Origin of the sequence: Actinoplanes sp. NPDC023936, from assembly GCF_040639325.1 — a bacterium.
Lineage (GTDB): Bacteria > Actinomycetota > Actinomycetes > Mycobacteriales > Micromonosporaceae > Actinoplanes.
Window position 1 is genome coordinate 1 of record NZ_JBEZZR010000025.1, and the last position, 57,671, is coordinate 57,671.

The following is a 57,671-nucleotide window of genomic DNA, read 5'->3' on the forward strand; positions in this document are numbered from 1 at the left end:
GGCATGGCCCACCCGCAAAGCCGCCCACCAGGCGACATTCGAGTACATCGAAGGCTGGTACAACACCCGACGCCGACACTCCAGCCTCGGCTACCTCAGCCCCGCGGCCTACGAGGCAGGCACCAACCTCGCCCCGCTACCCGCCCTCAAGGTAGCGTGAAGATCAACTCATCGACCCTGTCCGTCGAAACGGGTCAAGCCCACCCGAGCCGTAGCGCAGACAGCCCACCACCGCGTGATCACATGCCTTAACTACGGCCCGCCCACCCGAGCCGTAGCTCAGACAGCTCACCGCCGCGCATAACCTGCGCGCGCTACGGCCGAGCCACCCCAGCCGTAGCTCAGACATGTCCCCACAGCCCATGGCCTGCGTCCGCTACGGCCCAGCCACCCGAGCCGTAGCGCAGACAGCCCACCACCGCGTGATCACATGCCTTAACTACGGCCCGCCCACCCGAGCCGTAGCTCAGACAGCTCACCGCCGCGCATAACCTGCGCGCGCTACGGCCGAGCCACCCCAGCCGTAGCTCAGACATGTCCCCACAGCCCATGGCCTGCGTCCGCTACGGCCCAGCCACCCCAGCCGTAGCTCAGACATGTCCCCACAGCCCATGACCTGCGTCCGCTACGGCCCAGCCACCCCAGCCGTAGCTCAGACATGTCCCCACAGCGCATGACCTGCGCGCGCTACGGCCGACCCACCCCAATGCCAGGTAGCTTGAGTGGATCTTGGAGTCGGTGCTGGTGAGCGACGGGTCCGGGGTGATGCGGCCGCCCTCGCAGCCGGACTACCCCGGATCGTCACCCGGTGTGCCGGCATCCGGGGTAAAGCCGGCGCTTTCCGGAAAGCCGCAGACGTGGGAGGCCCCACAGAATGCCGCACACCCCGTAGCGCTCCCCGTGGACAGTCACCCATCGTGACGCAGCGTGGGCTCGGCGAGGCCGCCCGGAGGCAGACGCGGCGATCCGTGAATCCAGCGGGCGGAACTGCGGGTGACCCGGCGGATGAGACGCCCCGGGGTGGACCGGTCGATCCGTGCCAGCGACGACCCGCGACAGCGAGACGATCGGACTGCACGACTGGACCCCACCCAGCCGTAGCCCAGACAGCCCACCACAGCGCATGACCTGCGTCCGCTACGGCCCAGCGACGCGACAGCCACCCCAGCCGTAGCTGAGACATGCCACCGCCAGCGTGATCACACGCCCGCGCTACGGGCCACGCTGAAGTGTTCGGTATCGGTCCCGCACCCGGGATTTGATCTTTCCGGTGAAATCCGGGACGGATCGTGTGTAACGAAGCGGGCCGGGCGGAAAAATCGGCACACCGACCCGTATCACAACGGCAACTCAGAGGTAACAATGACTGTGATCGGGATCGCTATATCTCGATCGACAACTCTCCCGGCGCGGCGACCCGGAAGGTGACGGCATGCTCAGTAAAGAGGACAACCGGCGGCTGGCGCAGCTGGAGCGCCAGCTCCAGCGCGACGATCCGGAGTTCTGCGCCCGCATGGGTGGCGGCAACTTCAGCGTCTCCGCGACCGGGCGCCCTCCCCTGCCCCTCTTCGTCGTCGCCGCCGTCCTGGCCGTCGCCTCCCTGGTGTGCGTGCTGGTCGGCTGGCTGATCGTCGGGCTGCTGACGGCGGCGTGGTCGATCGTCACGGCGATCGCGGCGGGGTTCCGCTGGCGGAACGCGCGCCGGATCTGACGACACGAAAAGGCCCCCACCGGCGTCAACCGGTGGGGGCCTCTTCAGCGGTGTTACTTGACGATCCTCGTGACGTAGGTCTTGGCCTTCGCGCTGTTGCCGGCCTTGTCCTCAGCCCCGTACGTGATCTTCAGGGCGCCCTTCTCGACACCGGTGATCGCCACGCTCCACGCGCCCTTGGCGTTCGGGACCGTGCTGATCTCGGTGGCCTTGGTGCCGGCGTCCCGCTCGGAGCTCGCCTTCACCCAGGCCGTGCCGGTGAAGTAGTACCACTTGCCGGACCGTTCCTGCACCAGCTTCACCGTCACCTCGGCCACGCCGGCGCCCAGGTCGTAGGCGGTGCCGCCGACCGACGTCCAGGACGAGGCCCGGTCGTCGTGGCGCGGCTCGGAGAGCCGGACCTCGGGACCGAAGCAGTCCGCGAGAACGGTCACCACGCCGACCGTGACGGTCTTGCCCGCGCCTGCCGCGTTCGACGGCGTCACCTTGACCTGGAAGAAACCGGGCTTGGTGTACGCGTGCGACACGCTCGTGCCGCTCGTGGACGCCGTGGTGGTGGTGCCGTCACCCCAGTTGACGGTGAGCTCGGTCGCGCCGGTCACGCCGGTGAAGGCGAGGTCGGTCGACTCGGTTTCCCAGATCAGCTTCGGGTTCAGGCTGTACTTTCCGGCCTGCGCCGCGACCACGACCGTGGCCGAGCCGCTGAACGTCGCCGCGCCGGAGTTGCCCGCCTCGTCGGCCAGCGTGACCGACACGGTGTAGCTGCCGGCGGTGGCGTACTTGTGCGTCGCCGTGGTGGCGCCGGCCGCGAGCGTCTCCGCCGCGCTGCCGTCGCCCCAGTTCACCACCCGGGTGACCCGGTCGGCCGCGCTGACGTCGTCGCTGAGCGCGACCTCGGTCAGGGTGACCGACTGGCCCGGCCAGAGCGCCGCGGCGTTCAGGCTGTAGGTGCCGGTCGGCGCGGTCTCGTCGACGACGCCCGCGGTGGCGCGCGGGGTGACGTCGGCGGTGATCGGTGTGTGCTCCGCGAAGTAGTTGACCAGCATGGTGAGGTCGTTGTCACCCGTGGTGACGACGTTCTCCTTGCTGACCAGGGAGGGGAAGTTGTCCCCGCCGCTCGCGAGGAACGAGTTCGTCGTCACGCGGTACTTGCCGAGCGGGTCGATGGTGACCCCGTTCAGCTTGATCGAGGAGGCGATGATCCGTGAGCCGCGCGGCTTGGCGGCGTCGAAGGAGTAGGTGAAGCCCTTGGACACACCCAGGTGCAGGTACGGCCGGGATGCCCCGTCCGGCTGCCACTGCTCCTCCAGCGCCTTCTTGATCTGCTCACCGCTGAGGGTGCGCGTCACCACGTCGTTGGAGAACGGCTGGACCGCGAAGGCCTCCGAGTAGGTGACCACGCCACCGTCGGTGCCGTACAGCAGGTCGGCCCGCAGACCACCCGGGTTCATGAAGGCGATCTGCGCGCCACCACGTCCCGCCTCGGCGGTCTGGTCCAGCTGCACGTCGGCGATGAAGTTGCCGAGGACCGACTCGGCGCCGCGGTTCTCGGCGCCGGCGGCCGTGTAGGCCCGCTTGATGTCACCGGTGATCTTGCCGAGCTCCGCCTTGCCGAGCTCGGTCGCGGTCACCTTGGCCTTGTCGACGATGGCGGCGATCGCCTGGTTCGACGGGTAGCCGTTGACGTTGAGCAGCTCGGCGGTCGAGCCGGTGACCGACTTGGTGGCCGGGTCGTAGGTCAGCACCGCCTTGCCCAGCTTCAGACCGTAGTCCTCGGCCTGGATGACCGGACGGGTCTTGTCGGTGCCGGGCACCGGGACCTGGAACGCGTACGGCTGGTGGGTGTGTCCACTGAAGATCACGTCGATCTCGGCGCTCACCCGGGTGAAGTCACCGAAGACCTCGTCGTTCTGCAGGGCCTGCGCGGAGTCGATGTTCTCCTCGGCAGCGCCCTCGTGGGCGAGCAGCACCAGCACGTCGGCCTCGCCGTTGGCCTCGTTGCCGTCGGAGAGCTGAGCCGCGAGGGTGTTGGTCTCCGCGACCGGGTCGCGGAACTCGACGCCGGCGATGCCGTCCGGGCTGACCAGCGACTTGGTCTGCTCGGTGACGACACCGATGTAACCGACCTTGACACCGCCCAGGGTCTGCACGGAGTAACCGGGCAGGATCCGCTCACCGCCCTTGTAGACGTTCGCGGCGAGGTACGGGAACTCGGCCCGGTCCTCGACCCGGCCGAGCAGGTCGGCCAGGCCCTTGTCGAACTCGTGGTTGCCGACCGCGGAGACGGCCAGGCCGCCCTCGTTCAGCACGTCGATCGTCGGGTTGTCGCTGTCGATCGCGGAGATGAACGTGGAGGCGCCGATGTTGTCACCGGCCGAGATCCACGCGGTGTTCGGGTTGGCCGCACGCAGCTGGTCGACCGCACCGACGAGCTGGGCCGCGCCACCGTTGCCGGTGGTCGGCGACTCGAGCCGGCCGTGGAAGTCGTTGATGCTGAGCAGCTGGAGGTCGACCGGGCCGGCCGCACCGGTGTCCAGGCCGACCACGACCGGGTCGTGGTCGCTGGAGCGGTACGGGTCCGGGGAGTAGAACGGCGCGTAGCCGTCGTACTCGAAGGCGAACGACTCGACCGAGTTGATGTTCCAGATGTCGACGCCGGTGATCCGCTTCGAGAACTCCGGAGTCACCAGCGCGTGGTCCAGCGAACCGGACTCGCCACCGAAGACGTACGAGGCGGAGTCGGCGTGCGCGTCGGTGTAGCCCTTGTCGTAGAGGACCTGCAGCGGGTCCTCCTGGCCGTACGAGTTGAAGTCGCCCAGCAGGATCACCTTGTCGGTGCCGAGACCCTCGACGAAGGTGGCGAGCGCCTTCGCCTGCCGGACCCGGTCACCGTTGTACGCGCCCTGCCCGTCACCGGTGTCCACGTTGTCGCCGGTCGGCGCCACCGAGGCGCTCTTCGACTTGAAGTGGTTCGCCACCACGGTGAAGTCGATGCTGCCCGCGGTGAAGGTCTGCGCGATCGGCTCGCGGGCGTTGCCCCAGACCGTCTCGTCGTTGACCGACTTGGACGCGCCCTTGGGCGTGGCCACCGACGGCTTGTAGATGATCGCGCTGGTGATGTAGTCCTGCTCGGCCGCGCTCGGCAGCTCGGCCGGCGAGCGGACGTAGTCCCAGGTGCCCGCGCCCTCCTTCGCGTTGAGCGCGCCCACCAGCGTCTTCAGCGCCAACTGGGTGTCGGTCTCCTCGAAGCGGACCGAGTTCTCGATCTCCATGAGGGCGATCACGTCGGCGTCCAGGGCGGTGATCGCCGAGACGATCTTCGCTTCCTGCTTCGCCAGGGCGGTCGCGTCGGTCGCGCCGCGCGCCTCGCCACCGAAGTGGACGAAGTAGTTCAGCACGTTGAAGCTGGCGACCTTGATGTCGCCGCCGACGTTCTCCGGACCCGCGGTACGCGGGTTGGTGTGCTTGAACGTGGTCCGGGTGGCGGCCGGGGTGCTCGCGTCGACCGGGGTGGTCGGCTGCAGACGCCACTCGCTGAACCCGTAGCTCAGGATGCTCGGGCCGAACTGCTCGACGGTGTCGCCGACACGCAGCGGCTCGTCCTTCGAGAGGTACGGCGGCGCGAGACCGGCCGTGGCGAGGTTGGTGGTCCTGGCGTCGTCGAGCAGGATCCGGCCGGCCTTGTTGTCGGCCTTCACCTTCGCGGCGGCCTCGGAACCGGGACGTGCCACGTCGGTCGGGATCCGGGCCGGCTCGTCACCGGCGGCGAGGATGATCTCGCCGTACCGGTTGGTGTTGTAGACGTCCGACACCGTGTACGCGCCGAGCGGGGCGACGAGCATCGACTCGACCGACTCGCGGGCGTCCTCGGCGAGCGGCAGGGTCAGCGCGACAGGGGTGGGCACCGTCGCGCCGGTGGCGCAGACCTGCACGTCGGCCTTGGCGCCGATGGAGATCTGGGTGAGGCCGTTGTACTCGCTCACCGCGCCGGTGACCCGGACCAGGTCGCCGATCGCGACCGACGGGTGGTTCGCGGTGTTCGAGGTCAGGTAGACCTGGATGCCGTCGGATGCGGTGCCCGCGGCGACCGAGCGGTCGCCACCGGAGCCGGCGGTCTGGATCGCGATCGCGTTGTAGCCACCGGTGCGGTGGTCGGCGGTCACGACGCCCTCGACGGTGACGGTCTTGCCGGCCAGGCCGGTCGCCGTCCCGGTGCCCTGCACCTCGGCGATCGAGTCGGTGGCCGGGGTGGTGCAGCCGGCGCCGGGCTCCTCCGGCTCTTCCGGCTCCTCGACGACGGCCTTGTTGAGCGTGCCGGAGCTGCTCGCGGCCGGCGCCTGCCAGGTGCCGTCGATCTTCTGCAGCGAGTGGCCGACCGGCGTGGTGGTGGTCTCGGCGACCCCGATGTCGGTGCCGGCCACACCGCCCACCGTGAACGTGCCCTCATAGGTGAGGAACTCGGCGACGGTGCCGTCCGGCTTGACCAGGGCGACGCCGTCGGGCGCGCCGTTCTGGACGCCGTCGGTCGGGTAGGTCTGTACGACCACACCGGACGCCGGGACGACGCCGCTGAGGGTGGCCGTGTTGTACGCGGCGCCACCGTTGCCGTTGTAGAGGACGATCCGCCAGCCGGTCAGGTCGAACCCGACCGGAGCCTCGATCTCGACAGCCTCGCCGCTGTCGGTGCCGGTGTTGTCGTAGTGGATTTCGCTGATGAACGGCGCGTCAGTGGCCGCTACGGCAGGGCCGGCCAGCGAGAGGCCGAGCGCGGTGACCACGGCGGTGGCACCCACGCTGCGTATATATGGACGCATCGAGACAGGTCCTCCGATGGAAGTAGATCCGCCGGAGCGTAGGTAAGCCGAATGACAATTAATTCTCGTTCAGGTAACGAAAAGGCAGTCAGCCGATGCTTATTGTTCGTTTTTGTTCGGCGAGAAAGTCCATTCCGGACCTAAACCGGCTCGACACCGAACGCCACGTCCAGGCGGTACCGCTCCCCCGCGTAACGGGATTCGCTCAGCTCCAGGGGGCGGCCGAGTTCGTCGAGGATCAGCCGCTCCTCGACCAGCAGCGCCGCCCCGACCGGCACACCGAGCTCGCGGGCGTCCTCCTCGGTGGCGGGCTGGGCGGTCAGCGTCGCGGTGCCCCGGGTGGGCGTCCGGCCCAGGCCGACGATCGCCTCGTGGACCGATCCGGACACGTCGACGTCGAGCAGGGCGGCGAGCGCACCGGGATAGATGGCCCGCTCGAACGCGATCGGCTCGTCGTCGGCGAGCCGGACCCGGTGGATCGCCACCACGTCGCCGTCGCGCAGCCGCAGCCGGGTGGCCTCGACCGCGGTCGGCGGGCGCAGCTCGGCGAGCAGCACCCGGGCCGACGGTTTGCGCCCCTGCTTGCGGATCTCCTCGCTGAGCCGGATCAGGTTGTCGGCACGGCGGGGACCGGCCGGCACGGCCACGAACGTCCCCCGGCCGGGAGCGCGGTAGACGAGCCCGTCGTTGACCAGCTGCGTGACGGCGGCCCGGGCGGTCATCCGGCTCACGCCGAACTCGCGGGCCAGCTCCGGCTCACTGGGCAGCGGGTCGTGCGGGCGGGACTGTGCGATCCGTGCGCGCAGCGCCTGCTCGATGCGGAAGTAGCGCGGCACGAAGTCGGGCATGCAACAAAGCCTAGGGTACGAGGGAAGCTGTCTAGACAACTGGCTGTATAGACAGCTACCGTCGATGCCATGAACTTCACCGTCGCGCAGATCGCGAAGATGATCGACCACTCCATCCTCCGGCCCGAGTTCACCGTCGAGGACGTGCGCAGCGGCTGCGCGATCGCCGCGAAATACGACGTGGCCTCGGTCTGCGTGCGCCCCTGCGACGTGCCCACCGCGGTGTCGCTGCTGCGTGACACGAACGTGCGGGTCGGCACCGTGATCGGTTTCCCGCACGGCGCCAGCGCGACCCAGATCAAGGTCGCCGAGACCGAGCTCGCCGTCGACCAGGGCGCCACCGAGATCGACATGGTGCTCAACATCGGCTGGCTGCGGTCCGGTGACATCAACTCGGTGGAGAACGAGATCGGTTCCGTGGTGAAGGCCGCCGGTGAGGCGCACGTCAAGGTCATCCTGGAGACCGCGTACCTCACCGACGAGCAGAAGCTGGCCGCGTGCTGGGCCGCCGAGCGGGCCGGCGCGGCGTTCGTGAAGACCTCCACCGGTTTCGCGCCGACCGGCGCCACCGTCGACGACCTCGCCCTGATGCGGTCGGCCGTCTCCGCCGCCGTGCAGGTCAAGGCGTCCGGTGGCATCCGCACCCTGGACACCATGCTGGCGATGGCCGCGGTCGGCGTGACCCGGTTCGGCACGTCGGCGACGGCCGAGATCCTCGAGGACCTCGCCCGCCGCCAGGTCAACGTGCCGGGTGGCCGCGCCTAGGAGACACGGGACAGCTTCCACCACGTGGACGGGGCGGAGATCGCGGAATCGGTGCGCAGCTCCACCCGTACCCCGGAAGCCTCGACCTGGCCCACCACCGTGCCGGCGGCGGGCGACGGGCCCGGCGCACCGGCAGTGACAGTGACCGGGACCGAAAGTCCCGGCCAGCCCACCACCTTCAGCGGCGCCGCGGGCGACACCGTGGCGGAGTCGCCCCAGGCGGCCTGCACCTGCCCGGCCGGTCCGGCGCCGAGCAGCTCGTATTCCTTGACGGTCTTGCGGACGGCGGCCAGCAGCTTGCGGACGTGCACGTTGACCTCGGCGAGCTGCTCGGGAGTGTTCGCGCCGGGCTGGTTGAAGACCGCGCCGACGACGGTCAGCGTGCGCTTGCCGACAGTGAGCCGGGAGGCGAAGACGAGGTTGCCGCCGGCCTGGTCGGTGGAACCGGTCTTGATGCCGAAGACCCCCTCGACGCCGAGCATGTCGTTGTAGTTGTAGATCTTCCCGGCCACCGGGATGGTCGCCTCACGCAGCTCGACGATCTCCGCGAAGACCGGCATCTTGATCGCGGCGCGAGCGAGTTCCACCTGGTCCGGCGCGGTGCTGACGGTGGTCGGCAGGAAGCCGCTGGGATCGCTGTACTCGGTGTCGTCCATGCCGAGGGAGTCGGCGGCGGCGTTCATCTTCGCGACGAACGCCTCCTCGCTGCCGGCGTCCCAGATCGCCAGCAGATGCGCGATGTTGTTGGCCGAGGGGAGCATCAGCGCTTCGAGGGCGTCCCGCTCGGAGAGCTTCTCGCCCTCCTCGACGTGCACGAGCGACTGGTTCGTCGCCTTCCGCCCCTCGTAGTCCTCGACGTCCGCCGCCGTGACGGTGAGCGACGGGCCCTCGTCGTCGCCGGTGAGCGGGTGCTCCTTGAGGATCACGTAGGCGGTCATCACCTTGGCGACGCTGCCGATCGGCTCGGCGGAGTCGCCGCCGGAGCCACCGAGGCGGCCGAGGCCCTCGACCATCAGCTCGGCCGAGCCGGTCGGCGGCCAGGGCAGCTTCGGCGCGGCGCCGGGCACCTTGATCTCGGTGCCGACCGTCGTGCTGAGTGTGCTGTCGGGGAGGTCTCTGACCAGCTGGACCGTGGTCCCGGAGCCGAGCAGGACAAGTGTCGCGGCGGCGATGCCGACGAAGACGTTCCGCAGGGATTTCTTGGGTGGCGCGACAGCCGTTCCGTAAACCGTCATCCGAGCAGGCACTCCCGCAGGTCCGGCACGCCGGCCGACGCTTCGGCGTGCTCCTGCTCGGCCGGATCTTCCTGGTCGCGCATTTCCATTTCCCCCCGATTGACGGGCCCATGATACGGAGGCGCCGCTACCCCCATCCCGGGCCGATATCGGGCAAACGAAGCCCCGGCTTCCGTGTGTACGGCCTAGAACGCCACAACCGCACCAGAACCCGCCCACGGCTTCGCCGCTGCCGGCCCCGCCGTGCCCGTGCCAGCTCCCGCCGTGGCCGCGGGCAGCGTGAACACGAACCGCGACCCACCGCCCGGATTGTCCGACGCGGTGATCGTGCCCCCGTGGCGCTCCACGATCCGCTGGCAGATCGCCAGGCCCAGTCCGGTGCCGAGGTAACCGCTGTTCAGATGGGCGCGGTGGAAGTTGGCGAAGATCGCGTCGTGCTGCCCCTCCGGGATGCCGATGCCGTTGTCGGCGACACAGACCCGGACCATGTCGCCCTCCCGGGCCGCCGTGACGGTCAGGGCCGGCGTGACGCCCTCGGCCGTGTACTTGATCGCGTTGCCGATCAGGTTGTCCAGCAGCTGCCGTACCAGCACCGGGTCGGCGTGCACGGGCGGGAAATCGCCGAACGTGAACCGCGGCTCGGGCTTGCCCGCGGCGACCGCGGCGTCGGCGCGGGCACTCGCGATGTCCGCCACCACCGCGGTGAGGTCGACGTGCGCCGGCGCGGCGGCGGCGTTCCGGGCGGTCGTGTACGCGAGCAGGTCCTCGATCAGCGACCGCATCCGCCCGGACGCCCGGGCCAGGCGGGCGAGGTCCCCGCGCGCCTGGCCCACGCCCGGATGTGCCGGCACTGTCGCCAGGGCGTCGAGTGCGGCCTCCGTCCACCCGTCCACGCTGGCCACCGGATTGAGCAGGTCGTGCGCCACCACTCCGGCGAAGTTCGTCAGCTCGTCGCGGTGCCGGCGTTCGGCCGTGACGTCGTGGTAGAGCACCACCGCGCTGCGGGTGCCGTCCGGGTTCGGCAGGGCGGTGGCGGTGACCCGGACGAAGCGGCCCTCGGGCACCCCGGGGTTGCGGACCAGGATCTCCGCGTCCCGGACCTCCTCGTCCGCCAGCGCCTTCAGGTACGCCTCCTCGTCGAGATAGCGGGAGCCGTCGGCGCGGAAGAACCCGTACGAGGCCGGGTCGCTCTCCCCCGGGCCGATCCGGTCACCGAGCAGACGCACCGAGGCGGGATTGCGCAGCACCACCCCGCCGGTGGAATCGATCACCGCCAGGCCGTCGGCCATCGAGTCGACGATCGCGGTCATCAGCGCGGCATGGCGTGAGGCCTGCTCCCGCTGCGCCGCCAGCTCGGCCATCAGCCGGTCCCGCTCGTCGCGCCCCAGCGCCAGCGCCAGCCCGACCACGGCGACCATCGCGGCGAACCCCTGCAGAATGATCGTCCGGGGGGCGAGGTTCTCGACGACCGCGAACGGGCCCATGCCGTTCACCGTGAACAGCGCGGCGATGGTGGCGACGACCAGGCTGTGCGCCACCACGAACGGCGTCGCCAGCCGGGTCGCCACCCACACCGTCAGGCCGAGCACGGCGAAGGAGAGCGGCAGGCGATCCGCGTACCGGAACCCGACCACGTACAGCGAGGTGGTGCAGATCGCCAGCGCGGCGTACTCGGCGATCCGCCAGCGCGGCGTGGCCCGGAGCCCGGAGATCCACTGCCGCCACCAGCCGGCCGGCGAGCCGTGCCGGGCACGGTACGTGCTCACCACCTGACCGATGCAGAGCCCGGCCATGCCGACGATCAGCGTGCTTGCGGTGTTCCGCGCCAGCCAGACCGCCGCCGAGACCCACGAGTACCCCTCGCCGAGCGACCACCGGATGGTCGGGCCGACCAGCGCCCCGCAGGCGGTGGAGGCGCACGACGAGGCCAGCAGGATCCAGAGGTCCCGCGGCGATCCGATCGCCTCGTCGCCGTCCGCGCCCCACAGGCACGGCCGCCAGCGCCGCAGCAGCACGACGAAGACCACGGCCTGCGCGAAGTTGGCGGCCGCGGAGGCCAGGGAGGTGGCGTGCGTCCCCCCGGTCAGCGCGTTCACGAAGTACGAGATCGTGATCAGCGCGACGCCGTCCGCCCAGAACCAGGGAGACCGCCGCTGCACGCAGAACCAGATCACCGCCACCCCGGCGGCCGGCCAGACCATGCTGAGGTTGGTGCCGTCCGCCACGGTGAGACGCCCGGCCCACGCCGACACGAGGTACGCGATGGCGAAGGCCACGGTCCGTGCCAGTGAGATCCGGTAGCTCATCCGTGTTCCCCCGCACGTTCTTATCGGCCGGATCCGCTGGTCACTGAGATCGTTGGGCCCGGCGGACGCCGGCGACCATCCCGGTCCTGCCGGAGTCGCCAGGCGCAGAAAGCCCTCGCCGCCACCACCTACTGGACCGACTGACGCGGAAGCGTCAGTCGGCGTACTCCTCAGGCCGTCGCGTCGTCATACGTGGCGCGGCGGGCGGACACCTCGTCCATGTTCGTCTCGGCCCAGTTCTTCAGTCCGCGCATCATCTCGTGCAGAGAGAGGCCCAGGTCGGTCAGCTCGTAGGTGACCGTGACGGGTACGGTCGGTGTCACCGTGCGGCTGATCAAGCCGTCCCGCTCCAGCGAACGCAGTGTCTGCGTGAGCATCTTCTGGCTGACGCCGGCCAGGACCCGGGACAGCTCCGAGTAGCGCATGGGGCGAGGGTCTCCGACGCAGTCCGGCCCGCTGCCGAGCGCGGACAGGATCAGCGTGACCCACTTCCCGGAGATCCGCTCCAGCATCTTGTGGCTCGGACACACCGCGAGGAAGGCGTTGTACTGCGCCTTGGCCTGCGCTCTCGTCACAGCCGCCGTCGTGGTCGCCATCCCACCTCCCCTGGTCCACCAGTCAGGTTACGCCCCGATCCGGGGCCAGCTTTCTGATGGGAAGTGGTGGGGCGTCATTTGTTCAACGGCCGATCCGGTCGAGCGCGGCGACATCCTCGGCGGACAGCGTGATCCCGGCGCCGGCGACGTTCTCCCGCAGATGCGCCACCGACGAGGTTCCCGCGATCAGCAGGATGTTCGGCGACCGCTGGAGCAGCCAGGCGAGCGCCACCGCCATCGGGGTGCTGTTCAGCCGGGCAGCCACCGCCGACAGCGCGCCGGACTGCAGCGGCGTGAAGCCGCCGAGCGGGAAGAACGGCACGTACGCGATGTTCTGCGCCGCGAGCTTGTCGATCAGCTCGTCATCGTGGCGGTGCGCGAGGTTGTACATGTTCTGCACGCTCACGATCGGCGCGATGGACTGCGCCTCGGCGACCTGCTCCGGGGTCGCGTTGCTGACGCCGAGGTGCCGGATCAGACCCTGCCGCTGCAGATCGACGAGCGTCTCGAACGCTTCGGCGAGCGATCCCGGTTGTGGGCCCTCCGCGTTGCCGAGACGCAGGTTGACCAGGTCCAGCGTCTCGAGCCGGAGAACCTCCAGGTTCTCGTCCACCGCGCGCCGGAGCTGATCGGGGCGGCGGGCCGGCGGCCAGCCGCCCCGATCGTCACGTAGCGCCCCGACCTTCGTCGCGATGTGCAGCGACGCCGGATACGGGTGCAGCGCCTCACGGATCACCTCGTTGGTGAATCGGGGGCCATAGGCGTCGGCGGTGTCGATGTGGGTGATGCCGAGATCGACCGCCTCCCGCAGCACGGCCAGCGCACCCGCGCGGTCGGCGGGCGGCCCCATCACCCAGGGACCGGCGAGTTGCATGGCACCGTAACCGAGCCGGGTAACTGTCAGGTCGCCCAGAGTCCAGGTGCCGCCGGGAAGGGAGAGAGACGACATGCTTGTACCTCTATTTCGTGGTGAGCTGGGCGGGGTTACCACCCGGCAGGTGGCTGCTTCACTATTGCCCGGTAACTCTCCATCGGGAAGTACGCACTTCAAGGTGCGTTAGTCGCTGGGAGACGGCCGTGATCAGTGGGCCCTCATGATCGGGAAGGAGGTCGATGAGTTCCGACGACGGACTCGCCGAGCGGTTGTCCGCCGGCGACGAGACAGCGTTACGTGAGGCGTACGACCGGCACGGCCCGGCCGTGCTCTATCTGGCTCAGCGGCTGCTGGGCAACCGCGCCGACGCCGAGGACGTCACCCAGGTGACGTTCGTGGCGGCCTGGACGGGCCGGGACGGTTTCGATCCGCAGCGCGGCACCGTGCTCGGCTGGCTGCTGGGCATCGCCCGGCGGAAAGCGGTGGACCGTTTGCGGGCAGCGGCGCGTGAGCACCGGGCAACCGAATCCGTGCGGGCGCAGCCGCCGGCGCCACCGGTCGAGGAGTCGCCGGAACGTATCGTCGACCGTCTCGTGGTCGCCGACGAGATGAAGCGGCTGCCCGAAGAACAACGACGCACACTGGAGTTGGCGTTCTTCGACGATCTCACTCATCCGCAGATAGCGGCGGCCACCGGACTGCCGCTCGGCACAGTCAAGAGCCATGTTCGGCGCGGAATGGCCAACCTGCGACGCCGTTGGGAGGTGGACGGTGCAACATCTGGATCCCGATCGGCTGGTCCTTCTCGCGCTCTCTGAAGAACTCGAGGAAACGACCGAATCCGATCACCTTGAGCACTGTGCCGGCTGCCGGCACGAGATGCAGGCGCTGCACGACGTCGCCGACATCGGCTCGCAAACCGGCGAACTGCGCGACCTGCCCGCTCCTCCGGAGCACCTGTGGCAGGCCATCGAGGCGGAAATCGCGACAGCGCGGACGCCCGCCGAACAATCGGCGCCGGTCATCGACCTCACCGAACACCGGGAACGGCGCTCACGGCCGCGCTGGCTCGCGCCGGTTCTCACCGCGGCGGCGGCAGCCGTCCTCGCCGTGGCGGGCACCCTCGGATTCGACAGGTTCACCGACCGGGCGCCGACCGAGCAGGTGATGGCCCGAGCGACGCTAGCCCCGCTGGAGACGGTCCCGCCGACCGCGGGCGGCGACGTGCGTGTCCTCTCCAACGGACAACTGCGCATCGACGTACACAATCTGCCCTTGACCTCGGGTTTTCATGAGGTGTGGCTGCTGGATCCGGACACTCCGGGCAGGATGGTGGCCGTCGGGAATCTGCCCGGCACGGCGGACGCCGTGCTGACCGTGCCGCCGGGCACCGACCTGAGCCGGTACCGGCTCGTCGACGTCAGCGACGAACCGCATGACGGCGACGCCACCCACTCGGGCAAGAGCCTGCTGCGCGGAACTCTCATGAAATAACTGCATCCATCTGATCGAGCCCGAGCGAAGTACGGGTGGTGGCAGATCCCGCCACCGCCCGTACCGATCGGAAAGAGGCTCGAAGATGAGGTTCACCCGTCTCGGCAAGCAGGCCGCCGCCGTCGTCACCGCCACCGTCGTCGCCTCCGCGCTGGGCGCCGGTCCCGCGCAGGCAGCCGGTAAGAAGCCGCTCAAGACCAAGTCCCTCGCCGCGGTGCTGACCGCGGACAAGAGCGGCTTCGACCGCAACGGTCACGACTACGACATCCTGGCCGCCGCGGTGAACGCGGTGCTGAAGGCCAAGCCGGGCAGCAAGGTCGGCGTTCTCGCCGACGGCAAGCAGCGGGTCACCGCGTTCGTGCCCAATGACCGGGCCTTCCAGCTGCTCGTCAAGGACATCACCAAGTCGAAGAAGCTGCCGGGTGAGAAGAAGGCGTTCACGGCGGTCGCCGGCCTCGGCATCAACACCGTCGAGTCGGTGCTGCTGTACCACGTCGTGCCGGGCGCCACGATCACCAAGAAGGCCGCGCTGAAGTCCGACAACGCGAAACTGGCGACCGCCGCCGGCGCGAAGATCAAGGTCAACGTGTACGGGCCGCGCTGGCACAAGCGGATCTCCCTGATCGACGCCGACCGCAGCGACCGCAACCCGCGCATCAACCGGTTCGACATCAACAAGGGCAACCGCCAGATCGCCCACGGCATCGACCGCGTCCTGCGCCCGATCAACCTCCCCTGATCTCTTCCCCTCAGCACGGCCCGGACGTGAGGCGCAGCTCACGCCCGGGCCGTCCCCGTCTCGCCGCCGCCCTCGTCCGCTACGACGCGGCTGGCTATCGGACAAGTTCGCGGATGTCGGCGGCGGTGAGTCCGGCGGATGCGAACTCTCCGCCGTCCATCACGCCGGCGAACAGTTCGGCCTTGCGCCCCTGCAAGGCCATCACCTTCTCCTCGATGGTGTCGCGTGCCACCAGGCGATAAACCATCACGTTGCGCGTCTGGCCGATGCGGTGGGCCCGGTCCACCGCCTGCGCTTCGGTCGCGGGGTTCCACCACGGGTCGAGCAGGATGCAGTAGTCGGCCTCGGTCAGGTTCAGCCCGAACCCGCCGGCCTTGAGGCTGATCAGGAAGACCGGTGCGGCACCGGTCTTGAACTCCTCGATCACCTGCTTGCGGTTGCGGGTGGTGCCGTCCAGGTAAGCGCACGCGATACCGGCCTGATCCAACCGGTCGCGGGCGGCGCCGAGGAAGCGGGTGAACTGGCTGAACACCAGGGTGCGATGCCCCTCCGCGACGATGTCGGTGAGCTTTTCCACGAGCAGGTCGAGTTTCGTCGACGAAACCGCACGGTGTTGCTCGTCGACCAGCGCCACGTCGAGGCTGGCCTGCCGCAGCAGCGTCAGCGAGCGGAAGATCTCGAATCGGTTCTTCTCCAGGTCGCCCAGCAGGCCGAGCACCTTCTGCCGCTCCCGCTGCAGGTACCGCTGGTAGATCTTGCGGTGTCCGGGCGAGAGCTCGACGTCGACCACCTGTTCCTGTTTGGCCGGCAGTTCCGCGGCGACCTCGCTCTTGCGGCGGCGCAGCACCAGTGGGCGGATCCGGCGGCGCAGCTGGACGAGCCGATCCTGGTTACGCTCGCGTTCGATGGGGTGGCGGTAGTACTCGGTGAACCGGTCGAGGCGGGGAAACAGGCCGGGCGCCGCGATCGAGCAAAGTGCCCACAGCTCGGCCAGGTTGTTCTCCATCGGCGTACCGGTGATGGCGACCTTGAAGGGCGCCGGGAGGCGGCGGGCACACTTGTAGGCCTGTGACTGCGGGTTCTTCACGAACTGCGCCTCGTCGAGCACCAGGCCGGCCCAGTCCAGCGCCGCGTAATCGTCGTACTCCAGCCGGAACAGGGTGTACGACGTGACGACGACATCGGCCCGCCCGATCGCCTCGGCCAGACCGACTCCTCGCCGGGCCGCAGTCGAGGTGATCGCCCGTACCTCCAGGTCTGGGGTGAAGCGGCTCGCCTCGGCCACCCAGTTGTGCACCACGCTGGCCGGCGCGACGACCAGGAATCTGCCGTGCTTACGGGCATGGCAGAGCAACGCCAAGGCCTGCAACGTCTTACCGAGGCCCATGTCGTCGGCAAGAATGCCGCCGAGCCCGTTGTCGTGCAGCGCCGCCAACCAGCGAAAGCCCTCCAGTTGGTAGTGCCGCAGCTCAGCGTTCACCTCGGCAGGCACCGGCTGGTCCAGGAGCACCCCGGCCTCGCTCAGCGCGGCCACCGTACGCTGCCAATCGGCTGCCTGACCGGCCAGATCACCCAACTCGGCCAGCTCGTCCCAGACGCCGGCCTGGAACCGTCCGACTCGCAGCACGCCTGGCGGGCTGTCAGTGAGCGCGCGAGACTCGGCGATCAACTCGCGCAGCTGCCGGAACTCCGGGCGGTCGAGAGCGAAATAGACGCCACTGGGCAGGATCAAGAACTCCTGGTCCCGAGCGAGCCCGACGAAGAGCGCCTCGAAATCGACCTGCTCACCGCCCACCTCGACGCGAACCGACAGATCGAACCAGTCGTGCTCGTCAGCCTGTGCGGCACTGGTGAACGTGATGACCGGCGGCGCTTCGCTTTCCTGAAGGCCCCAGTCCTCGTCCGGCTCGATCACTGTCACACCGAGCTCGACCAGCGCGGGGAGCACCGTACTCAGGAAATGGATCATCGCGTCGCCACCGAGCACCGATTCGGCGGCGAGCCGAGGACCCGTCCGGCCAAGTTCGAGCAGGCCAGGACCAACAAGATCAACCGCTTTGCGTACGAGATCAGCCTGCTCGTCGGAGAATGTCGGCGACCACAGCGGCTCGGCCTGCCGAACGCCGCCCACCTCGACCACCCACTCCCAGCGCAACCGCAGCTGATGCCCGCGCTCGGAGGTCAGCGTGACAGCCAGGGTCGGAGCACCCACATTGGGAAGGCTCACGTCCGGTCCGGCCGGCACGACTTCCAGCTGCCGGACCAGGCCGGGGTAGAACTCGGTGAAGAACAGGTCTTCCTGCTCGGCCGGGATCTGAATGCTTGGTGCGGCCAGTACCTTGCGCGCCGATTTCGGCAGCGGACGGGCCAGCGGAGCGAGCCGCATCATCTGCCCGGTCTCCGCGCCCCATGAGGCGACGCCGTGCGCCGGCTCGCCGATGAACATCGAGTGCTCAACATCAACCGGCAAGCCGTCGACCTGGACCACAGCTTGCAGCGAAAGGTGACCATCGACCCGGCCCACCTGCAACGAGACCCCGGCCGGACGGCGTGCCACGACCACCGGCGCAGCGTTCTTGCCGTACTGCACCAGTGGCAGGCCGGACTCCTGCGCCTCGGCCAGCAGGTCCCAGATTCGCCGGCTGCCGAACTCGTCGAGGAACAGATTCGTGCCGCCGCTACCGTAGTAGTTCGCGTAGGAGCCGGACAGTTTGACGATCTCGGTGAGCAGCCGACGGTGGTGCTCCAGGTTCAGCGAGTGGTCTCCGGCGTAGCTGAGCGAGTGCCAGTTGATCCCCGTGCGCACCCAGCCTTTGCGGCCGGGCAGAACCGGGCGCATCGAGATCCGCTGTCCGGTCTTGCGAGTCCGCGGAAGATATCCGTTCACCAGCTCGAACTGCAGGCCGAGCCCGGGATCCGCAGGCTGCGGAAGCGGTGGCGGCCCGGCCACGTCCCGCATCCACGCGGACAGCTGGGACTCCCACCGGCTGGCCTTCGGCCGCCGCTGAGCCGGAGCCACGGGCGTTTTCGGTGCGGTCTCCTGCTGAGCGGCGATCAGCAGCGCCACAATATGGACGCAGTCCGCATCGGCACAGGTGCACACGCCGGTCAAGGAGGGCGTTGCTCCCGAGACCACCTCGCCGGTCACCACTCCACCATCGCGGATCTTCCCGACCGCCGGACCAGACGCGCTGACGGCTTGGACAACGATCTCCCCAGCGGCCAGAGCCGCACGTGCCTGGAGGAAAGTGCGAACGCCGACCACGTCGCAGAGGACCGCTTCCTCCGGAGAGAGGACCAGCTTCGCCATCGTCACCTTCCGCCACCGTCAGCGGCCCACTCTAAACGCGCTACGACGGACGTCGCATGCTGCGTACTCACTAAGAGGGACGTCATCGGTGTGGGGCAGTGGTGTGCCGTTGGCGACGTCACCCGTCAGCGCGGGCGGACGAGTCCGAGGTCGTACGCGAGGATCGTGGCCTGCACCCGGTCCCGGACACCGAGTTTCGGCAGCAGGGCGTTGACGTGCGTCTTCACCGTTCCCGCGCCGATGCCGAGGACCGTGCCGATCTCGGCGTTGGAGAGCCCGGTGGCGACTTGTTCCAGCACTTCCCGCTCGCGTGGGGTGAGCCGGGTCAGGCGCGGGTCGTCGGTGCGGTCCACGGTGACCGCGCCACTGGTGAACGCGTCGATGAGTCGCCGGGTGGACAGTGGGCTCAGCATCGCCTCACCGGCGGCGACGACCCTGATCGCCGCAACCAGATCGGCCGGCTCGGAGTCCTTGAGCAGGAATCCGGAGGCGCCGGCGCGCAGCGCTTGGAAGACGTACGCGTCCTGATGGAACGTGGTCAGCACGAGGACTCGGGGAGGGTTCTCGCCGGCGGTCAGCCGGGCGGTGGCGGTCAGCCCGTCCATGCCCGGCATCCGGATGTCCATCAGCACCACGTCCGGCGCGAGGCGCTCGGCGAGTTCGATGGCGGCCGCGCCGTCGCCGGCCTCACCCACTACGTCCATGTCGCCCTGTGAGCCGACGATCGCGCACAGGCCCGCTCGGATCATCAGCTGGTCATCGACGACGATCACCCGGATGGCGATGACGTCACCTCCTTGGTCGTCTGGTCGGCCGGGCCGGTTTTCCGGTCAGCCGGGCCGAGCCCGTCGAGCATCGTCCGCATCGCGGCGAGGGCGTCGCGGGCGGCGTCGAGCACTGTCGCCAGATCCCCCTGATCGGCGGCTCGCGGAACCCGTGCGGCGTGCTGGAGGACGGCGTCGCGCAGCCCGGCGGCGACCCGGGCCCGCTCGTCGAGGGCCAGGCGCTCGGCCTGCGCGGCCACCGTGGCCACCGCGTTCTCCTCCCGGGCCGAGCGGCGCTCACGACGGCGCCGGGCCGCCGCGCCGGCGAGCCAGGCGCCGGCGAACGGCCCCGCCAGCACGACGGCGGCGAGCACCGCGAGCACGGCCGCCACCACCACGGTGGTCAGCCTGTCCGGGTCGGCCGGCTGCATCGCGAACAGGACGCCGAGGGCCAGCACCGTACTCGTATGGGCGGCGACCGCCGCCCAGCCCGACCGGGATCGTGTGGTGTACGCGGCGACGGCGTGGACCGCGACGAGTTCGGCGCCGCCGGCGAACAGGAACAGCCAGCCGTCGTCGGCGGGCACCGCGCCCGCGGCCACCAGGAGCGGGCCGATGCCCGCGGTCAGCGCGACGGCGGCGAGGACCGTCCACGGATGCGCCCGCCGCCACAGCAGCGGCGCCGCATGCGCGACCATCGCCAGCAGTGCGAGCGTCGCCGCGCCGGGCGCCGGGCGGTCCTCGGCGACGTAGGCGGCCAGACCGGAGAGCGGGAGCAGCAGTGCCAGCGCCACCAGGCCGGCGTCGAGCACCGCCTGGCTGCGCACCCAGCGGCGCATCCGGTGGCCGGTCGCCGCGGAGGCGTGCGGCGGCAGCACCGCGTGGACCCGCCAGCCGTGTGGCTGCTGCGGTCCCGCCGACACCGTGCCGCCGATCGACGCGGCACGCTCCCGCATGCCGGTCAACCCGCGACCTCCGCCCAACCCGCCGGCGGACGACTCGCCGGCCGGGCCGTCGTCCTCGACCAGCAGTTGAGTGCCGGCGGCGCCGTGCGACAGGCGCAACCGGACGGTGGCGCCCGGCGCGTACCGCAGGGTGTTGGTCAGTGCCTCTCGCGCGATCGCGTGCACCACCTCCGCCGTCTTGGCATCGACAGCGGCGTCCACCTCGGCGACCACCACCTGTCCGAGCTGCCGGAAGTCGTCGGCGAGATCAGCCAGGCTCGGCGCCGGTGGGTCGGAAAGACTCTCTCCCCGCGGCATGAGCGCGACGAGACGTCGCAGGTCCGCGAGCGCCTGCCGACCGGTACGGGCGGCGAACTCCAGCGATTCGGTGACCAGCTCCGGCCGCTGGTCGCCGAGGAACCGGGCGGTGGACGCGTTCACCACGATCGACGTCAGGTGGTGGGCTGTCACATCGTGCAGTTCCCGCGCCAGCCGGCGCCGCTCCGCCGCAGCTGCCTCCCGGCGGTCCCGCTCCGCCTCGGCGAGCCTGCGGGCGGCCGCCGATCGCTCCGCCACCCACCGCCGGCGGACCCGGCCGGCCGCGGCCACCACCCCGTAGATCACCGCATTGATCAGCACGTCCAGCGGAAGGTCCCGGATCGGGCTGTCGTCCAGCAGCAGCACACTCTGCCAGGCCACCAGCCCGGCGGCGGTCAGCGCGGTGGCGCGCCGGGAACACCGCACCGACACGCTGAACAACGCGATCAGCTCGGCGGCCGAGAGCACCAGCAACGCGTCCCCGGGCACGAACAACGCCACCCCGGGAACCAGCCGGCCGCCCATCGCGGCCACGACGGCGACGATGGCGGTGACCGGCACCGGCACCCGGGCCCGCAACCCCAACGCGACAGTGACCACCACGACGGCCGCCACCACACCGGCGACCTGGCCGGCCGGAACCCCATCGCCGCGCGCCAGCACCGTGCCCGGCCACACGAACAGCTGAGCGGCGGCAAGCAGCGCCGGCAGCGCCCAGATCCTCATGATGGCGGAGAGCCTATCGCCGCCCGCCAAGGGGCGATCTATGCCCGAGGGCAGAGACCGGGATCCGCCCGCGGCGGGATCCGCCGGCGCCCACGCGCCAGGAGACTGTGACACATGCTGATCCCACCGCCCCCGGGCACCGCCTACCACCGTCTCGCCCGCACTTCCGCGCACCGCTGGTGGCGTCCGGTGCTGGGCGTGCCCTTCATCGCCGTCGGCATCGTCGTGCTCGCCCTCTTCATCGACGTATCCATCGGGGTCGCCGCCGACCTGACCAGCCAGCCCATCGGTTCCGACGGGATGGCCGGCTTCGGCGCCCTCGGCGAGCTCGCCTCCGGCTTCCTGATCATCGCCGCCCTGCTGCCGCTCGTCCTGCTCACCGCCCGCTGGATCGAGCGCCGGCCGGCCGGCACCCTCTCCTCGGTCACCGGCCGGCTGCGCTGGCGCTGGCTGCTCACCTGCCTGCCGATCGCGTTCCTGGCCATCGTCGCGTTTCTCGCCGCCGGCGTCGGCGTGTCCGCGCTGACCGGCGAGGACCTCGACCTCGGTGACTCCCTCGTGGGCTGGGGCCCGTTCGCCACCTCGATGCTGGTCCTGCTGCTGGTCGTGCCGCCGCAGGCCGCCGCCGAGGAGTACGTGACCCGGGGATGGCTGCTGCAGAGCGTCGGCGCCTGGTGCCGTACCCCGTGGTTCCCGATCGCCGTGCAGGCGCTGGTCTTCGCCGCTCTGCACGGCTGGGGCACCCCGTGGGGCTTCGCCGACCTGTTCATCTTCGGCGCCATCACCGGCTGGCTGACCGTCCGGACCGGCGGCCTGGAGGCCGCGATCGTGCTGCACGTCATGAACAACCTGCTCGGCAGCACGATCGGAGCCGCGTACGGCGATCTCGGGATGGACGAGACGGCCGCCGACATGCCCTGGCAGATGGCCGCGATCGACCTGCCGGTGCTGCTGGCCTACGCGGCCGTGATCCTCTGGCTGGCCCGCCGGCGCGGCATCGCGACTCGCACCCCCGCGATCCCGGCTCCCGCGGTCCCCGCCGCCACGCTCGAGGCCCGGGACCGGTCGCCGGTCGCGGTGTGAACCGTCCCAAGCCATCGGTGGCCTCCGAACCGTATCCAGGCCGACGCTCGCTCCCGCGGTCGGCGCGGCGTCCCGGAGGCGCCGGCTTCGGCGCTGAAGCATGCGGGTTCCCGGCGACCATCGGGAAGCTCAGCGACTGTCCGGCACCGCTCACCGCCGTCACATCGAGACTCGCCGATCAGGAAACCGAGGCGCCACCCGCGCGCGTCAGGCTTCGTGCCGGCATTCACGAGGAGGACTGACACATGGGCCTGACGATGACCACCACAGCACCGGGCGCCCCGGTGACGGCCTGGGCCGACGACATCGACCAGGTGCTCGCCGGCGACCTGATCGCGGCGCTGACGGTGACCACGGCCTCGGGGGATGTGGTCACCGTGCCGACGGCGCCGCTCGGTCTGCGCGACCGCGGCCAAGGCTGGGTCTCCTGCTTCGTGCCGGCCCGCTTCGCCGGCCGGCTCGACCAGCCCGGCCCCATCGGGCGAGTCGCTCTCACCTTCCTCAGCCGGGCGCACGGCACCGCCACCAGCGACGCGTACCTCCTGGTGCAGGGCCACGCCGAGGCCGGCCACACAATCGCCGGGGCGATCCACTCCCGGGCGAGCGAGCTGCTCGAACCGGCCCTGGTCGCCGCCTTCCGGGATGGCTGGCGCGGCGAACGCCGACACGACGCCATCGGCGTACGGGTCCGCGTCCATCGGATCACGACGTGGTCGGACGCGCGGGCCAGCGGGATTCCGACGACGCTCGGTGCGGCCGCCGCCGCCGCGCCCCTCCCCCAGCCGGTGCCGTCACACGCCGCCTCGGGCGTGGACGCGCGGAATGCGGTCCGCCGTTTCCGGGGTCATCCGCACCGGCTGTTGTCCTACGCCGGCGGGGACGGGTTCCCGGTGACCATCCCGGTGCGGATCCTGGAGGCGGGCGAGCAGGGGATCCGGATCACCGCGCCGGCCGGGACGCTGCCGGCCGGCGACCGGCGGGCCGGCCTGCTGGCACTCTCCTACGGTCCCCGGCTGACCGGGCTGTCCACCCGGCATCACACCGGCTGGCTGTCCAAGCACAAGGACGGCACCGCGACGTACGTGCCGCACTCCGGGTACGGCCACCACCTGCCCCAGAGCAAGGCGCTGCGCCTGCTCGCCGGCGCGAAGCACCGCGTTCTCCCCGCCCGCTGAGCCTTCTCCGCCGCGCGGTGTCGCGGGTCAGCCGTACAGGATCTGGCGCAGCGTGCCGGCGAGGTAGCCGACAAGGTCCTCGGGGACGAGGTCCGCGAGCGGGCCGGTCCGCACCACGTACCGGCTGAAGGTGACGCCGATCAGGTGCGCTCCCAGCAGGTCGACGCGAATCTCGGCGTCGGGCCCGTCGAGCAGCGGCCGGTAGGCGTGGAAGCTGCGTTCGCGCATCGCCGCGTAGAGCCGGGTCGCCGCCTGCTCGTCGGTGGCCGCGCTGCGGATCAAGGCGATGAACGGGTCGTTGCCCTCGGCTGCCTCCATGCGGTCGACGTACGCACGCGCGATGCGCTCAGGGACCGCGTCCGGCTCGCCGGGCATCAGATCCTCCAGATCTCCCGATCCCGGCATCGCGGCGAGGAACAGCTGCTCCTTGGAGCCGAAATGCCGCATGACCAGCCCGTGGGTGACGCCGGCTCGCTGGGCGATCTCCCGGATGCTCGCACGGGCGTAGCCCATCTCGGCGAAAGCGGCACGGGCGGCGGCCAGGATGGCGGCACGGTTCAGTTCCGGGTTACGCCGGTGCTGGCGGCGTTCAGCGATCACCACCGCAGTGTACAAGCGGTCATTAAGCGTGGCGCTCCGGAGCGCCGGCCACCCCCGATTGGACAGCGACGGCATGCCGATGGACATGCGATGACCTCGCGGCAGCGGGGGCAACCGCGAACAATGGCCGACATGGGTCCGGCCACTTCACCCCCTACTCGTCGTGGCCGGACTCACCGATTCAGAGCGGTTGCGCAGCCTTTCCGCTATCCCGGAGTCAGCGCATTTCGGCCTTGGCCGGATCGCCCCACCGAAGCGGCTTCAGAACCTTGATGTCGGGCGCGGCACCGAGAACTTCCGCGGCGCCGGCAAGGGCTTCGGTCAGGTACGGACGGCTGTTGTGTTCGGCCAGCGCCTCGGCGGATTCCCAGCGCTCGACCACCACAACGGTCAGCGGGTCGGCGGCGTCGGTGTGCGCCGCGTAGGTCAGACAGCCCTCCTCCTCGTGGGTTCGGCGCACCACCTCGGCGATCACCCGGTGCGCCTGCTCGACGCGGTCCTCCCGCAGACGAAGGACCCCGACCACGATTACTGAACTCATTACGAATTGCTCCCGATTTATCGGTGACGTGTGGACGGAACAATTCCATCACCGTCGCGGGCCGCCACGGAAGTTCGCGACGATCATGGTGGGGATGATTCGAAGGAATAGCTGACTTGTCTTCTGCGACAGAGATTGACCTACGACAGATCCGGCATTTCCTGGCAGTGGCCCGGGACCGGAATTTCACCCGCGCGGCAACCGGTCTTGGCATAACCCAGTCAGCACTGTCGCGCAGCATTCGTGGCCTGGAGCAGTCCATCGGCGCGGCGCTGTTCGAGCGTCGGCCGCGTGAGGTGACGCTGACCGAGACGGGCCAGATTCTGCTGAGGGAGACCGCCGATCTCGACATCCGGGCCAGCGCGGCAGTGGCCCGGGCACGGGACGCCGGCCGACCGGCCCGGCTGCGGGTGCTCGCCCGCGGCTGCGACTCGGCGCTCGCCGGACGGATCGTGGACGGCTACCACGCCACCGCACCGGCCGTCCCGGCACAACTGAGCTTCTCCGACCCGCTCACCCATCCCGACGCGCTGCGCGCCGGCGCGGCCGAGGCCGCGTTCCTGCGCTTCCCGTACGACCAGGCCGGACTGGACGCGGAGGTGCTGTTCACGGATCCCCGGGTGGCCCTGGTGGCACAGAGCCATCCGCTCGCGGCGCGGGGCCGGGTGGACCTGGCGGACCTGGCCGACGACCCGGTCACCGTCCCGCCGGTGAGCACCGAGGCGGAGCGGGCGTACTGGGCCGCCGCCGACCTGCGGCCACGCAGGTGGCGCCCCGGCCCCGACGCGCGCGACTCCCTGGACATTCTCGCGGTGGTCCGGCACGGTCTGGCGATCTCTTTCGTACCGGCGTCGATGCTGACCGGTGTAGCGCTTGACGGCCTTCGGTCGCTGACCGTGGACGGGCTGTCGCCGAGCCTGGTCACCATCGCCTGGGCTGAGGACGCCACCGCGCCGGCTCTGGCGGCCTTCGTCCGGCACGCCTGCTCGGCCAGCATATAAACCGGGTTTATACACGGTGTGTATAGTGGCACTCCGATCGCTATACACACCATGTATACACGTTAGGTGCAGTGCAGTATGTCCGTAATTGAACGCACTCCGATACGCCGCCTCGACGCCCACGACCCCGGGGCCGGCATCCGCCGTCCGCTGGTGCTCGGCGCCGCGGCCACGACACTGCTCGCCCTGGTGACCATCGGACTGCCGATCCCACCGGCAGCTGTCGTCGCCACGAGCCTGATCGCGATGGCGGTCGTGGTGTCCGCCTGGCTGGCCGTGCGCCGCCGGCTGGGCGCCATCACCGTCACCCAGCTGTACCGGATCATCCTGTGCTGGGGCCTGCCCCTGATGGCGGCACGTCCCCTGTTCAGCGGCGACGTCTGGAGCTATCTCGCGCAGGGCGAGATCGCCGCGACCGGGTCGGACCCGTACCACAGCGGCCCGGCGCAGGCGCTCGGCATGGACTCTTCGCACACCCAGCACGTCAGTCACTACTGGCTCGACACCCCAGCGCCCTACGGCCCGGCCTGGCTGGTCCTGTCGCGCACCGTGGCAGCCCTCACCGGCGAACACCTCACCGCCGGAATCCTGCTGTATCGCCTGCTCGCGGTCGCGGGCCTCGTGCTGATCGCCTGGGCGCTGCCGCGACTCGCGCAGCGAGCCGGCGTGGCCCCCGCCACCGCCGTGTGGCTCGGCCTCCTGAACCCGCTGACGCTCTGGCACCTGGTGGCCGGGGCGCACAACGACGCCATCATGATCGGCTTGATGCTCGCCGGGCTCGAGCTCGGCCTGGCCGGCCTGCAACACTCCGGCGCCACCGGCACGGCTCGGTTGCTCGCCGCAACGGCTGTCCTGACGGCCGCCGCCAACGTCAAGATCGTCGCTGCCGCGGCCGTGGTCGTCCTGGCCGCCGAAGCAGCACGCCGGCACCCGCGGCCCCTCGTACCCGTGCTGGCGGTGACAGCGGTGGCCGGCCTGGGCACTCTGGCGCTCTCCGCGATCGGCGGCTTCGGGTGGATCACCGCCCTCCGCGGCGGCACCGCGGTCTACAGCTGGATGTCCCCCAGCACCGCCATCGGATTGCTGGTGGGCGGCTTCATCGAGCCGGAAGTGCCGTCATTCACGGCCGCTACCGTCACCGCCACCAATCTGGCCGGCGCGCTGGCGGCCATCCCGATCGTGGTGCGGCTCGTTGCCGCGGTGTTCCGCGGACAGCGCCATCCGGTGCACGCCCTCGGCCTGATCTTCACGGCCGCCCTGTTGCTCGGTTCCGTCGTGCAGCCCTGGTATCTCCCGTGGGCGATCACGGCGCTCGCCGCGACCGTGCACGACGAGCGCCGGCGAACACTGATCGTCGCGGTGAGCGCCGTGTTCGCTTTCGCGCTGCCGGCGATCACTCCCACCGCAGCGGCCGATCTGATCATCGGCTACCTCGTCGCTGCGGCCACGGTCACCGGCACGCTGCTGGCCCACCGGATGAGGCCGGCCGCTCGACGGCTCCGGCGGCGGACGGTTCCCGGCAGCGTGTGATCTGGTTACGACCGGTCCGGTCCGCCTAGCCTCGCTCAGGCACGCTGAGGAGGCGAAACGTGAACATGCTGAGCAGCCGGTGGCACGCCGGGCGACGATTGCTGCGCGAGGCCGCGTCCCTGCTGGCCGCCCTCATCGCGGTGGGCAGCTGGTATCTCACGCACCCCCGCAGCGGTCCGGAAGACGACGACATCCGTGCTGGTCCCGGTCACGGCCGGGTTCGCAGCGGCCCGTAATCGGCCTGGAAGATCCGTTCCCCGGCCGCGCGCAACACCGGCCGACGTACCAGGCCAGGCAGTTTACGGGTGCGGTCGCGACGGGCGGCCCGCTCGTGGACCCAGCGCACCCGCTCGCGGCGGCGCAGCTCGAAAGCCCGCAGCGCGTCCCCGGCGGTCGCCGTGGACAACAGCTCGCCGAGGACGAGCGCGTCCTCCATGGCGAGGGCGGCGCCCTGGGCCATGTTGGGTGACGCGGCGTGCGCGGCGTCGCCGACCAGCACGAGCCCGGGCAGGACCGGCGAGTCCATCTCGACCCGGCGGATCGGGGAACGGTAGGCGTCCCCGGCCGTCCGCAGAAGATCCGGCACCGGCCCGCCGAAGTCGGCGAACAGGTCACGCCAGTCGCCGGGTCCGGCCGAGGCGTCCGTACGGTTCACGTCGGCGTAGCAGTAGGCGTCCCCGTTGCCCAGCGCGACAGTGAGGAAACTGCGGCCGTTGGCCATCCGAACGGTCCAGTCCTGCAGCTCCGGGCGCCCGGTCACCAGGAATCGCCAGCTCATCTGGCCGAGGTAGACGGTACGCGCGGCCGGAAACGCCAGCCGGCGAACCGTCGAGTTGATGCCGTCGGCCCCGACCACCACGTCGTAGGTACCGCGCGACCCGTCGGCGAACCGCACCGTGGTGCCGCTGATGCCGGTCACCTCGGTCTCGTAGCGCACGGTTTCGTCGGGCAGCGCGTCCGACAGCACGGTTTGCAGATCGGCCCGTCGCACCGCCACGCTGGGGCCGGTGTCCCCCCACAGCCCCTGCTGGTCGATGTCGGCGAGCAGGCGGCCTCGGTGATCCAGCAGACGCTGCCGGGCGATCGGGTGCGCGACCTTGTCCACCGCCGCTCCCAGATCCAGGTCACGCAGACAACGACCGGCATTCGCGGGGAGGAACATCCCGTAGCCCGCGGGCTCGGCCCGGGCCGAGCGATCGACGACCTCAGCGGTGATGCCGTGGAGCAGGAGGGCGCGTGCCGTGGCGAGCCCGGCCGTCCCCGCGCCCACCACGAGAACCCGCGGGTGGTGTTTCATGAAGCTGTTTCTCCTTCGAGGAATGGATCTGCCGGCCGGGAGCGGTTCGGCGTCTGTCCACCGCACGCCCACCCGCAGCTCACCGGCGCTCGGATCCGCATCCGGGCCGTTGACGCCACCGCGCCGGGTGCCCAGCCTTGAGGTCGGCTCGTGATGCCTTGCCGCACCGGGGCAGCGGGTGAGATGGGTGGGGGAAATGCTTGAACAGGAGTTCGACCGGCAGCTGCGTTTCGCCGTCCACGCGCTCGACGCGGCGCACCGCCGAGTGTTCCGGGAACTCGACCTGCCGTTGACCTATCCGCAATACCTCGTGCTGGCGACCCTCAGCCGGCGGGGACCTGTGACGGTCCGCGAACTGGGCCGCGCCCTGCGACTGGACTCGGGAACCCTCTCGCCACTGCTGCGCCGTCTGGAGACGGCCGGGCTCGTGCGCCGGGTGCGCAGCGCCGATGACGAGCGCTCCGTGGTGGTCCACCTGACCGAGGGCAGTGCCGCCATACGCCGGCAGGCGCGGCTGGTGCCGGGGCGGATCGCCGCGGCCGCCGGCTTGGAACAGTCCGAGGTACGGGCGTTACAGCAGGCGCTGAGCAGACTCACCGCGTCCTTGGACACCTTCAACGATCAGTGAGAACCGTCAGTAGGTCGCTGTCTCGGTCAGCAGAAGCTCGGCCGCTTGCCGCGCCTTGTCGCTCAACGGCGCCGGTCCCATGGCCACCGGATCGACGTTCACATTCACCCGCCGCCCCTCGGCATGCACCACGCTGCGGTCCGCCGAGAGGATCCGGAAGCCGTACACCAGGCTGCTGCGGCCGACGCTCTCCAACCAGAAGTGCACCACCGGCTCACACACCCCGATGATCGGCACGTGGTAGGAGATGCTCAGCTCCCGTACCGCCAGGACGGCCTCGGTGAACGCGGACTGCCGCGGGTCCGGGCTCCAGCCGTGCTCCGCCCAGTAATCGGCGGCCGCCCTCTCGAAGAGCAGCGCGTACCGGGAATGGTGCAGCAGCCCCATCGCGTCCAGTTCGTCGAAGTGCACCCGGACCGGCGTCATCCGGCCGTGACTCGGGACAGTCATCGAATTTCCTCTCCTTCGCCGGACGCGAGCCACTCCCGCTCCGGATCGGTCAGTGACACCTCGACAGCGGCTCGCACGAGTTCCAGCTGGTGAGGAGTACGCGGTGCGATGACAGCGCCGCGGACCTTCGGCGCCGTCAGCACCCAGGCCAGCGCGAGCGTGGCCGGCGCCAGATCCCGCCGGGCCGCGGCCTGCCGCAGGCGGTACAGCACCCGCGTGAAGTGCACCGGGTCGACAGTGGAGTGCCAGTCCGGCAGCAACGCCCCTCGTGAGCCGGCGGGTGGCTCCGCACCCGGCTGGTACCTGCCGGTCAGCAGACCCCCCGCGAGCGGGCTGAACGCGGTGAACCCGACACCGTAGTGCTCGCTGGCCGGGATGGCGCCGGCCTCGTGACCGCGGTCGAGCAGGTGGTAGCCGCCCTGCATGTTGACCGGTCCGCCCACGCCCGCCAGCGTCGCGGTGGCAACAGTGTCGGCCAGCAGCTGCCCGCTGACGTTGCTCAGACCGTAGTACCGGATCTTGCCCTCGTGGACGAGCTCGTCGAAGGCCGTCACGGTCTCCTCGATCGGAGTATGCGGGTCCGCGACGTGGGTCAGGTACAGGTCGACATAGTCGGTTTGCAACCGCCGCAGACTCGCCTCGATCTGCGCTCGGATGTGACGCCGGGAAAGGCCGGCGTCGTGCTCACCCGGCCCGACCCGGTTGCCCACCTTCGTGGTCACCATGACCTGGGCGCGCACCCCACGGCAGGCCATCCATCGGCCCAGCCATTCCTCGGAACGGCCGCCACCGTACGAGTCAGCGGTGTCGAACATGGTGATCCCGGCATCCAGTGCCCGGTCGAGCAGCGAGTACGCGGTCGACTCGTCGTCGCCCAGCCCCACCGCCTCGGCCGCCGAGCCGATTCCGCCGAAGTTGCCACATCCGAAGATCAGTGAGGGCGTCCGGAGGTCGCTGCGGCCCAGCCGGACCGAGCGCATGCCGACCCTGGTCGAATCAGGCGCCATGACGTTGTGGTCCTCCTCTTTGAGTCGCTGTCCGATCAGGCCGGCGCGATGTTGTGGTTGAGCCGGAACATGTTGTTCGGGTCGACCTTGCGTTTGATCGCGGCGAGCCGCTGGTAGGCCTGTGGCTGGTAGGCCCGGCGCACCGCCTCCGGAGCGACGTCGGCGGCGGCCATGAAGTTGACGAACATCTGGCCGGTGGCCCACGGCTGAACGGCTTTGATCACCGCCTCCTGGGCGGCGGCGATCGCCGCCGCGTCGGTGGGCCGCCCCACGCCGGCGACGAACAGGGTGAAGGCCGCGTCCCGGTTCGACACCGCGTTCGGCGTGGCCGGCTGCCGGCCCAGTGCCCCGCCCAGCTGCCTCATCTCGATCATCGACAGGGGGAAGGCAGCCTTCGGCCCGGCGGCGGCGATGAGCACGTCGATCGCCTCCGGTGTCAGCTCGCGCAGCAGGGCGGTGCGCTCGATGGCGGGGACGGGGTCGACCGGATCGGCATGGACGCTCGGGAACGCGGCGAAGGGGATCTCCCGGACGCCGTCGATGAGCGGCTTGGCCGCGGCCCGCAACGGCGCGATCAGCCGTGCGCCGGTGGCGGGCGAGCCGAGGTACGAGACACGCACGGTGGTCACCAGTTGCCCCCGCAGCGGAGCCGGAACCGCTTCGACATCGGGCATCCGCAGCAGGGCCGCCGAGGACGACATCGCGTCCGGCACGGTGGAAACCCATTTCCGGTACGCCTCGAGGACCTTCTTGGCGTCCTGACCGGAGAAGAACATGGCCCCGGCGAACAGTTTCGTGACCGGGAACAGACCGAACTCCATCGCGGTGACGACGCCGAAGTTGCTCTTGCCACCGAGGACGGCGAAGAACAGGTCCGGGTCGGTCTTGGCATCAACGGTACGGAGGGCGCCGTCGGCCGTGACGATCTCGAAGTTGCGCACGTGGTCGGCGGCGTACCCATGGGCGCGGCCCATCATCGGACTCAGGCCTCCACCGACCGTGTAGCCGACCACGCCGACGATCGGGGTGGAGCCGGCCAACGGCGCCAGGCCCGACTTCACCGACTCGTCGATGACGTTCTGCCACAGGGCGCCGGCCTGGACGCGTGCGGTGCGCTTGGCCGGGTCCACCTCGACGTTGCGCATGGCACGGGTGGTGACCAGGACAGCGCCGGGCTCCACGGACCGGATCGCCTGGTGCCCGGTCGCCAGGACGGCCACCGCGGCGCCCTTCTCCGCGGCCAGGCGCACCGCCGCCTGCACATCACTCGCCGCCGCGGCTGCGATGATCACCCCGGGCCGGTGCTGGACGGTCAGGTTGTAGGTCTTCACCTCGTCGGCGTAACCCGCGTCGCCCGGCAGCAGCGCCTTGCCCCGCAGCCCGGACGGCAGGTCCGCGCGGGAGAAGGTGGCGGGCGACGAGCCGGCGCCGCCCTGCGGAGTGCCGCTCTCGTCGCCGCAGGCGGCGAGGAACGAGGCCGTACCGGCGGCCACACCCATGCCGAGCACGGCACGCCGATGAACTGTGGGCCCGGCGTTCGGATTGAGGTTCACTGTTCTCTCTTTCATAGGTGACGCTGCTTTGTTCATAGGTGACGCTGCTTGCCGCGAGCGGTGGTCCAAGCCTTCGCGGGCCGGACCGCACCGCCGGCCCGGACCCGCGCCGATCCTGCATCAGGTCGTTGCTCATCTCTTGCCGTGCGGCAGTCCTCCGCCGTCCGCAGCGCGCCGGCATCGGTTCCGGAAGTGGACAACGCTGGGCGGCTCACGGCCTGGTGAGCGGCGGTGAACAAGGCCACCGTCGGGGTATGAGTGTGAAAAGTGCGATGGCAGTCGGCGCGGTCGACGCGATGGCTGCCGCAATGGAATGGCTGGCTCAGGCGACCCCTGGCGGCCTAGCCATGCGAGGCCGCGACGGCGCTGTGCTGGCGGTCACCGGCGCCCGGGTGCCCATGCTGAACGGCATCACCACGACCGCGGAGACGCCGGATGCCGACGCGATCGCCGAGCTGGCCACTCTCGTGCCCGATGGGATCCCGTGGAGCATCGCGACCCGTCGCGAGCCCTCGGGGGCCGTCCGCGAGGTGGCCCGGCAGCACGGTCTGACCCGGCAGATCTCGGTTCCGCTGATGGTCCGGGGACGAGACCCGCTTCCCGGTTTGATGCCGGTGGGTGGACGGATCCGGCTCGTCGGCGCCGACGAGGTGCCGGTGGCGGCCGGAGTGATCGCGGCCGGCTTCGAGGCGCCCCCGGAGGTGTTCGGGGCGATGCTGACGGCACCGGTCCTCACCGGCGCCGGCGCGCAGACCTACCTGCTGACCAAGGACGGCATGCCGGCCTCGACCGGTCTGAGTCTGCGCCAGGGCAAGCGGTTCGGCCTGTTCAACATCGCCACGCCGCCCGAGCATCGCCGGCGCGGATTCGCGTACGCCGTCACCCAACGGATGCTGCTCGACGGCTTCCTGGCCGGTGCCGACTACGCGTACCTGCAGGCCAGCAAGTCCGGACGGCCGCTGTACGAGGAACTCGGGTTCCGCACCGTGGAGAACTGGACCTACCTGGTCCCGGAATGATGACCGGCCGGTGACCGGGACGACGTGGCCACCGCCCGTTCAGGTGCACGGCGCCTGGACGAGAGCGGTGGCCACGCCGGTTCTGCCGGCTTCCCTCACCGCGCCGGGCGCCGGGACCGGAACAGCGTCACGATCACGACGGCCATCAGCAGGCCGGCGCCCGCACTGAGCCACAGTGCCTGGTCGAAGGCGGAGTCGTAGAGCAGCCTCAGCTCCGCCAGGACACCCGGCTGCCCGGAGGCCGGGGCGGATGCGCCGGCCTCGTCGAGATTTCCGGCCACGGCGGCGTCGACGTCGACCACCGAGCCGAGACGGGACGCGACCGAATCGGCCAGGACCGTGGCGACCACCGATCCGAAGACCGCGACCGCGACCGCTTCACTGCCCAGCCGAAGGGTGTTCAGGAACCCGGCGGCCATCCCGGCCTGGTCGGCGGGAACCATGGCCAGCGCCTGCCCGTCCACCACGCCGGCGCAGAAGGCCATCCCGGTGCCGACGGCGATCAGGGGGAGCGCCAGTACGGTCAGCGACGCCCCCGGTTCCAGCAACGCGAGTCCCGCGTCGCCGGCGACGATCAGCAGCAGACTGATGATCACGATGGTCGAGGCGCGCACCCCCCGGCTCATCAGCGCGGCGGCGGCCAGCGGCAGGACCAGCATGGGAGCGGTGAGCAGGAGCAGGATCAGGCCGGTCTGCCCGCTGCTGTACCCGCCCACCGCCGCCAGATGGGTGGGCAGGAACGTGAGCAGGGTGATGAAGCCGAACGAGGCGACCACCGGGACCAGGCAGAAGGCCAGGTAGCGCGGGTTGCGCAGCATCCGCACGTCGAGCACGGGACTGGGGTGGCGCGCTTCGAGCACCGCGAACGTCACGAAGGCCAGGGCCGAGGCGCCGAGCAGCGCCACGGTGCCGGCGCCGGTCCATCCCCATACCGAGGCCTGGACGATGCCACAGGTGAGCAGCAGCATCGCGACGATGAACAGGATGCTGCCCACCGGGTCACCGGGTGCGCGTCGCCGCTGCGCCGCCGGCTCGACCGGCATGACCAGCGGCACGGCGGCCAGGACCACCAGCAGCGCCCCCGCGTGGACGGCGAAGATCCAGCGCCAGCCGAGCGTGGCCAGCAGAGCGCCCGACAGCAGGGGACCGAAGGCGATACCGACGCCGGAGACGGTGCCGAACAGGGCGAACGCCCGCATCCTGGCCGGGCCGGAGTAGAGCGCGGCGAGGATGGCGCTGCCGCAGGTGAACACCGCCGCGCCGCCGATGCCGGCCAGGGCGCGAGCCACGTCGAGGACGACGATGGTGGGCGCCACCGCGCTCAGCACCGACGCCCCCGCGTAGAGGGCCGCGCCCAGGACGAACGCCCGGGTTCGCCCGATGCGGTCGGCCGCGGATCCCCACACCAGCGTGAAACACGCGAAAGTGACGTTGAACCCGTTGAGCACCCATTGCAGCGGTGCGACAGCGGCGTCGAGGTCGGCGCCGATGGCCGGCACGGCGAGCGCGGTGCCGGCCACGGCCGTCGGTACGACGAAGGCCGCCAGCAGCACCGTGGCGAGGGCCAGGGCCGGTCGCCGAGCTCGTGGTGCCGGGTGCGGTGACGATTGCGGGGCGGTGCCGACCGTGTCGGCTGAACTGAGTGGCATGCGTCCACCTTTGCGAGATGATTGTCATTACGGCAAAATTCTTTGCCGTTTTCGCAACGAGTGGACGTCGGTGGCGCTCAGCCCGGCACGCCGGCCGGCTCGTCGACGAAGGCGACAGTGGATGTGTACTGCTGGTAGAGCTTTACGCCGGTGGGCACATCGACGGTCTCGAACTCGAGCATCGTGGCGAGGCCTTCCAGCTCGGCCGCGGCCGCCTCGGCGGCACTCACCCGGGCCACCAGGTCCTCCGAGCGCAGCAGGTTGCTCGCGACGGCCGCGACGATGGACACGATCAGCGCGGTGAGGCAGAGCGCCTGCCACACCACTGATTCCTTCGGGAGGTGGAAGACCTCCTGGACCAGGTTCGAGAACGATTCGCCGCCGACCGCGGGGCCGGCGACCAAACCGGCGGAGACGGTGCTGGCGACGACCCCGACCAGTCCGAGGCGGGCGCTGCGTGGGCGCACTTTTCGCAGGTACCGATCGATGGCCGACCGGCGTTTCTCGATCCGGTCCAGCAGGACACTGCGGCGCTGGTCCGGGGAACCGACCCCGGCCTGGTCCGCTTCGGTGCCGTTGTCGCTGGTCATCATGGCCTCCTGGAAGTACGCCGACTCGCGGTGCCTCGGCCGGCGACACGGGCGCGAGCCCGGCCGCTGGTCGCGATCGTCCACTCTGGTCGGTATTCCCGATCACCCGACAGTCCGCGCGCTGTCCAGGACAGCCCAGAAAGGTGACCGGGCCTGGCCGGCCTTGCCGATGACCGCCCCGCCTACCGGCAAGGACCAGCCGGGCGGCTCAGTCAGCGGTGGCGGCCTGCGGCACGTAGCCGAGCAGCCGGCCACCGTCGGCGATGAACTCCGACCCGGTGGAGAACGCGGCCTCCTCGGAGGCGATGAACAGCACGAGCGAGGTGATCTCGGACGGCTGGGCCAGCCGGTCGACGGCCAGTGCCTCCAGGTCGGTGAAGAGCACCTCGCCGGTCTCCGGCGAGACCGTCATCGAGGTGTGCACGGCGCCCGGGTGCACCGAGTTGACGCGGACTCCGTCGCGAGCGAGCTCCAGCGCGGCGACCTTGGTGAGACCGCGCAGCGCCCACTTCGTGGTCGTGTAACCACCGAGACCGGGAACGCCCATCATCCCGGCCACCGAGGACACGTTGACGATCGAGCCGCCACCCGCTTTACGCAGCGACGGCGCGACGGCACGGATGCCGAGGAAGGCGCCTGTCACGTTGACATCGAGCACCCAGCGCCAGGTCGCCGGATCGGTCTGCTCCAGGCCACCGAGGCTGGCCACGCCGGCGTTGTTCACCAGCACCGACACCGGCCCGAACTTCGTCTCCGTGTCGCGGACCACCGTCTCCCAGGCCGCCGCGTCGGTCACGTCCAGCGGCATGAAGACCGCCTGGTCGCCGATCTCCTTGGCCACGGTGTAGCCCTCGTCCTCGAGCACGTCGGTCAGGACGACGTTGGCGCCCTCCGCCGCGAATCCACGGGCGTGGCTGGCGCCGAGCCCGCGTGCCGCTCCCGTGATGATGACCGTCTTGCCGTCGAACCTGCCCATGGCGTTCTCCTCTGTGTCGGATCCCGATGCCGGGTGGCCGACCGGGCGGATGATCGGCACGCTGGGTGCCTCTCACTCCCTCTCACTGCCCGGTCGGCCCTTGCCCCCTCATCGGCACGGTCGACGATGCCGCGTCGCGCGGGTCCGTCACATCGGCGACATCACCTAACCGCGACGGCGGCTCATTGCGAACGCAGATGGTCGTGCAGCTCCCGTGCGGCCTGCGCCATCGCTGCCTCGGCGGCCGGCTGGACGGCGGCCGGCACGCTGGACTCGGTCAGCGCCGCCACGGCGAGCACCCCGCCGTCGTCGTGCTCGACCACTCCCACCTCGTGCCGCAGGTTGAGCAACGTGCCGGTCTTGGACGACCACCGCGACGCGTCCGAGCTGAAGTCCGGCGCCAGCCGATGCCGGATCAGGTTGTTCGCCATCAGCTCCCGGGTCCGGGCGGCCACACCGGGCGCGATCCGCGACGGTGTCCACAGCGCCTGCAACAGGTCGACCAGAGCGCGCGCCGTTCCGGTGTTGGCCCGCGCGACGTCCAGTTGCGCGACGGCGTGCCCCCGCGCCGCGGTACGGGAGCCGATCGCCAGGGAGTGCGCGAGATGAGCGTCGCTGGGCTCGAAGCGCTCCACCGGCGTCTCGACGAGATCCCGCATCAGGTGACGCACGGCGATGCCGGAGATCCCGGCCTCGCGCAGGCACCGGTCCACCTCGGCCGGCTCAACCAGCCCGAACAGCGCGTCAGCGGCGGTGTTGTCACTGATCGCCGTGCTCAGGTAGAGCAGGTCCTCGACCGCGATGCGGGCCGGGTGACGGAACCTGGTCAAGCCGGTGGGTCCCCGCGAACTGATCCGCCCCGGCTCGACGTCCAGCATCGTGCCGCCGTCAAGCCGGCCCTCCTCGATCTGTTTCAGGACGGCGACAGCGAGCGGGATCTTCACCACCGAGGCGATGGGGTACTCGAGATCGGGCTCGATGCCGATCTCTGCGCCGCTCGTGAGGTCGCGCACCAGGAAGGAGCCGGACAGGCCCGCGTCGGCCAGACGCTGACGCAGGTCGCGCAGCAATCGGTCGGTCGTCATCGCGGCCCTGACCCCTCCGGCTGCGCGCCGAGGCAGAGCCCGACATGGTGACGCAGCGGCCCGCGGAAGCGGTCGGCGTCGCCGATGATGGCGGCGGACACCTCGTAGCCCCGGCCCACCGGGTCCCCGGTGAGCGGCCGCCAGTACAACTCCAGCTCTTCGGCCTGCGCCGCGGAGCACAGCAACAGGTTGTCGGTGCGCACCACGTCGGAGACGGCGGCGGTCAGCGTCGGTGCCACCGCTATCTGCGCGGGCATCAGCGCGGCGCGATTGCCGAGCTGTGTCAGCCGGTCCCGGACATGGGCCACGTCGTCCTCCGGCTGAATCCAGATCCGCCGCCAGGCCGATCGGGCCCGGCCCGGCCGTAGCGTCTCGATACGCGTCGGCTCCGTGCCCTCGTTGCGGGCCGATCCCAGCCCCAGCGGAACCACCCAGGTGGCCTCGCCCGGCGGGACCGCTACCAGGGCTGCTCGCACCTCGCCGGCGGAGAACGAGGCGAACCGGGCCGATGGGCCGGCCGGCCGGAAGTCGAGGATGGCGCCCTCCCCTCGCGCGGCGGCGTCCAGCAGCGCCAGCTGACGGATCGGGCAGACGTCCGGAACGCTCAGCGGCAGAGGACGCAGCTTCGCCTGTTCGACGTCGTGGTCGAGCGTGTCCGCCAACTGCACCAGCCGCTTGGCCGGCGGCAGCATGTCGCGGCCGAAGGCCGTGAGGACGGCGCGCCGGGCGGCGCGGTCGAACAGCTGCTCGCCGAAGCGTCTCTCCAGGGCCGCAACGCGCCGGCTGGCGACCGGCTGGGGCACCCCCGCCGCGGCGGCGCCCAGCGTGAAGCTGCCCTTCTCCCCCACGTGCACGAACACCCGGCACGCCTCGATCAAGTCCATGAACTCATGTTATGCCACTAACGCATGAGACTCCGCATCACAGTCTTTGACGACATACCAGCGGCACAGCAAGCTCTTGACCATGTTCTTCGCATCTCAACGCCCCGCCGGCTTGGCACTTCCCGTCGTCCTCGCCGTGGCGCTCCTGTCCGGCTGCGGCAACAGCGACAGCGACAGCACGTCAGCGCCCGCCGTGCCCGCTACCGCGGCCTCCGCATCGGCCGCCAGTACCACGGACATCGCTGCCTTCGACGATCTCGAACGCGAGTACCGCGCACGGCTCGGCGTCTACGCCCTCGACACCGGCTCCGGCCGCACCGTCGCCCACCGGCAGGACGAGAGATTCGCCCACGCGTCCACCTTCAAGGCGCTGCAAGCCGCGGTGGTGCTGCGCGACGCCTCGGACCAGGACCTCCGACGCGTGGTGAAGTACAAGACCAGTGACCTGCTGGAGTACGCGCCGATCACCTCCAAGCACGTCACGACCGGCATGACCGTCAGCGACCTGCTGGCCGCCTCCGTGCAGTACAGCGACAACACCGCCGCCAACCTCCTCTTCAAGGAGGTCGGCGGGCCGGACGGTCTCGAACGGAAGCTACGGGAGCTCGGCGACGAGACGACGAACGTCGACCGCATCGAGCCCCACCTCAACGAGGCGACCCCCGGCGACGCCCGGGACACCAGCACGCCGCGTGCGCTCGGCACCGACCTTGCGCAGTTCGTCCTGGGCGACGCACTGCCGGCCGAACGGCGTAAGACCTTCACCGACCTGCTGGTGGGCAACACCACCGGCGACACCTACATCCGCGCCGGTGTGCCCGACGGCTGGAAGGTCGGCGACAAGACCGGCAGCGGAGGGTACGGCACCCGCAACGACATCGCCGTCGTCTGGCCGAAGACCGGCGAACCGATCATCATCGCCGTCCAGTCCGACCGCGGCGTCAAGGACGCCGAGTCTCAGGACGCCCTCATCGCCGAGGCCACCGAGGCCGTCGTGGCGGCGCTGCGCTGAGCCGGTCCGCGGCGGGACCGGCGCCGGGTCCCGCCGCGATCACCGGCGAACAGCGGCTGCACACCCGATGACCTGGCGCCCCCGCATCGGACGACACACGGTGGTGCCGGTGGGCCCAACCGAACCTCGAGGACGACCATGAGCAGATCAGGCCGCGTTCACGCCGACCCGTCGGCGCCAGGCATTCCCGTCCCGCGCACCGTGCCGGGCGCCACCGGCGATCGGTCACTCGCATGAGGCTGGTGACCACCCGGTCCGGCCGGCGGGAGCCGGCCGGGCACCGGGCGCCCCGGCCGTTACTGGGACGCCGGCCGGAACGCGAGCGGCTGCGCGACCTCCTCGACTCCGCTCACGCGGAGGCCGGGACCGCGCTCGTCGTCCACGGTGAGGCCGGCGTCGGCAAGACAGCGCTGATCGAGACCACGCTCGCTGAGCTGCCGCCGGTTCGCACGCTGCGGGCCGACGGCACGGAATTCGAGACCGCACTGGCGTTCGCCGCGCTGCACCAACTCGTCGCGCCCCTGCTGAACACGCTCGACGCGCTGCCCGAGCCTCAGCGGCAAGCGCTTGCCGTCAGCTTCGGACTGGAGACCGGGCCCGCACCGGACCCGTACCTGGTGGGGCTCGCCGTCCTGTCGCTGCTGTCCGCCGCGGCCCGCGACGAGCCCGTCGTCTGCGTGGTCAGCGACGCGCAATGGCTGGATCGGTCCTCGGCGCGGGCGCTGTCGTTCGCCGCTCGCCGGCTCGCCGGTACCCGCGTCGCGATCCTGCTGGAGCTGCGCGGCACCGACCGCCTCGGCGATTTCGACGCGCTGCCCGCCTTAGCGGTGGAGCCGCTGCCGGACCACGACGCCCGCGCCCTGCTCCTGTCGGCGCTGCCCACTCCACTTGACGAGCAGGTCCGGGACCGCATCCTGGCCGAGGCCCGTGGCAACCCCCTCGCCCTGCTCGAACTGTCGGCGGCATCGGATCCGGTCGAGACGGCCGGCGGCTTCGGCGTACCGGCCGGTGACACCGGCCGGCTCGAGAGCCTGTTCCGACGGCGGCTGGCCGGCCTTCCCGCCGAAACCCGGCGTCTGCTGCTGCTCGCCGCTGCCGAACCGGTCGGCGACCCGGTCCTGCTGTGGCGCGCCGCGCACCGGCTGGCGATCCCGCTGACCGCTACCGTGCCCGCCGAGGACACCGGCCTGTTGCACGTCGACGTCCGGGTGCGCTTCCGGCACCCGCTGGTGCGATCGGCCGCCTACCGCGCCGCCTCACCGACCGAACGTCGCCGCGTGCACGCCGCCCTCGCCGAGGTGACCGACCGGCGACGCGATCCGGACCGGCGCGCCTGGCACCGGGCGCAGGCCGCCGCCGGACCCGATGAGGAACTCGCCGCCGAGCTCATCCGATCCGCCGGGCGAGCCCGTCTGCGTGGCGGCCTCCCGGCCACCGCGGCCTTCCTGGAACGGGCCGCGGCCCTCTCCCCCGACCCGGACCGACGCGCCGATCGGCTGCTCGACGCCGCGCAGTGCTGGCTCGACGCGGACCTCCCCGACGAGGCGCACCGGCTCCTCAGCGCCCTCGACGAGCCGGCTCTCCATCCACGGAGCCGAGCCCGCCACGCGGCGGTTCGGGGCCGGCTGGCGTTGTCGGTGCGGCACTTCCTCGACGCCGTACCCGCACTGCGTCAGGCCGCGACGCTCCTGGAGTCGGTGGCGTCGCCCGACGCTCCCGAGGCACATCTCGATGCCCTGCTCGCCGCCGTCATGGCCGGCACCGGGACGGAGCAGCCGAGACCGGCGACAACCGTCCCCTCCACCACCACCGGCCTGCTGCTGAGCGGGATCACCGGGATCCTGGACGGTCACCGGGTCCAGGCCACGCCGCGGCTGCGTGCGGCGCTGGCCGACACGAAGGCACCGGTGTGGACGCCCCGCCCACTGCTGACGGCACTCGTCGCCCTGGAGATGTGGGACCTGTCCGCCTACGAGCAGATCCTCGGCCTCAACGCGGAGCGGGCACGGACCGCCGGCGCCTTGACACTGCTGCCGCAGACGCTGGAGGCGCTGGCCGGAGCGGCGGTCGCCACCGGTCACCTCGGCCGGGCCGAGCAGCTCCGTGACGAGGCGGCCGACCTCGGCAGCGCCGTCCACGACTCACCTGCGAACTATTGCGGCCTCTACCTCAAGGCTCTGCGCGGTCCGCGGGACACCGCCCGCGCCGCGATCGAGGAGACCCGCCGCGACGCGGCCGCACGTGGCGAGGGGCTGCTGGTCGGCTACTCCTATCTCGCCGGCGCCGTCATGAACAACGGCACCGGCGACTACGCGGACGCCATCACCGCGGCCCGATCAGCGTGGGAGGTGATCCCGTTCGGCTTCACCGGCATGGCGCTGCGCGAACTCGTCGAAGCCGCGGCCCGCGACGGTCAGCCACAGCGAGGCCGCATCGCCTTCGCAGCGTTGCGCGAGCGCACCCGAGCCGCCGGGACGGCATGGGCCCTCGGCACCGAGGCGACTTGCGCGGCGCTGCTCGCCGAGGGGCAGATCGCCGAGCGCCACTACCGGACGGCGCTCGACCATCTGGAGCAGGCGGGAGCCGGACTGGAGCGAGCCAGGACCAGCCTGCTCTACGGCGAATGGCTACGGCGGCAGCGCCGCCGCGGCCAAGCCCGCGAACATCTTCTCGCGGCGCACGACGCCTTCACCGCGCTGAACATCGACAGCTTCGCCGAACGCGCCGCACGGGAACTGCGGGCCACCGGCCAGCGAACTCGCCGCGGGAAGGCCTCGGTCACCGTCGCGGAACTGACTCCGCAGGAAACGCATGTCGGCAGGCTGGCCGCCACCGGAGCCACGTCCAAGGCGATCGCCGCTCAGCTGTTCCTGAGTCCTCGCACGGTGGACGCTCACCTGCGCAGCATCTATCGCAAACTCGACATCAGCTCGCGCCGGGAGCTGTGGGGCACCATTCTGGACAACGGCGGCCGCAACGCGATGGCCGGGTGAGCGTCCCGGCCGGTCGCCTCCGCTGCCCGCCGGCTGTCCATTCACAGCCGGGAACAGTTCGCCTGCCTTTTCCAAGGCTTCCGGCCGGCTTTTCGCCGCCGACAATGACCTCATGGACCAAGAGGTAAGCGACCTGAGTGCTCCCCATTCGGGTTTCGTGGGGCGACAGGAACAGTTGCTTCTGTTTCGGCGGGCGCTGTCGCGCAGCGGGCCGGCGCCGGCCGTCCTGTTCCTGCACGGACCGGGCGGGATCGGCAAGTCCTCCCTGCTGCGGCGCTTCGCCGAGGAGGCCCGTGCCGCCGGATACGTCACGGTATCGATCGACTGCGGTGACGTGGACGGCTCACCGGCCGGGTTCGAAGCGATGGCACGCCGGGCCGTCGACGAACGCCGCAGTGTTCTGCTGGTGGACTCGTTCGAGCGGTGCCAGGTGCTCGAGGTCTGGCTGCGCGAGGTGTTCCTGCCCCGGCTGCCCGCCGATTCGCTCGTGGTCATCGCCGGGCGGCAGGCACCCGACCCGGAATGGGCGGCTCACCCCGGATGGTGGAACCTGCTGCGCGTCGAGCGGCTCGGCCCACTGCGGATGGCGGATTCCACCGCGCTGCTGGAGCACCTGGCCGTACCTGCCGCCCGGTATCGCCCGGTGTTGGAGCTCGCCGGGGGTCACCCCCTGGCCCTGGTCCTCACCGCGTCCGCCGCCGCATCCGCCGCCGACGACGACCTGCCGTGGCAACCGCCCGCCGAGGTCACCTCGCGCCTGCTGCCCCAGTTGCTCGGCACGGTGCCTTCCGCGCGGTACCAGAGAGCACTCCATGTGTCAGCGATGGCCCAGGTCACCAATGAGGCCCTGCTCCGGGACGTCCTGGGCGACGACGCCGAGAGTCTGTTCGCCTGGCTGCGCCGGCTACCGTTCATGCGGGGCACGGCCCAGGGCATCCAGCCGAACGACGTGATCCGGGAGACGCTGGACCGGCATCTGCGCCGGCGTGACGCGCCCGCCTACGAACAACTGCACAGCGCCGTCTACGACTACTTCCTGCGGCAGCTGCACACCGGGCCGGATTCGCAGGTCACCGCCACGGTCGGCGCCCTGCTCTTCCTGATCCGGCACAACGGCCCGATGTCGTCGTACCACACCTGGCACCTTGACAACGAGGTGCAGGAAACCGCTTTCCGACGATCCGACACCGCACGCGTGCTCCACCTCGCCGACAAGGCGGAGGGCCCGGATTCGGCGGCCGTCGTCGCCTACTGGCTGCGCCGTCAACCACAGGCGTTCCGGGTCTACCGATCACCGCGCAGCGAGTCCGCCGTGGCGTTCTCCGCATGGCTCAAACTGCGCAACGGCGAGGGCGCCGACGCCGACCCGGTGGTGGCAGCGGCGTGGGAGCACGCCACGGCCACCAGCCCGGTCCGCGACGGCGAGCACATCGGCCTGGCCCGTTTCTCCGTGCAGCCGGAGAACTACCAGCGCTTCTCGCCGGTCATGGACCGCGTGCAGTGGCGTGCGATCGCGGAGATCGCCCGGTCCTCCGGACTCGCGTTGTCCTATGTGGTGATGCGCGACAACGGGTACTGGGACGAACAGCTCTCGCACTTCGACATGCCGCGTATCGACGCCACCCCGGCGGTCGGCGCCCGACGATATGCGCTCTTCGCACACGACTGGCGGGCCGCGCCGGTGGCACCGTGGTTCGGCCGGCACAAACGCGCGGTGCTGACCCGGACCCCGGAGCCGGCCACCACTCACACGGTGTTGTCGCGACCCGAGTTCGACGCGGCCGTCCGCGACGCGCTACGCCATCTGCGCCACCCCGCCCGCCTGGACGGCAACCCGCTGGCACACAGCAAACTCACCCTCGATCACGGTGGGAACCTGGCCGCGCTGATGCGCCGGGAAGTCGACCGGCTGCGGGAGGGACGTGGCGGCGACAAACGCCACCGCGCCGTCTTCGAGGCGTTCCTCCGGGGCGGATCGACCCAGGAGGCCGCGGCTGCCCGTCTCGGCCTGCCGTTCAGCACCTATCGCCGGCACCTCCGGCAGGGAATCGAACGCCTCAGCGAGGCTCTCTGGCAGCAGGAGATCCGCGCCTGACCGCAACGTCGGACCGGGCATCGGATGAGCGCGACCGAGCAGCGAATGGGTATCGACTGACCTCGTCCGATGCCGTCCCGATTCCTAGCCTGGCCCGGTGACAGGGGTATGCAGCACATTGCTCGGCGCACTCGCCGTCGTGCCGATCGGCCTCAGCGCGGTGATCTTCGGTCAGGCTCGCAGCGTGGAGCGCACCGTGCCGCTGGCGACGGACCCACCACCCCGCGTCGACGGGCTGATCGGCGCCCGCTCGACCGGCCGGCCGCTCACGATGGCAGTTCTCGGTGACTCGTTCGCCGCGAGCTTCGGGGCCACCCGGCCCCGGGAGACCCTGGGTGTGCTGCTCGCGACCGCGCTCTCTCGCCGGGCCGGACGGCAGGTGCTGTTGCACCGGCCGGCGTTCGTCGGTGCCATGTCCGCGGATCTGCCGCCGCAGGTGGACGCCGCGCTCAGGCTGGCACCCGACATCGCGGTGATCTATGTCGGTGGCAACGACGTCACCCGGTTCACCCCGTACCGGACCGCGGCACGTCATCTCGGTGACGCGGTCCGGCGCCTGCGGGACTCCGGTTGTCAGGTCTTCGTCGGCACCGTGCCGGACCTGGGGGTGCTGCCGCCACTACGGCCACCGCTGCGCTGGCTGGCCAGCGTGCGCAGCCGCCGGCTGGCGACCGCGCAGACGGCCGCGGTGGTGGCCGCGGGAGGTCATCCCATCTCCCTGGCCGAGCTGCTCAACCCGTACTTCGCCGCCGACTCGGTACGGATGTTCGGCGCCGACCGGTTCCATCCCTCGCCCGACGGGTACGCGCGGGCAGCGGCCGTGAGCCTGCCGCCGTTGATCGCGGCGCTACGGGCCGAGGGTGTCCTGTCCGGCGGACTCCTGATGGACAGTGACCGGTCTGGTGGGCGCGGCTGATCCGGGCGATGGTGGCTGTTCCGAGAGGCCCGGAGGATCGATGTTGCCGACCGAGCGCACCATGAGCCGGCGTGGACTGCACGTGGCGCTGACGGCCCAGTCGGTCGTGGTGATCCTGGTGTCGGTCAACCGATTGGCGCCGATCACCTTGACGCCGGTGCCACCGTACGAGTTCCTGCGACTTGTCGAGCTCAACAACATGGTTCTCGCCCTGTTCAGCCTCATCGTGTCCTACGCGTTGATCGCCCGCCTGGGCGCAGCCGTCCCGCACGGCGCCTCGCCGGCGAGCCTGATCCGCGGTGTGGTCTTCATGGTCGGCGCATATCTGTTCGCGCTGAGCTACGGCAACCACGAGGTCACCAACTATCTCAACGCGCGCTTCTGTCCGCCGCGGGCCGGCGGGGAGATCTGCGACATCGTCCGCTTCCACGACGACGAGGTGTCGCATCTGCTGTTCTTCGCCGGGTTCACCATCATCAATCTGAGCGTGATGGCCGCCCAGTGGGCCCATCCGACGAGTTCCCCGCTCAGCCGGTCGGACCGGGTGCTGTCCACCGGCAACGGGCTTGTCGTCGCCGCCGGCATCATGGCCAACCTGGCTTTCGAGACGATCGGCTTCGACCTGTACGTGGTCGCCGCCGTCGCCGTCACCGCCGTGGTGCTGCACCTACGGCGCCCCGGGCAGTTGATCCTGTGGTACTACGCGATCGCGTACCCGGCCGGCTTCGTCGCCACCCTCGCTGTCAAGGCGCTCGGAGCCGACTGACGGCCTTCTGCGCCCTCGGCACTCAACCCGGCAGTCCGGACAGCGATGGACGGCCGGTGACCTGGCGGGCCCCGGTCGCCGCGAGCAGGGTGGGGCCGTGTCCGAACCAGCTCGCGGCGAGCGCCGTCAGAGAGATCGTGAAAGACATGCTCGGGCGTCACATTCCGCCACATCCCGGACGCGACCCGACCCCCTCCACCCGCTTAGGGTCCCCAAGCACCCCCAGTCTCACCTGCAGCTATACCGATAGTGCATAGGTTTGCTCAAAACCATCTTTGACGACAACATACGGCCGCTCGGAGGATGTTCTCAGCGACCTCCCGATGAGGGGCCATCGGCCATCGCCATCTCAGCTTGTCGCCTGTGCTGACGCTCGGTTCTGATGCGGACACGCGATCGCTGCGACAAGAGACGTCAAAAAGTAAGGAACTGCAATGCGATCCGGGACCCGGAACAGGCTGTCGACGCGCCTCGGCGACCGCCTCCAGCAAGCTCGTCGGGCTACGTTCGTCGGCCGGGACGAAGAACTGGCGCTCTTCCGTGCCGGATTGCGACAACCGGCCTACGGAGAGCCCCAGGACGGTTACTCCGTGTTGTACGTCCACGCGCCGGGCGGTACCGGCAAGTCAGCGCTTCTCCACCGCTTCGCCGACGAGGCACAGGCTGCCGACCGGCAGGTCACCTGGCTGGACGCCCGCCTGATCGAGCGCTCACCCAGCGGTTTCCAGGCTGCGGCCACCGGACTCGACGGCGAGGGACAGGTTCTGCTCGTCGACACCTTCGAGGCCTGCCAGGGCATGGAGGGCTGGTTCTGGCACGTCTTCCTGCCGAGTCTCCCCACCGGGACGCTGGTCGTCGTGGCCAGCCGCCAGCCACCGGACCTGCTGCAGTCCGCCGATCCGGCCTGGTCCGCGGTGACTCAGGTCATCGCCCTCAAGAACCTGTCCAAGGAAGCGGCGGTCGACGTCCTGCGCCGGCGTGACGTGCCGAGGGAGTTCTGGACCGGCCTGTACGACGCCACCGACGGCCACCCGCTGGCACTGGTGCTGGCCGCCGAGGTCGCCTTGCGCGACGGCAGCAGTGTCGGGCATTGGATGACCCAGGACCCGGCCATCAAGACCCTGCTCGACCGGCTCATCGGTGATCTGCCTTCGCCTCTGCACCGGCGCGCTCTGGAGGTGTGCGCGCAGGCGTACACCACGCGGGAGGATCTGCTGCGGTTCGTCTTCGGCGACGAGGCTCCGGAGCTGTTCTCCTGGCTCCGGGCCCAGCCCTACATCGAAGCCGGGCCGGCCGGACTGCATCCGCACGACCTGGTACGTGACCTGCTGATCGCCGACCTGCGCTGGCGGGACCCGTCCGGCTGGCAGTCCATGCACAGCAAGATCCGGCCGTACTTCCTGCAGCAGGCCGTCCGGGCTCGGGGGCCCGAAGTGCTCCCCAGCCAGATGGCACTGTCCTATCTGCACCGCAACGGCGCGGTCATGGGCAAATACATCACCTGGCGCGGGCAGGGCGAGGTGTACGAGACCCAGTACCGCCCCGAGCACCGCGACGCCGTCCTCGCCATGGCTGCGAAAACAGCGTCGGGTGCGGAGATGACGGCTCTGCGATTCTGGCTGGACCGGCAGCCCGAGTCCCTCTACGTCTATTGCCGGCCGACGACGGGCGAACCAGCCGCGTTCGTCGCCTGGCTCGACCTCTGGGCACCGGACGACGTGGAGAACCGGGCCGACCCGACGATCGCCGCGATCTGGCGACACGCTCAGCACAACGGCGCGCCCCGCCCGGACCGCAAACTGGCCGTACAGCGGTTCATCGTGTTCGCGGACGGCCCCGCGCAACCGGGCCCGGTCTTCGACCTCGTGGCGATGCGCTGCGTGGCGGTGTGCATGCGCGAGACCAACCTGGCCTGGACGTTCGTCACCATGCCCGATCCCGATTTCTGGGCACCGCTGCTGGAGTACGTCGACCATCGCCGGCTCGACGGAGATCTGTCCGCCGTGTTCGCCCACGACTGGTGGTCGACCCCGATGGAGGCCTGGCTCGAACTGCTGCTGAACCGGCTGTTCCACGGTCCCGAGATCCCGCCGTCCCGGGACGAATTCGTCGCTCTGCCCCGCGACGAGTTCGGCGCGGCCGTCCGTGAGGCGCTACGCAACTGGCGGCACCCCTCGTCGTTCGCGACCAGCCCGTTGCTGCAGTCCAAGCTGGCCGGCGCAGGGGACCTGGAGGCCCGTACGGAGGCGCTCCGCGCCGAGATCGAGGATGCCGTGGACACCCTGCAGGGCACGGTGCACCGGGAGAAGCTGCACCGAGTGCTGGCGGTGACGTTCTTCCACGGCAGCGTGACGCAGGAGGCCGCGGCCGCGCGCATCGGAATCCCCTTCGGCACTTACCGCCACCGCCTCGCCGCAGGCCTCGACCTGCTGATCGAAGAGTTGTGGCGTCGAGAGGCCGCCGTCACCAGCGGACTGTGAGCCGCTGACCGCATCACTCAGGAGATGGAGAAAGCAATGCAAGACCGCTATGAGGTCGTGGTTGTCGGTGGCGGCGCTGCCGGTCTCAGTGGGGCGCTGACGTTGAGTCGCGCGCGCCGGTCGGTTCTGGTGGTCGATGCGGGGAGTCCGCGCAACGCGCCGGCTGATGCCATGCATGCCTATCTGGGCCGGGACGGGATGCCGCCGGCGCAGCTGCTGGCTGTGGGTCGTGGTGAGGTGGAGAGCTACGGCGGGCAGGTGGTCACCGATGAGGTGGTCACGGCGCGCCGGAAGGACGGCGCCGGGTTCGAGGTGATGCTGGCCGGTGGGCGGTTGGTGCGTGCTGATCGGCTGCTGGTCACGTCGGGTCTGGTGGACGAGTTGCCCGAGGTGGCGGGGTTGGCGCAGCGGTGGGGTCGTGAGGTGCTGCACTGTCCGTACTGTCATGGCTGGGAAGTCCGTGATGAGCCGATCGCGGTGTTGTCGACCAGTCCGCTGGCGGTTCATCAGGCGTTGCTGTGGCGGCAGTGGAGCAAGGACGTCACGCTGTTCACCCACACCGGGCCTGTTCTCACCGATGAGCAGCGGGAACAACTCGCCGCACGAGACATCACCGTGGTCGACGGCGGAGTGTCGCAAACGGTGGTGCGGAACGACACCCTGACCGGACTGCGGCTCGAGGACGGCCGGGTGATCGACTGCCGGGCCGTCGTGGTGACCGGCCGGATGAGCGCGCGTGCCGGCTTCCTGGCCGAGCTCGGCCTCGAGCCCGCCCCGCTCGAACGCGACGGCTACGTCTTCGGCACACACATCCCCGCCGACTCCACCGGGGCGACCGCTGTCCCCGGGGTGTGGGCGGCCGGCAACGTGACCAGCCCGCTCGACCAGGTGATCATGGCCGCCGCCGGCGGCGCGCGGGCCGCGATGGCCATCAACACCGACCTTGTCGACGAGGAATCCCGCCGCGCTCTCGCCGACCGGCGCGGTGAGGTCAAGGCCTGAGCCGGCACCCGGACGCCCGGCGCACGAGCGTGCGCCGGGCAATCCGCACCTCACGGGGCCGACGCGCGGCGGGAGGCTCGCAGCCCCCGTTTGGCCATCAGTCCGGTCGCGAACATCTGCAACGCCTTCTGCCGGGGCGCCGAGAACCCGCTGGCGGTGTGCGGGAAGTACATCACCTTGCCGGTGGCGTCCTTGCTCAGCCAGCCGGTGTGGTACCGCGTGGAGAGTCCCACCAGTTGCGGGCCGAACGAGTGCGTCAACAGCCCGGCTCGCCGGGCGCCATCCGGGATCAGCCCCGGCGCCGCGGCCAGTTCGATGCCCTCGGCGCTGACGCGCCGGACCTCAATTGGAACCGTGACCGGATAGCCGTCGCTGCCCCGATAGGAGAGCAGCCGATGCGGATGCTTACGGAACCGGTCACCGGTCCGCTGCACGTCGACACGCGGCCAGGTTCCCGAGGCCGGCGGGTTCTGCGGAGCCGGCGGCGGCACCGGCGCGGCGCCCAGCACGAGCGGCTCACCGGCGGCGCGAAGATCCGGCCAGCTGGTGACGCGGCGGACCCGCACCAGCACCGGCACCCGAACCTGGTAGTACTCACGCAGCCACCGGTCCCAGAAGACGCCGGTGAGCGGCGGCCCCAGCGCGGCGGTGGCCTGGCGCCGGACGAGCGCTGCCAGCTCGGGATCCGGCTGCGGCACGATTTCGGCGTGGCCCTGGACCAGGACGTACCGGTCGCCGGTCGCCGTACCGTGCTCGCGGCTGTGGTAGGCCAGCGCGACGCGCGGGTCACGCGTGATCCGCTCCAGCTTCTTGCCGAAGCCCAGCGACGTGGTGAAGGCGACCCACCCCTTCTCCCGGTCGCGTAGCCCGACCGGCGCCACGGCGACAGCGACGGCTCCACCGGCCGGCGTGACATAGGTCAGCGCGGCAGTCAGGTCACCGCCCAGCACCGCATCGATGTCGTCGGTCCATCTCACCGCAGCGTGATCCTCATTCATCGGTTGTCCTCCTGTCCGGCCGGGCATCATGCGGAACTGTCACTCCGGTGAACGCCACGTCGTTCCTCCGATCGCCCGGCGCGGCCGGGATGTCGCTGAGCAGGCGGGCCAAGCGGGTCCGTGGGGCCCGGCCACCGGGGCGGCCCGCCACGGACGCCCCGGTGCACGGTTTCGCCCGTGCCACCTCTCCGGCGGTTTCCTCGGCGGTCCGCCGGAGAGGAAACCGCGAGGTCATGCAGCTGGGAATCCTCACCGCGGCGCCCGACCGCCGATCAGCTCTCCGGACGGCGGCGTGAAGTCCTTGGCCGGGACGCCCTTCATCCCGTCGCGCAATGTTTCGGCGACAGCGGGATTGATCGCTTCACCGTGCGGATCGGCCCACCGGTCCCCACCGCCGCGCATGCTGGTGGCGTGGTTGTCCGGGTCGGCGACGATGCCGGCGACGGACAACTGCCGGGTCGTCACCGCCAGCGAAGCCGTGCGATCGCCGTCCGTGGTGCCGGTCTTGCCCGCCACCGGCTTACCCACAATGCCACGGACATCGCCAGCGGTCGCGCCGACGCAGCGTGAGGTGCTGGACCGGTCACCCACCGGGCACCGCAGCGTATCGATCGCGGCGCGGGCGATCTCCTTCTTCACCACACGCCGGCATCGCGGATCGGTGAGATCGAGCTTCTCGCCACCACGGCTGATGCTCTGCACCGGAATGGGCTCGCAGTACCTGCCGTCGGCGGCCAGGGTTGCGTACGCGTTCGCCAGGTCCAGCGGGGTGGTCGCGGAGACGCCGAGGGTGAACGCGCCCCAGTTGCCGACATTGCCCTTGCTCGCCAGATCGATGTCCTCCTGGGCACGGAACTCGATGCCCAGACGCCGCGCGGCGTCAACGACCCGGCTCGTGCCGACCCGCTCCTGTAACGCCACGAAATAGGTGTTCACCGACTTGCCGGTGGCGCCCCACATGTCGAACTTGCCGACCAGCGAGGTGGAGGCGTTCTTCGGGCAGTAGACGGGCTGACCCGCGCACGGGCCGCGCTGTCCCGCGTCGCCCGGGTACCCGGACCGGTAGTACGGCTTGGGGGAATCGATCACGTGGCTCAGCGGGTAGCCCTGCTCCAGGGCAGCGACAGTGGTGAACACCTTGAAAGTCGATCCACCCTGATAACCGGCGACGTCGCCGCCACCGGTGAGAAGCGGATTGGTGGTGTTCGGATAGCTGCCCTTACGACCCGCCTCGCGCAGTTGCGGGTTGCTGTGCGGCTCGTTGCGCTGAGTGTCGTTGCGGTAGGCACGGTTGACGGCCAGCGCACGCACCCGGCCGGTGCCCGGTTCCACCGCAGCGATCATGATCGCGTTGCGGTTGCCGTTCGCCGCCCGCTTCGCGACGTTCTTGCGTGCGGCGTTCTGGGTTCGCAGGTCCAGGGTCGTGACGATCCGGTAGCCACCCGTCCTGAGCAGCTGCTCCCGGTCGTAGGCAGTGGCGCCGAAGCTCTTCTGCGACTGCCACCAGCGATAGAAGTAGTCGCAGAAGAATCCCCAGTGGTTCTTCGACGTGGTGGAGCAGCCGCTCGGCGTGCGTTTGCCGTTGACCTTCAAGGGCGCGGCCTCGGCGCGCTTGCCCTCCGCTGCGGTGATCATGCCGAGCTGGGCCATGTTGCCGATCACGTAGTTGCGGCGATCGACAGCCTGCGGCCGGCCGTCCTTCGTGGTCGGATCGAACGCCGTCGGCGCCTTCACCATCCCGGCCAGCATGGCGGCCTGCTCGGTGGTGAGTTTCTTCGGGTGCGTGGAGAAATAGACCTGGCTGGCGGCGAACACGCCGTACGCGCCGTTACCAAACGGCGCGATGTTCAGATACCGCTCCAGGATCTCGTCCTTGGACAGCTGCTTCTCGAGCTGCGTGGCATAGCGCATCTCGCGCACCTTGCGGCCGGTCGTGTCCTCGTTGGCGGCGACCACGTCGGCCGGGCGGGTCGACGAGTACGACAGCGCCATCCGCACGTACTGCATCGTCAAGGTGGAGGCCCCCTGCTGTGAGCCGCCGGCCTTGTTGTTGACGAACGCGCGCGCGACACCCTTCAGGTCGACGCCGTTGTGCTCGTAGTAGTGGTGGTCTTCCGCGGCGACGATCGCGTCCCGCATCACCTTCGGGATGTCGTTCCCCGTCATATCGCGACGATTCTCGTCGTAGATGACGGCCAGCAGAGTCTTGTTGTCGGACGCGTACACGTAGCTGTTCTGCGGCGCCTGCCGGACCACGAGCTCGGCCGGCAGTTCGTTGAACATCTCCGCTCCGGCTTTGACGGTCAGCCCGGGAAGCGCCACCGCGGGAAGCAGCGCCGCCGCCAGCAGCACTCCGGCCAGCAGACCACTGCCGATCAACGACGCGGCACGGGACGTCGCCCGTGGGACACCGGAGAACACGGTTCTCCCCTTCATCATTGCCTCCCCCATCGACTGCGCCGCAGGAACGACGCAGGACGGTCACATCAGCGGATCACGGCTGCTCACGACAGGAATTCACTGTCCGGAAGCGCCGGTGACACGGGCGCGGTCCCGATCCGGATCGGACCGGTGACCGGCTCGGACGAGCATGCGGCCGGGTATGACGACACGGATGCGGCCACCCCGCATGCGTAGAACAGCGTCGCCCATGATCCAGAGCGCGGCCACCCGGCACGAGACCATCCGGTGTTCAGCGGCTGTCCACCGCCGCCGGGCCGTGTCGCGGACAGCTGCCGGGCGGGAACTGGCCTGGTCCGTCCGCCGGCCCTCGCGCAGCATGGTCGGGCCCAAACTCGTCGATATTCAGGAGGCTCATGTGAAGCGACGCTGGATCGGCGCCCTCGCCGTCGCCGCGGCGTCGGTCGCGGCCGTCGCGCTCTCGGGCGCGGTTGCTCAGGCGGCCACGGCACGCGACTACGTAGTGCTCGGCGACTCCTACGCCGCTGGCCTCGGCGCCGGGAACTACCGCGACACGACCTGTTTCCAGAGCGATGGTAAGTCGTACCCCTCTCTCTGGGTCGCCAAGAAGGGCCGGGCCGCGTTCGGGGAGAGCATCGTCAACCGGTCGTGCAGCGGCGCCACCGTCTCGACGGTGCGGACCAAGCAGCTCGGCGATCTCGACAAGGAAACCGGCTGGGTGACCATCACGGTCGGCGGCAACGACATCGGTTTCACCTCGACGCTGACCGGTTGCGTGGCCGGCACCGACGCGACCTGTCATCAGGCCGTTCAGCGGGGCATCGGCATCGCGACGACGACGCTGCCGCAGACCCTGGGGCAGCTGTTCTCGACCATCCGCGCCAAGGCGCCCAACGCCCGGGTCTACGTGGTCGGCTATCCGCGGCTCGTCGTGGCCGCGGACAAGGCGCCGGTCGGCGCCTGCTCGCTCAACAGCTACAAGCGCAGCCTGCTCAATCACTCCGCTGATGTCCTCGCCGACGTGATCCGGCAGCGGACGGCCGCCCACAGCGGCTTCACGTACGTCGACGGCCGGTCGATCTTCGCCGGCCACGAGGCGTGCACCCGCGAACCGTGGATCCACGACGTGAAGCTCAACGCGCTGACCGAGGCGTTCCACCCGAACAGCACCGGCTACGAGCAGTACGCCCAGCGGTTGAAGCAGATCACCGGTTGATCGGGTGTGTGGGCGTCCACCGACCAATCCCTCCCTCGGGGTGGCCGCCCACACACTTCCACCGTTCTGGACAGGCACAGACAGCATCTGGACTGGCAGCTCGACACCGCACGGTGCGTTACTTCGGTCTCCACACAGATAGGGACCACGTCACATGCCGCTGCCCGCACCACCGCCCCGATTCCCGCACCGCCCGGCGCCGGCCGCCGGCGCAGGCGGTGATCGTGCCCCGGGACCGCCGCCGCGACGAACGCGACGCCGGCTGCTGTCCGCTCTCGTACCCGTTCTGCTGCTTGCCGCCCTGTTCGGCGCCGGGACAGCGGCACAGCTGAGCCGGGATCTTCCCCGGACGACCCTCATGACGTCGATCGCCCCGCAGATCCGCATCCCCGGCAAAGCTCCGGCTCTGCCCTGGCCGCGGCAGGGCTCCGCCGAGCTGATGATCGAAGGGCTGGGGCGGCTGGGTGGATCCGGCAGCGGCGGCGGCGCCGAGCCGATCGGCAGCGTTGCCAAGGTGATGACGGCCTACGTGATCCTCCAGAACCATCCCCTCGGCAGCGGCGAGGACGGGCCCACCCTCACCGTGACGGCGGCCGACGTGGCCGACTACGAGGCACGGATCCCGCTCGGGCAGAGCCTGGTGCCGGTCGTCGAGGGAGAGCGGCTCACCCAGCGCGACGCGCTGGAAGCCCTGATGCTGCCGTCGGCCAACAACATCGCGCACCAACTGGCGATCTGGGACTCCGGAAGCGAGAAGGCCTTCGTCGCGAAGATGAACGCGGCGGCCGACGAGCTCGGGCTCGCCGACACCGAGTACACCGATCCCAGCGGCTATCTGCCGAGCACCGTCAGCACCGCCGCCGACCAGGTGGAACTTGCCCGCGCCGCGCTGCGGTCACCGGTTTTCACCGAGATCGTCGAGCTACCGGAGGCCACCATCCCGGTGGCGGGGAAGATCCGCAATTACAACGACCTGCTCGGCGTGAACGGTGTCTTCGGCATCAAGACCGGCTCCACCGACGAGGCCGGCGGCAACCTGCTCTTCGCCGCGCGGCTGACGGTGGCCAAACGGACTTACATCATCGTGGGCGCCGTCTTCAACCAGCCGGGGACCGACACACCGGAGCAGCTGGCCGCGGTCAACAAGGTGGTCCGCAAGCTGCTGACCGCCGTACGGGAGCAGGTGAAGCAGTTCCGGCTGCTCGACGCGTCACCGAGTGGTGAACTGGAGTCGGCGTGGGGTCAGGCTGTCACCGTGAGTCCGGCCAGACCGCTGACGGTGGTCGGATGGCCGGGACTGACGGTTCCGGTCGAGGTGACGGCGACGCCGCCGAGCGGCCGGGTCCGGCACGGCGAAGTGGTCGGCACGGTGGAGGCAGCCGGGATTCGCGTGCCGTTGCGTGCCGATGCCGCCATCGGCGAGCCGTCGCTGTGGTGGCAGCTCACCCGCCGCCCTTGACGGCGATACGGCCCCCGAAAAAAGCGGCATGGAGGTGTGGCACCTTCCACCGACCCGGACAGGTAGAGGACATGAACCACCAAGGAACACACCGATGAGCGGCTCGCGTGGGGCGGAGGCCGAGGAACGCTTCCGCGCTCTGCACGAGAGCACCTTCGCCGACCTGCTGCGCTTCGTCGAGCGGCGGGTGCCGGTCGACGAGGCCGAGGACATCGTCTCGACGGTCTATCTGACCGCGTGGCGGCGTTTCGGTGAGCTGCCCGAGGACGCGCGGCCCTGGCTTTTCGCTGTCGCCCGCAAGACCATGGCGAATCAGACCCGCGGGTGGCTGCGGCGCCGGGCGCTGGACGTACGGCTGAGCACGACCGAGGAACAGCATGTGGCCGACGGCTCCAGCAGCGCGGCTGCTCGCGTCGACCTGCAACGAGCGTGGCGCACGCTCAGCGCCACCGACCGGGAGGCCCTCGCTCTGGTCGCCTTCGACGGCCTGACCGCCGAGCAGGCCGCCACCGTGCTGAACATTCGTCGTTCGTCGTTCGCCATGCGGCTCACCCGCGCTCGCCAGCGGCTGCAGAAGGCCCTCGAACCGGCCGCACCCGTCGCCCCTGTTCTCTCCTCCCGTCCGCACACCTTCCAGGAGCAGTCGTGAACGACAGCATGAAGGACCTGCACCAGCTCGCCGTTCTGGACCCGGCCCGCGGCCGGGAGCCCAGCCAGCTCCAGTGGACTCGTTCCCGGGCGTTCGTGGAGCGCACGATGGCCGGCGAGGTCACCGGGCGGCCGGCCCACGCCGCTCGGCGCCGCTGGATCGCCGCCGGCGCGGTGGCCATGGCGGTCGGCGCGGTGGCCGCGGTGACCGTGCCGGCGCTCGTGCCCGGCGCCGCCGAAAAGGCTGTCGCGTCCTGGACGGCGACGCCTACCGCCCGTACCGGTGCGCAGGTCCTGCCGCAGGCGAAGCAATGTGCCGAGAGTGGCGCCGGTGGCAGCTCCACCGCGTTCACCCCGTCCGACGTGCTGCTCGCCGAGCAGCGAGGGGAGGCGACCATGCTGATCATGCGCAAGGACGACGGCGCCGCGATCGAATGCCTCATCGTCGGCGGAGAGCAGTTCGCCTCGATGACGCTGGGCGCGGCCGATTCCCCGGCGCCGGCCGCCACCGCCGTGAACCTGGTGACGAGGAGCTCGCAGGGTGACGGCGACAGCGAGTACTCGAACGCCGTCGGCCTCGCCGGTCCCGGCGTGACCGGCGTGGAGGTGCGCCTCGACAACGGGAAGACCTTCCAGGCGAGCGTGGCCTCCGGATGGTGGGGCGCCTGGTGGCCGGGACCCGCGGGCGGCGAGGCCGACGGATTCGCGATCACCGTGCACACCACCGACCGGACCGTCACCTACCGGGCCGCAGAACTGAGCTGACCTGCCGGTCACCCGCTGCCCGAGGCGCGTGTGCGCCCCGGGCAGCGACCGGACCGGGCACGAACTGCGAGTAGACACTCAATGTATAAACTATGCGTATACTCGTGATCATGTCTGTTGGCTTCGCCCTCCTGGGCTTGCTGGAACGCGGTCCCCGGCACGGGTACGACCTGAAACGCTCCTACGACGACCAGTTCGGCCACGGTCGCGCGCTGCACTACGGGCAGGTGTACTCGACCCTGGCCCGCCTGCTCAAGAACGGTCTCGTGGAGGTCCAGTCGGAACCGGGTGACGGCCCCGAGCGCAAGCGCTACGCCATCACCGACGCCGGCATCACCGATGTCGAGCGCTGGCTGAACCAGCCGGAGAAACCGGACGTCTACCTCCA

The 57,671-nt window shown here is 70.4% G+C and carries 47 protein-coding genes and 1 pseudogene (1 of these 48 running past the window's edge); 25 read left to right on the plus strand and 23 right to left on the minus strand.

Annotated features, from left to right (window positions below; all coding sequences use genetic code 11):
• On the plus strand, positions 1-160 hold a 160-nt coding region (locus AB0F72_RS27455), incomplete at its 5' end, for an IS3 family transposase (protein WP_360436781.1).
• Positions 161-1,432: 1,272 nt separating this feature from the next.
• Positions 1,433-1,711: a DUF3040 domain-containing protein gene (locus AB0F72_RS27460; protein WP_360436557.1), complete on the plus strand. Its 279-nt coding sequence runs from the start codon at positions 1,433-1,435 to the stop codon at positions 1,709-1,711.
• A 53-nt stretch (positions 1,712-1,764) separates the two neighbouring features.
• On the opposite strand, the gene AB0F72_RS27465 is transcribed toward AB0F72_RS27460, so the two are convergent.
• Together AB0F72_RS27465 and AB0F72_RS27470 are read right to left on the minus strand one after the other, a co-directional pair.
• The gene (locus AB0F72_RS27465; RefSeq protein ID WP_360436559.1) at positions 1,765-6,504 is read right to left on the minus strand and encodes an ExeM/NucH family extracellular endonuclease; all 4,740 of its coding nucleotides are present in this window, start codon (positions 6,502-6,504) and stop codon (positions 1,765-1,767) included.
• Between the two features lie 161 nt (positions 6,505-6,665).
• Positions 6,666-7,373, minus strand: a complete 708-nt coding sequence (locus tag AB0F72_RS27470; RefSeq protein WP_360436561.1) for a GntR family transcriptional regulator — start codon at positions 7,371-7,373, stop codon at positions 6,666-6,668.
• Between the two features lie 69 nt (positions 7,374-7,442).
• Here AB0F72_RS27470 and deoC point away from each other — a divergent pair, with 69 nt between their 5' ends.
• Positions 7,443-8,138: a deoxyribose-phosphate aldolase gene (deoC, locus tag AB0F72_RS27475; RefSeq protein ID WP_360436563.1), complete on the plus strand. Its 696-nt coding sequence runs from the start codon at positions 7,443-7,445 to the stop codon at positions 8,136-8,138.
• Here the strand turns inward: deoC and AB0F72_RS27480 are convergent.
• From AB0F72_RS27480 to AB0F72_RS27495, 4 genes are all read right to left on the minus strand, one after another.
• The gene (locus AB0F72_RS27480) at positions 8,135-9,373 is read right to left on the minus strand and encodes a D-alanyl-D-alanine carboxypeptidase (protein WP_360436565.1); all 1,239 of its coding nucleotides are present in this window, start codon (positions 9,371-9,373) and stop codon (positions 8,135-8,137) included. The genes deoC and AB0F72_RS27480 overlap by 4 nt on opposite strands.
• 185 nt (positions 9,374-9,558) lie before the next feature.
• Positions 9,559-11,679 (minus strand): ATP-binding protein, encoded by a 2,121-nt coding sequence (locus AB0F72_RS27485; RefSeq protein WP_360436567.1) that lies wholly within the window; start codon positions 11,677-11,679, stop codon positions 9,559-9,561.
• 170 nt (positions 11,680-11,849) lie between these two features.
• Positions 11,850-12,275 (minus strand): helix-turn-helix domain-containing protein, encoded by a 426-nt coding sequence (locus AB0F72_RS27490; protein ID WP_360436569.1) that lies wholly within the window; start codon positions 12,273-12,275, stop codon positions 11,850-11,852.
• An 82-nt stretch (positions 12,276-12,357) separates the two neighbouring features.
• The gene (locus AB0F72_RS27495; protein WP_360436571.1) at positions 12,358-13,224 is read right to left on the minus strand and encodes an aldo/keto reductase family oxidoreductase; all 867 of its coding nucleotides are present in this window, start codon (positions 13,222-13,224) and stop codon (positions 12,358-12,360) included.
• A gap of 164 nt (positions 13,225-13,388) precedes the next feature.
• On the opposite strand from AB0F72_RS27495, the gene AB0F72_RS27500 reads away from it, so the two are divergent.
• The 3 genes from AB0F72_RS27500 to AB0F72_RS27510 all read left to right on the plus strand — a co-directional run bounded on the left by AB0F72_RS27500 (position 13,389) and on the right by AB0F72_RS27510 (position 15,382).
• Positions 13,389-13,967: a sigma-70 family RNA polymerase sigma factor gene (locus tag AB0F72_RS27500; RefSeq protein ID WP_360436573.1), complete on the plus strand. Its 579-nt coding sequence runs from the start codon at positions 13,389-13,391 to the stop codon at positions 13,965-13,967.
• Positions 13,921-14,643 carry an anti-sigma factor gene (locus tag AB0F72_RS27505; RefSeq protein ID WP_360436575.1) on the plus strand — a complete coding sequence of 241 codons (723 nt, stop codon included), beginning with the start codon at positions 13,921-13,923 and terminating at the stop codon, positions 14,641-14,643. Before AB0F72_RS27500 ends, AB0F72_RS27505 begins: the two co-directional genes overlap by 47 nt.
• A gap of 85 nt (positions 14,644-14,728) precedes the next feature.
• The gene (locus AB0F72_RS27510) at positions 14,729-15,382 is read left to right on the plus strand and encodes a fasciclin domain-containing protein (protein WP_360436577.1); all 654 of its coding nucleotides are present in this window, start codon (positions 14,729-14,731) and stop codon (positions 15,380-15,382) included.
• A gap of 94 nt (positions 15,383-15,476) precedes the next feature.
• Here AB0F72_RS27510 and AB0F72_RS27515 read toward each other — a convergent pair whose 3' ends face one another.
• From AB0F72_RS27515 to AB0F72_RS27525, 3 genes are all read right to left on the minus strand, one after another.
• Positions 15,477-18,692 carry a DEAD/DEAH box helicase gene (locus AB0F72_RS27515; protein WP_360436579.1) on the minus strand — a complete coding sequence of 1,072 codons (3,216 nt, stop codon included), beginning with the start codon at positions 18,690-18,692 and terminating at the stop codon, positions 15,477-15,479.
• A 125-nt stretch (positions 18,693-18,817) separates the two neighbouring features.
• Positions 18,818-19,441, minus strand: a complete 624-nt coding sequence (locus AB0F72_RS27520; protein ID WP_360436784.1) for a response regulator transcription factor — start codon at positions 19,439-19,441, stop codon at positions 18,818-18,820.
• Positions 19,442-19,461: 20 nt separating this feature from the next.
• Entirely contained in the window at positions 19,462-21,444 is a 1,983-nt protein-coding gene (locus AB0F72_RS27525; protein ID WP_360436581.1) for a histidine kinase, read from the minus strand.
• 114 nt (positions 21,445-21,558) lie between these two features.
• Here AB0F72_RS27525 and AB0F72_RS27530 point away from each other — a divergent pair, with 114 nt between their 5' ends.
• Both AB0F72_RS27530 and AB0F72_RS27535 read left to right on the plus strand, forming a co-directional pair.
• Positions 21,559-22,527 carry a CPBP family intramembrane glutamic endopeptidase gene (locus AB0F72_RS27530; protein WP_360436583.1) on the plus strand — a complete coding sequence of 323 codons (969 nt, stop codon included), beginning with the start codon at positions 21,559-21,561 and terminating at the stop codon, positions 22,525-22,527.
• 245 nt (positions 22,528-22,772) lie between these two features.
• Entirely contained in the window at positions 22,773-23,702 is a 930-nt protein-coding gene (locus AB0F72_RS27535; protein ID WP_360436584.1) for a hypothetical protein, read from the plus strand.
• Positions 23,703-23,729: 27 nt separating this feature from the next.
• On the opposite strand, the gene AB0F72_RS27540 is transcribed toward AB0F72_RS27535, so the two are convergent.
• Together AB0F72_RS27540 and AB0F72_RS27545 are read right to left on the minus strand one after the other, a co-directional pair.
• Entirely contained in the window at positions 23,730-24,302 is a 573-nt protein-coding gene (locus tag AB0F72_RS27540; RefSeq protein WP_360436586.1) for a TetR family transcriptional regulator, read from the minus strand.
• A gap of 217 nt (positions 24,303-24,519) precedes the next feature.
• Entirely contained in the window at positions 24,520-24,843 is a 324-nt protein-coding gene (locus tag AB0F72_RS27545; RefSeq protein ID WP_360436588.1) for a putative quinol monooxygenase, read from the minus strand.
• A gap of 116 nt (positions 24,844-24,959) precedes the next feature.
• Between AB0F72_RS27545 and AB0F72_RS27550 the strand changes: the two genes are divergently transcribed.
• The 3 genes from AB0F72_RS27550 (at position 24,960) to AB0F72_RS27560 (ending at position 27,610) form a co-directional block, all read left to right on the plus strand.
• Positions 24,960-25,844 carry a LysR family transcriptional regulator gene (locus tag AB0F72_RS27550; RefSeq protein WP_360436590.1) on the plus strand — a complete coding sequence of 295 codons (885 nt, stop codon included), beginning with the start codon at positions 24,960-24,962 and terminating at the stop codon, positions 25,842-25,844.
• 78 nt (positions 25,845-25,922) lie between these two features.
• The gene (mptB, locus tag AB0F72_RS27555; RefSeq protein WP_360436592.1) at positions 25,923-27,374 is read left to right on the plus strand and encodes a polyprenol phosphomannose-dependent alpha 1,6 mannosyltransferase MptB; all 1,452 of its coding nucleotides are present in this window, start codon (positions 25,923-25,925) and stop codon (positions 27,372-27,374) included.
• A gap of 59 nt (positions 27,375-27,433) precedes the next feature.
• Positions 27,434-27,610 (plus strand): hypothetical protein, encoded by a 177-nt coding sequence (locus AB0F72_RS27560; RefSeq protein WP_360436594.1) that lies wholly within the window; start codon positions 27,434-27,436, stop codon positions 27,608-27,610.
• On the opposite strand, the gene AB0F72_RS27565 is transcribed toward AB0F72_RS27560, so the two are convergent.
• Complete coding sequence (locus AB0F72_RS27565) at positions 27,583-28,671, minus strand: FAD-dependent monooxygenase (protein ID WP_360436596.1); 1,089 nt, start codon at positions 28,669-28,671, stop codon at positions 27,583-27,585. The genes AB0F72_RS27560 and AB0F72_RS27565 overlap by 28 nt on opposite strands.
• A 196-nt stretch (positions 28,672-28,867) precedes the next feature.
• Here AB0F72_RS27565 and AB0F72_RS27570 point away from each other — a divergent pair, with 196 nt between their 5' ends.
• On the plus strand, positions 28,868-29,299 hold the full coding sequence (locus tag AB0F72_RS27570; protein ID WP_360436598.1) for a MarR family transcriptional regulator: 432 nt from the start codon (positions 28,868-28,870) through the stop codon (positions 29,297-29,299).
• A 6-nt stretch (positions 29,300-29,305) separates the two neighbouring features.
• Here AB0F72_RS27570 and AB0F72_RS27575 read toward each other — a convergent pair whose 3' ends face one another.
• From AB0F72_RS27575 to AB0F72_RS27585, 3 genes are read right to left on the minus strand one after another with little or no spacing between them, the layout of a single operon-like run.
• On the minus strand, positions 29,306-29,749 hold the full coding sequence (locus AB0F72_RS27575; RefSeq protein ID WP_360436600.1) for a hotdog domain-containing protein: 444 nt from the start codon (positions 29,747-29,749) through the stop codon (positions 29,306-29,308).
• The gene (locus AB0F72_RS27580; protein ID WP_360436602.1) at positions 29,746-30,756 is read right to left on the minus strand and encodes an aldo/keto reductase; all 1,011 of its coding nucleotides are present in this window, start codon (positions 30,754-30,756) and stop codon (positions 29,746-29,748) included. The genes AB0F72_RS27575 and AB0F72_RS27580 overlap by 4 nt, the downstream gene beginning before the upstream one ends.
• A 35-nt stretch (positions 30,757-30,791) precedes the next feature.
• Positions 30,792-32,324: an FAD-binding protein gene (locus AB0F72_RS27585; RefSeq protein WP_360436603.1), complete on the minus strand. Its 1,533-nt coding sequence runs from the start codon at positions 32,322-32,324 to the stop codon at positions 30,792-30,794.
• A gap of 239 nt (positions 32,325-32,563) precedes the next feature.
• On the opposite strand from AB0F72_RS27585, the gene AB0F72_RS27590 reads away from it, so the two are divergent.
• Positions 32,564-33,328 carry a hypothetical protein gene (locus AB0F72_RS27590; protein ID WP_360436605.1) on the plus strand — a complete coding sequence of 255 codons (765 nt, stop codon included), beginning with the start codon at positions 32,564-32,566 and terminating at the stop codon, positions 33,326-33,328.
• Between the two features lie 95 nt (positions 33,329-33,423).
• On the opposite strand, the gene AB0F72_RS27595 is transcribed toward AB0F72_RS27590, so the two are convergent.
• The 5 genes from AB0F72_RS27595 to AB0F72_RS27615 all read right to left on the minus strand — a co-directional run bounded on the left by AB0F72_RS27595 (position 33,424) and on the right by AB0F72_RS27615 (position 38,512).
• A complete protein-coding gene (locus AB0F72_RS27595; RefSeq protein WP_360436607.1) occupies positions 33,424-34,977 on the minus strand; it encodes an MFS transporter in 1,554 nt (517 codons plus the stop codon).
• Positions 34,978-35,054: 77 nt separating this feature from the next.
• A complete protein-coding gene (locus AB0F72_RS27600) occupies positions 35,055-35,570 on the minus strand; it encodes a hypothetical protein (RefSeq protein ID WP_360436609.1) in 516 nt (171 codons plus the stop codon).
• Positions 35,571-35,775: 205 nt separating this feature from the next.
• On the minus strand, positions 35,776-36,543 hold the full coding sequence (locus tag AB0F72_RS27605; protein ID WP_360436611.1) for a glucose 1-dehydrogenase: 768 nt from the start codon (positions 36,541-36,543) through the stop codon (positions 35,776-35,778).
• Between the two features lie 182 nt (positions 36,544-36,725).
• Positions 36,726-37,628 carry a serine hydrolase gene (locus AB0F72_RS27610; protein WP_360436613.1) on the minus strand — a complete coding sequence of 301 codons (903 nt, stop codon included), beginning with the start codon at positions 37,626-37,628 and terminating at the stop codon, positions 36,726-36,728.
• Positions 37,625-38,512: a LysR family transcriptional regulator gene (locus tag AB0F72_RS27615; RefSeq protein WP_360436615.1), complete on the minus strand. Its 888-nt coding sequence runs from the start codon at positions 38,510-38,512 to the stop codon at positions 37,625-37,627. Before AB0F72_RS27615 ends, AB0F72_RS27610 begins: the two co-directional genes overlap by 4 nt.
• 82 nt (positions 38,513-38,594) lie before the next feature.
• Here AB0F72_RS27615 and bla point away from each other — a divergent pair, with 82 nt between their 5' ends.
• From bla to AB0F72_RS27640, 5 genes are all read left to right on the plus strand, one after another.
• A complete protein-coding gene (gene bla / locus AB0F72_RS27620) occupies positions 38,595-39,524 on the plus strand; it encodes a class A beta-lactamase (protein WP_360436617.1) in 930 nt (309 codons plus the stop codon).
• Positions 39,525-39,757: 233 nt separating this feature from the next.
• Positions 39,758-42,517, plus strand: a complete 2,760-nt coding sequence (locus AB0F72_RS27625) for an AAA family ATPase (protein ID WP_360436619.1) — start codon at positions 39,758-39,760, stop codon at positions 42,515-42,517.
• Between the two features lie 112 nt (positions 42,518-42,629).
• Positions 42,630-44,612 (plus strand): ATP-binding protein, encoded by a 1,983-nt coding sequence (locus AB0F72_RS27630; RefSeq protein WP_360436621.1) that lies wholly within the window; start codon positions 42,630-42,632, stop codon positions 44,610-44,612.
• 97 nt (positions 44,613-44,709) lie between these two features.
• A complete protein-coding gene (locus tag AB0F72_RS27635; RefSeq protein ID WP_360436623.1) occupies positions 44,710-45,528 on the plus strand; it encodes an SGNH/GDSL hydrolase family protein in 819 nt (272 codons plus the stop codon).
• 40 nt (positions 45,529-45,568) lie between these two features.
• Positions 45,569-46,294, plus strand: a complete 726-nt coding sequence (locus tag AB0F72_RS27640; RefSeq protein WP_360436625.1) for a hypothetical protein — start codon at positions 45,569-45,571, stop codon at positions 46,292-46,294.
• A 22-nt stretch (positions 46,295-46,316) separates the two neighbouring features.
• Here the strand turns inward: AB0F72_RS27640 and AB0F72_RS27645 are convergent, their stop codons facing one another.
• Entirely contained in the window at positions 46,317-46,442 is a 126-nt protein-coding gene (locus AB0F72_RS27645; RefSeq protein ID WP_360436627.1) for a hypothetical protein, read from the minus strand.
• A gap of 442 nt (positions 46,443-46,884) precedes the next feature.
• Here AB0F72_RS27645 and AB0F72_RS27650 point away from each other — a divergent pair, with 442 nt between their 5' ends.
• Positions 46,885-48,774, plus strand: coding sequence for a hypothetical protein (locus tag AB0F72_RS27650; RefSeq protein WP_360436629.1), 1,890 nt, complete (start codon positions 46,885-46,887; stop codon positions 48,772-48,774).
• 24 nt (positions 48,775-48,798) lie between these two features.
• A complete protein-coding gene (locus AB0F72_RS27655) occupies positions 48,799-49,776 on the plus strand; it encodes an NAD(P)/FAD-dependent oxidoreductase (protein ID WP_360436631.1) in 978 nt (325 codons plus the stop codon).
• A 50-nt stretch (positions 49,777-49,826) separates the two neighbouring features.
• On the opposite strand, the gene AB0F72_RS27660 is transcribed toward AB0F72_RS27655, so the two are convergent.
• Together AB0F72_RS27660 and AB0F72_RS27665 are read right to left on the minus strand one after the other, a co-directional pair.
• Positions 49,827-50,774, minus strand: a complete 948-nt coding sequence (locus tag AB0F72_RS27660; protein ID WP_360436633.1) for a pyridoxamine 5'-phosphate oxidase family protein — start codon at positions 50,772-50,774, stop codon at positions 49,827-49,829.
• Positions 50,775-51,012: 238 nt separating this feature from the next.
• Positions 51,013-53,210 (minus strand): annotated as a pseudogene (locus AB0F72_RS27665) (transglycosylase domain-containing protein); the annotation flags it as partial.
• Positions 53,211-53,592: 382 nt separating this feature from the next.
• Here AB0F72_RS27665 and AB0F72_RS27670 point away from each other — a divergent pair.
• The 5 genes from AB0F72_RS27670 to AB0F72_RS27690 form a co-directional block, all read left to right on the plus strand.
• The gene (locus AB0F72_RS27670) at positions 53,593-54,411 is read left to right on the plus strand and encodes an SGNH/GDSL hydrolase family protein (protein ID WP_360436635.1); all 819 of its coding nucleotides are present in this window, start codon (positions 53,593-53,595) and stop codon (positions 54,409-54,411) included.
• Positions 54,412-54,565: 154 nt separating this feature from the next.
• Positions 54,566-55,870 (plus strand): D-alanyl-D-alanine carboxypeptidase, encoded by a 1,305-nt coding sequence (locus tag AB0F72_RS27675; protein ID WP_360436637.1) that lies wholly within the window; start codon positions 54,566-54,568, stop codon positions 55,868-55,870.
• A 94-nt stretch (positions 55,871-55,964) separates the two neighbouring features.
• On the plus strand, positions 55,965-56,519 hold the full coding sequence (locus AB0F72_RS27680) for an RNA polymerase sigma factor (RefSeq protein WP_360436639.1): 555 nt from the start codon (positions 55,965-55,967) through the stop codon (positions 56,517-56,519).
• On the plus strand, positions 56,516-57,283 hold the full coding sequence (locus AB0F72_RS27685; RefSeq protein ID WP_360436641.1) for a hypothetical protein: 768 nt from the start codon (positions 56,516-56,518) through the stop codon (positions 57,281-57,283). The genes AB0F72_RS27680 and AB0F72_RS27685 overlap by 4 nt, the downstream gene beginning before the upstream one ends.
• A 110-nt stretch (positions 57,284-57,393) precedes the next feature.
• Positions 57,394-57,671, plus strand: the 5' portion of a protein-coding gene (locus tag AB0F72_RS27690) for a PadR family transcriptional regulator (RefSeq protein ID WP_360436643.1). It continues 253 nt past the right edge of the window; 278 of the gene's 531 nt are visible here — the first part of the coding sequence; the start codon lies at positions 57,394-57,396; the stop codon falls past the right edge of the window.

Coding starts and splice junctions, on each gene's coding strand:
- AB0F72_RS27460 (WP_360436557.1), top strand. CDS start 1,433: ATGCTCAGTAAAGAGGACAACCGGCGGCTGGCGCAGCTGGAGCGCCAG.
- AB0F72_RS27470 (WP_360436561.1), bottom strand. CDS start 7,373: ATGCCCGACTTCGTGCCGCGCTACTTCCGCATCGAGCAGGCGCTGCGC.
- deoC (WP_360436563.1), top strand. CDS start 7,443: ATGAACTTCACCGTCGCGCAGATCGCGAAGATGATCGACCACTCCATC.
- AB0F72_RS27480 (WP_360436565.1), bottom strand. CDS start 9,373: ATGACGGTTTACGGAACGGCTGTCGCGCCACCCAAGAAATCCCTGCGG.
- AB0F72_RS27485 (WP_360436567.1), bottom strand. CDS start 11,679: ATGAGCTACCGGATCTCACTGGCACGGACCGTGGCCTTCGCCATCGCG.
- AB0F72_RS27490 (WP_360436569.1), bottom strand. CDS start 12,275: ATGGCGACCACGACGGCGGCTGTGACGAGAGCGCAGGCCAAGGCGCAG.
- AB0F72_RS27495 (WP_360436571.1), bottom strand. CDS start 13,224: ATGTCGTCTCTCTCCCTTCCCGGCGGCACCTGGACTCTGGGCGACCTG.
- AB0F72_RS27500 (WP_360436573.1), top strand. CDS start 13,389: ATGAGTTCCGACGACGGACTCGCCGAGCGGTTGTCCGCCGGCGACGAG.
- AB0F72_RS27510 (WP_360436577.1), top strand. CDS start 14,729: ATGAGGTTCACCCGTCTCGGCAAGCAGGCCGCCGCCGTCGTCACCGCC.
- AB0F72_RS27515 (WP_360436579.1), bottom strand. CDS start 18,692: ATGGCGAAGCTGGTCCTCTCTCCGGAGGAAGCGGTCCTCTGCGACGTG.
- AB0F72_RS27520 (WP_360436784.1), bottom strand. CDS start 19,441: ATGATCCGAGCGGGCCTGTGCGCGATCGTCGGCTCACAGGGCGACATG.
- AB0F72_RS27525 (WP_360436581.1), bottom strand. CDS start 21,444: ATGAGGATCTGGGCGCTGCCGGCGCTGCTTGCCGCCGCTCAGCTGTTC.
- AB0F72_RS27530 (WP_360436583.1), top strand. CDS start 21,559: ATGCTGATCCCACCGCCCCCGGGCACCGCCTACCACCGTCTCGCCCGC.
- AB0F72_RS27535 (WP_360436584.1), top strand. CDS start 22,773: ATGGGCCTGACGATGACCACCACAGCACCGGGCGCCCCGGTGACGGCC.
- AB0F72_RS27545 (WP_360436588.1), bottom strand. CDS start 24,843: ATGAGTTCAGTAATCGTGGTCGGGGTCCTTCGTCTGCGGGAGGACCGC.
- mptB (WP_360436592.1), top strand. CDS start 25,923: ATGTCCGTAATTGAACGCACTCCGATACGCCGCCTCGACGCCCACGAC.
- AB0F72_RS27565 (WP_360436596.1), bottom strand. CDS start 28,671: ATGAAACACCACCCGCGGGTTCTCGTGGTGGGCGCGGGGACGGCCGGG.
- AB0F72_RS27570 (WP_360436598.1), top strand. CDS start 28,868: ATGCTTGAACAGGAGTTCGACCGGCAGCTGCGTTTCGCCGTCCACGCG.
- AB0F72_RS27575 (WP_360436600.1), bottom strand. CDS start 29,749: ATGACTGTCCCGAGTCACGGCCGGATGACGCCGGTCCGGGTGCACTTC.
- AB0F72_RS27580 (WP_360436602.1), bottom strand. CDS start 30,756: ATGGCGCCTGATTCGACCAGGGTCGGCATGCGCTCGGTCCGGCTGGGC.
- AB0F72_RS27585 (WP_360436603.1), bottom strand. CDS start 32,324: ATGAAAGAGAGAACAGTGAACCTCAATCCGAACGCCGGGCCCACAGTT.
- AB0F72_RS27590 (WP_360436605.1), top strand. CDS start 32,564: ATGAGTGTGAAAAGTGCGATGGCAGTCGGCGCGGTCGACGCGATGGCT.
- AB0F72_RS27595 (WP_360436607.1), bottom strand. CDS start 34,977: ATGCCACTCAGTTCAGCCGACACGGTCGGCACCGCCCCGCAATCGTCA.
- AB0F72_RS27600 (WP_360436609.1), bottom strand. CDS start 35,570: ATGATGACCAGCGACAACGGCACCGAAGCGGACCAGGCCGGGGTCGGT.
- AB0F72_RS27605 (WP_360436611.1), bottom strand. CDS start 36,543: ATGGGCAGGTTCGACGGCAAGACGGTCATCATCACGGGAGCGGCACGC.
- AB0F72_RS27610 (WP_360436613.1), bottom strand. CDS start 37,628: ATGACGACCGACCGATTGCTGCGCGACCTGCGTCAGCGTCTGGCCGAC.
- AB0F72_RS27615 (WP_360436615.1), bottom strand. CDS start 38,512: ATGGACTTGATCGAGGCGTGCCGGGTGTTCGTGCACGTGGGGGAGAAG.
- bla (WP_360436617.1), top strand. CDS start 38,595: ATGTTCTTCGCATCTCAACGCCCCGCCGGCTTGGCACTTCCCGTCGTC.
- AB0F72_RS27625 (WP_360436619.1), top strand. CDS start 39,758: ATGAGGCTGGTGACCACCCGGTCCGGCCGGCGGGAGCCGGCCGGGCAC.
- AB0F72_RS27630 (WP_360436621.1), top strand. CDS start 42,630: ATGGACCAAGAGGTAAGCGACCTGAGTGCTCCCCATTCGGGTTTCGTG.
- AB0F72_RS27640 (WP_360436625.1), top strand. CDS start 45,569: ATGTTGCCGACCGAGCGCACCATGAGCCGGCGTGGACTGCACGTGGCG.
- AB0F72_RS27645 (WP_360436627.1), bottom strand. CDS start 46,442: ATGTCTTTCACGATCTCTCTGACGGCGCTCGCCGCGAGCTGGTTCGGA.
- AB0F72_RS27655 (WP_360436631.1), top strand. CDS start 48,799: ATGGAGAAAGCAATGCAAGACCGCTATGAGGTCGTGGTTGTCGGTGGC.
- AB0F72_RS27660 (WP_360436633.1), bottom strand. CDS start 50,774: ATGAATGAGGATCACGCTGCGGTGAGATGGACCGACGACATCGATGCG.
- AB0F72_RS27675 (WP_360436637.1), top strand. CDS start 54,566: ATGCCGCTGCCCGCACCACCGCCCCGATTCCCGCACCGCCCGGCGCCG.
- AB0F72_RS27680 (WP_360436639.1), top strand. CDS start 55,965: ATGAGCGGCTCGCGTGGGGCGGAGGCCGAGGAACGCTTCCGCGCTCTG.